The 56,409-nt window shown below is 70.6% G+C and carries 48 protein-coding genes (2 of these 48 running past the window's edge); 23 read left to right on the top strand and 25 right to left on the bottom strand.

Annotated features, from left to right (window positions below; translation table 11 throughout):
• Positions 1-1,967, top strand: partial view of a hypothetical protein gene (locus AERO9AM_RS01035; RefSeq protein ID WP_159574488.1) — the 3' portion only. 859 nt of this gene lie to the left of the window's left edge; 1,967 of the gene's 2,826 nt are visible here — the last part of the coding sequence; the start codon falls outside the window, past its left edge; it ends in the stop codon at positions 1,965-1,967.
• 18 nt (positions 1,968-1,985) lie between these two features.
• On the opposite strand, the gene AERO9AM_RS01030 is transcribed toward AERO9AM_RS01035, so the two are convergent.
• The 4 genes from AERO9AM_RS01030 to AERO9AM_RS01015 form a co-directional block, all read right to left on the bottom strand.
• A complete protein-coding gene (locus tag AERO9AM_RS01030; RefSeq protein WP_159574487.1) occupies positions 1,986-3,017 on the bottom strand; it encodes a DUF4238 domain-containing protein in 1,032 nt (343 codons plus the stop codon).
• Between the two features lie 327 nt (positions 3,018-3,344).
• Positions 3,345-4,568, bottom strand: coding sequence for a glycosyltransferase family 4 protein (locus AERO9AM_RS01025; protein ID WP_159574486.1), 1,224 nt, complete (start codon positions 4,566-4,568; stop codon positions 3,345-3,347).
• 5 nt (positions 4,569-4,573) lie between these two features.
• Entirely contained in the window at positions 4,574-5,734 is a 1,161-nt protein-coding gene (locus tag AERO9AM_RS01020) for a glycosyltransferase (RefSeq protein WP_236602671.1), read from the bottom strand.
• A gap of 286 nt (positions 5,735-6,020) precedes the next feature.
• Entirely contained in the window at positions 6,021-8,483 is a 2,463-nt protein-coding gene (locus AERO9AM_RS01015) for a polysaccharide lyase 8 family protein (RefSeq protein ID WP_236602437.1), read from the bottom strand.
• Positions 8,484-8,746: 263 nt separating this feature from the next.
• Between AERO9AM_RS01015 and AERO9AM_RS01010 the strand changes: the two genes are divergently transcribed.
• Positions 8,747-9,337: a hypothetical protein gene (locus AERO9AM_RS01010; RefSeq protein WP_159574484.1), complete on the top strand. Its 591-nt coding sequence runs from the start codon at positions 8,747-8,749 to the stop codon at positions 9,335-9,337.
• Between the two features lie 103 nt (positions 9,338-9,440).
• On the opposite strand, the gene AERO9AM_RS01005 is transcribed toward AERO9AM_RS01010, so the two are convergent.
• The 5 genes from AERO9AM_RS01005 to AERO9AM_RS00985 form a co-directional block, all read right to left on the bottom strand.
• A complete protein-coding gene (locus tag AERO9AM_RS01005) occupies positions 9,441-9,851 on the bottom strand; it encodes an MmcQ/YjbR family DNA-binding protein (RefSeq protein WP_159574483.1) in 411 nt (136 codons plus the stop codon).
• A gap of 202 nt (positions 9,852-10,053) precedes the next feature.
• Positions 10,054-11,685: a fucose isomerase gene (locus AERO9AM_RS01000; RefSeq protein WP_159574482.1), complete on the bottom strand. Its 1,632-nt coding sequence runs from the start codon at positions 11,683-11,685 to the stop codon at positions 10,054-10,056.
• Positions 11,682-14,411: a GH116 family glycosyl-hydrolase gene (locus tag AERO9AM_RS00995; protein WP_159574481.1), complete on the bottom strand. Its 2,730-nt coding sequence runs from the start codon at positions 14,409-14,411 to the stop codon at positions 11,682-11,684. Before AERO9AM_RS00995 ends, AERO9AM_RS01000 begins: the two co-directional genes overlap by 4 nt.
• Entirely contained in the window at positions 14,408-15,955 is a 1,548-nt protein-coding gene (locus AERO9AM_RS00990; RefSeq protein ID WP_201298545.1) for an FGGY-family carbohydrate kinase, read from the bottom strand. The genes AERO9AM_RS00995 and AERO9AM_RS00990 overlap by 4 nt, the downstream gene beginning before the upstream one ends.
• A 132-nt stretch (positions 15,956-16,087) precedes the next feature.
• Entirely contained in the window at positions 16,088-17,068 is a 981-nt protein-coding gene (locus AERO9AM_RS00985; protein ID WP_159574479.1) for a LacI family DNA-binding transcriptional regulator, read from the bottom strand.
• A 146-nt stretch (positions 17,069-17,214) separates the two neighbouring features.
• On the opposite strand from AERO9AM_RS00985, the gene AERO9AM_RS00980 reads away from it, so the two are divergent.
• Together AERO9AM_RS00980 and AERO9AM_RS00975 are read left to right on the top strand one after the other, a co-directional pair.
• Entirely contained in the window at positions 17,215-18,342 is a 1,128-nt protein-coding gene (locus AERO9AM_RS00980) for a glycoside hydrolase family 172 protein (RefSeq protein WP_159574478.1), read from the top strand.
• A gap of 46 nt (positions 18,343-18,388) precedes the next feature.
• A complete protein-coding gene (locus AERO9AM_RS00975) occupies positions 18,389-19,921 on the top strand; it encodes a DUF4185 domain-containing protein (RefSeq protein WP_159574477.1) in 1,533 nt (510 codons plus the stop codon).
• Positions 19,922-20,107: 186 nt separating this feature from the next.
• Here the strand turns inward: AERO9AM_RS00975 and AERO9AM_RS00970 are convergent, their stop codons facing one another.
• The 4 genes from AERO9AM_RS00970 to AERO9AM_RS00955 form a co-directional block, all read right to left on the bottom strand.
• Positions 20,108-20,539: a DoxX family protein gene (locus AERO9AM_RS00970; RefSeq protein WP_159574476.1), complete on the bottom strand. Its 432-nt coding sequence runs from the start codon at positions 20,537-20,539 to the stop codon at positions 20,108-20,110.
• A gap of 164 nt (positions 20,540-20,703) precedes the next feature.
• On the bottom strand, positions 20,704-21,489 hold the full coding sequence (locus AERO9AM_RS00965) for an anti-sigma factor (RefSeq protein WP_159574475.1): 786 nt from the start codon (positions 21,487-21,489) through the stop codon (positions 20,704-20,706).
• Complete coding sequence (gene sigK / locus AERO9AM_RS00960) at positions 21,486-22,085, bottom strand: ECF RNA polymerase sigma factor SigK (RefSeq protein WP_159574474.1); 600 nt, start codon at positions 22,083-22,085, stop codon at positions 21,486-21,488. The genes AERO9AM_RS00965 and sigK overlap by 4 nt, the downstream gene beginning before the upstream one ends.
• Positions 22,086-22,232: 147 nt before the next feature.
• Complete coding sequence (locus AERO9AM_RS00955; protein ID WP_159574473.1) at positions 22,233-22,910, bottom strand: fasciclin domain-containing protein; 678 nt, start codon at positions 22,908-22,910, stop codon at positions 22,233-22,235.
• 129 nt (positions 22,911-23,039) lie between these two features.
• On the opposite strand from AERO9AM_RS00955, the gene AERO9AM_RS00950 reads away from it, so the two are divergent.
• The gene (locus AERO9AM_RS00950) at positions 23,040-24,602 is read left to right on the top strand and encodes a molybdopterin-dependent oxidoreductase (protein WP_159574472.1); all 1,563 of its coding nucleotides are present in this window, start codon (positions 23,040-23,042) and stop codon (positions 24,600-24,602) included.
• 9 nt (positions 24,603-24,611) lie between these two features.
• Here AERO9AM_RS00950 and AERO9AM_RS00945 read toward each other — a convergent pair whose 3' ends face one another.
• From AERO9AM_RS00945 to AERO9AM_RS00930, 4 genes are all read right to left on the bottom strand, one after another.
• Positions 24,612-25,715 carry a DUF4185 domain-containing protein gene (locus tag AERO9AM_RS00945; RefSeq protein ID WP_159574471.1) on the bottom strand — a complete coding sequence of 368 codons (1,104 nt, stop codon included), beginning with the start codon at positions 25,713-25,715 and terminating at the stop codon, positions 24,612-24,614.
• A 29-nt stretch (positions 25,716-25,744) separates the two neighbouring features.
• Positions 25,745-26,656, bottom strand: a complete 912-nt coding sequence (locus AERO9AM_RS00940) for a carbohydrate ABC transporter permease (protein WP_159574470.1) — start codon at positions 26,654-26,656, stop codon at positions 25,745-25,747.
• Positions 26,656-27,582 (bottom strand): carbohydrate ABC transporter permease, encoded by a 927-nt coding sequence (locus tag AERO9AM_RS00935; protein WP_159574469.1) that lies wholly within the window; start codon positions 27,580-27,582, stop codon positions 26,656-26,658. The genes AERO9AM_RS00940 and AERO9AM_RS00935 overlap by 1 nt, the downstream gene beginning before the upstream one ends.
• A gap of 83 nt (positions 27,583-27,665) precedes the next feature.
• Positions 27,666-29,036, bottom strand: coding sequence for an ABC transporter substrate-binding protein (locus AERO9AM_RS00930; RefSeq protein ID WP_159574468.1), 1,371 nt, complete (start codon positions 29,034-29,036; stop codon positions 27,666-27,668).
• A gap of 299 nt (positions 29,037-29,335) precedes the next feature.
• On the opposite strand from AERO9AM_RS00930, the gene AERO9AM_RS00925 reads away from it, so the two are divergent.
• A complete protein-coding gene (locus AERO9AM_RS00925; RefSeq protein WP_201298544.1) occupies positions 29,336-30,295 on the top strand; it encodes a hypothetical protein in 960 nt (319 codons plus the stop codon).
• A 44-nt stretch (positions 30,296-30,339) separates the two neighbouring features.
• Here AERO9AM_RS00925 and AERO9AM_RS00920 read toward each other — a convergent pair whose 3' ends face one another.
• From AERO9AM_RS00920 to dnaK, 4 genes are all read right to left on the bottom strand, one after another.
• On the bottom strand, positions 30,340-30,822 hold the full coding sequence (locus AERO9AM_RS00920; RefSeq protein ID WP_159574467.1) for a heat shock protein transcriptional repressor HspR: 483 nt from the start codon (positions 30,820-30,822) through the stop codon (positions 30,340-30,342).
• 135 nt (positions 30,823-30,957) lie between these two features.
• Positions 30,958-31,944 (bottom strand): DnaJ C-terminal domain-containing protein, encoded by a 987-nt coding sequence (locus AERO9AM_RS00915; protein WP_159574466.1) that lies wholly within the window; start codon positions 31,942-31,944, stop codon positions 30,958-30,960.
• Positions 31,945-31,954: 10 nt separating this feature from the next.
• Positions 31,955-32,584, bottom strand: a complete 630-nt coding sequence (locus AERO9AM_RS00910; RefSeq protein ID WP_159574465.1) for a nucleotide exchange factor GrpE — start codon at positions 32,582-32,584, stop codon at positions 31,955-31,957.
• Positions 32,584-34,440 carry a molecular chaperone DnaK gene (gene dnaK, locus AERO9AM_RS00905; RefSeq protein ID WP_159574464.1) on the bottom strand — a complete coding sequence of 619 codons (1,857 nt, stop codon included), beginning with the start codon at positions 34,438-34,440 and terminating at the stop codon, positions 32,584-32,586. Before dnaK ends, AERO9AM_RS00910 begins: the two co-directional genes overlap by 1 nt.
• 260 nt (positions 34,441-34,700) lie before the next feature.
• Between dnaK and AERO9AM_RS00900 the strand changes: the two genes are divergently transcribed.
• On the top strand, positions 34,701-35,390 hold the full coding sequence (locus AERO9AM_RS00900; protein WP_159574463.1) for a hypothetical protein: 690 nt from the start codon (positions 34,701-34,703) through the stop codon (positions 35,388-35,390).
• Between the two features lie 4 nt (positions 35,391-35,394).
• Here AERO9AM_RS00900 and AERO9AM_RS00895 read toward each other — a convergent pair whose 3' ends face one another.
• A complete protein-coding gene (locus AERO9AM_RS00895; RefSeq protein ID WP_159574462.1) occupies positions 35,395-35,859 on the bottom strand; it encodes a DUF3817 domain-containing protein in 465 nt (154 codons plus the stop codon).
• Between the two features lie 242 nt (positions 35,860-36,101).
• Here AERO9AM_RS00895 and AERO9AM_RS00890 point away from each other — a divergent pair, with 242 nt between their 5' ends.
• From AERO9AM_RS00890 to AERO9AM_RS00880, 3 genes are all read left to right on the top strand, one after another.
• Entirely contained in the window at positions 36,102-36,665 is a 564-nt protein-coding gene (locus AERO9AM_RS00890) for a hypothetical protein (RefSeq protein ID WP_159574461.1), read from the top strand.
• Positions 36,666-36,720: 55 nt separating this feature from the next.
• Complete coding sequence (locus AERO9AM_RS00885; protein WP_159574460.1) at positions 36,721-38,739, top strand: vWA domain-containing protein; 2,019 nt, start codon at positions 36,721-36,723, stop codon at positions 38,737-38,739.
• 178 nt (positions 38,740-38,917) lie between these two features.
• On the top strand, positions 38,918-39,637 hold the full coding sequence (locus AERO9AM_RS00880; RefSeq protein WP_159574459.1) for a sirohydrochlorin chelatase: 720 nt from the start codon (positions 38,918-38,920) through the stop codon (positions 39,635-39,637).
• Between the two features lie 158 nt (positions 39,638-39,795).
• Here the strand turns inward: AERO9AM_RS00880 and AERO9AM_RS00875 are convergent, their stop codons facing one another.
• Complete coding sequence (locus tag AERO9AM_RS00875) at positions 39,796-40,473, bottom strand: GntR family transcriptional regulator (protein WP_159574458.1); 678 nt, start codon at positions 40,471-40,473, stop codon at positions 39,796-39,798.
• Positions 40,474-40,703: 230 nt separating this feature from the next.
• Here AERO9AM_RS00875 and AERO9AM_RS00870 point away from each other — a divergent pair, with 230 nt between their 5' ends.
• From AERO9AM_RS00870 to AERO9AM_RS00815, 12 genes are all read left to right on the top strand, one after another.
• A complete protein-coding gene (locus AERO9AM_RS00870) occupies positions 40,704-41,738 on the top strand; it encodes a hypothetical protein (protein WP_201298543.1) in 1,035 nt (344 codons plus the stop codon).
• 234 nt (positions 41,739-41,972) lie between these two features.
• Entirely contained in the window at positions 41,973-43,709 is a 1,737-nt protein-coding gene (locus tag AERO9AM_RS00865; RefSeq protein WP_159574457.1) for a nitrite/sulfite reductase, read from the top strand.
• Between the two features lie 53 nt (positions 43,710-43,762).
• Positions 43,763-44,521 (top strand): phosphoadenylyl-sulfate reductase, encoded by a 759-nt coding sequence (locus tag AERO9AM_RS00860; protein ID WP_201298542.1) that lies wholly within the window; start codon positions 43,763-43,765, stop codon positions 44,519-44,521.
• Complete coding sequence (gene cysD / locus AERO9AM_RS00855; RefSeq protein WP_159574456.1) at positions 44,518-45,513, top strand: sulfate adenylyltransferase subunit CysD; 996 nt, start codon at positions 44,518-44,520, stop codon at positions 45,511-45,513. The genes AERO9AM_RS00860 and cysD overlap by 4 nt, the downstream gene beginning before the upstream one ends.
• On the top strand, positions 45,513-46,976 hold the full coding sequence (locus AERO9AM_RS00850) for a sulfate adenylyltransferase subunit 1 (protein WP_159574455.1): 1,464 nt from the start codon (positions 45,513-45,515) through the stop codon (positions 46,974-46,976). Before cysD ends, AERO9AM_RS00850 begins: the two co-directional genes overlap by 1 nt.
• 110 nt (positions 46,977-47,086) lie before the next feature.
• Positions 47,087-48,160, top strand: coding sequence for an ABC transporter substrate-binding protein (locus AERO9AM_RS00845; protein ID WP_236602436.1), 1,074 nt, complete (start codon positions 47,087-47,089; stop codon positions 48,158-48,160).
• Complete coding sequence (locus AERO9AM_RS00840; protein ID WP_159574453.1) at positions 48,157-48,957, top strand: ABC transporter ATP-binding protein; 801 nt, start codon at positions 48,157-48,159, stop codon at positions 48,955-48,957. Before AERO9AM_RS00845 ends, AERO9AM_RS00840 begins: the two co-directional genes overlap by 4 nt.
• Positions 48,947-49,972 carry an ABC transporter permease gene (locus tag AERO9AM_RS00835; RefSeq protein ID WP_159574452.1) on the top strand — a complete coding sequence of 342 codons (1,026 nt, stop codon included), beginning with the start codon at positions 48,947-48,949 and terminating at the stop codon, positions 49,970-49,972. Before AERO9AM_RS00840 ends, AERO9AM_RS00835 begins: the two co-directional genes overlap by 11 nt.
• Entirely contained in the window at positions 49,969-50,838 is an 870-nt protein-coding gene (gene cobA, locus AERO9AM_RS00830) for a uroporphyrinogen-III C-methyltransferase (protein WP_159574451.1), read from the top strand. The genes AERO9AM_RS00835 and cobA overlap by 4 nt, the downstream gene beginning before the upstream one ends.
• On the top strand, positions 50,835-52,262 hold the full coding sequence (locus AERO9AM_RS00825) for an FAD-dependent oxidoreductase (protein WP_159574450.1): 1,428 nt from the start codon (positions 50,835-50,837) through the stop codon (positions 52,260-52,262). Before cobA ends, AERO9AM_RS00825 begins: the two co-directional genes overlap by 4 nt.
• Positions 52,259-52,606 carry a ferredoxin gene (gene fdxA / locus AERO9AM_RS00820; RefSeq protein WP_159574449.1) on the top strand — a complete coding sequence of 116 codons (348 nt, stop codon included), beginning with the start codon at positions 52,259-52,261 and terminating at the stop codon, positions 52,604-52,606. The genes AERO9AM_RS00825 and fdxA overlap by 4 nt, the downstream gene beginning before the upstream one ends.
• On the top strand, positions 52,599-53,564 hold the full coding sequence (locus AERO9AM_RS00815; RefSeq protein WP_159574448.1) for an NAD(P)/FAD-dependent oxidoreductase: 966 nt from the start codon (positions 52,599-52,601) through the stop codon (positions 53,562-53,564). The genes fdxA and AERO9AM_RS00815 overlap by 8 nt, the downstream gene beginning before the upstream one ends.
• A 13-nt stretch (positions 53,565-53,577) precedes the next feature.
• Here the strand turns inward: AERO9AM_RS00815 and AERO9AM_RS00810 are convergent, their stop codons facing one another.
• On the bottom strand, positions 53,578-54,138 hold the full coding sequence (locus AERO9AM_RS00810) for an ATP-dependent endonuclease (RefSeq protein WP_159574447.1): 561 nt from the start codon (positions 54,136-54,138) through the stop codon (positions 53,578-53,580).
• Positions 54,139-54,242: 104 nt separating this feature from the next.
• Here AERO9AM_RS00810 and AERO9AM_RS00805 point away from each other — a divergent pair, with 104 nt between their 5' ends.
• Entirely contained in the window at positions 54,243-55,658 is a 1,416-nt protein-coding gene (locus AERO9AM_RS00805) for an MFS transporter (protein WP_159574446.1), read from the top strand.
• A gap of 127 nt (positions 55,659-55,785) precedes the next feature.
• Here the strand turns inward: AERO9AM_RS00805 and AERO9AM_RS00800 are convergent, their stop codons facing one another.
• Positions 55,786-56,409, bottom strand: the 3' portion of a protein-coding gene (locus tag AERO9AM_RS00800) for a TetR/AcrR family transcriptional regulator (RefSeq protein WP_159574445.1). 63 nt of this gene lie beyond the right edge of the window; the window shows 624 of its 687 coding nt (coding positions 64-687); its start codon lies off the right edge, out of view — the gene reads right to left on this strand; it ends in the stop codon at positions 55,786-55,788.

Here is a 56,409-nt window from a genome sequence, read left to right as displayed (position 1 = left end):
GCTCGGTGGTAGAGCTCGGCACTCGACTCCTCCTGGACCCATCGTCCATGAACGAGCAATGCCGGATCGAGTACGCCCAGTTGGCTCAAGCGGTGGCCGCGCGGTCACCCTCGTCCTTGAAGTCGCTCAAGCAAACGATCGACCGAGGCCCGGACATGAGCTCCACCGAACTCCGTTCGAGACTCGCACGCGACGGCGACGTTACGGATAGAGAGTTGGATACACGAGTTGCTGAGTTTCTCGATCACTGGAAGCACGCCTGGCTTTCAGCAATTGGGGCAGAGTCGCTCCCACCACAGCTTCGCGTCGCCCTCGCCGACCTCGATGCACAGTATGGCATGGTTGAGCGTCCCCTGCGCCCGCCGATAGAGGTAATCAGTTGGACCGGACCGAGCAGCCCGCGAACACACGACGAACTTGGGATGATGGCCCCTGCAGAGCTCATGAGCCACCTGGAGAGTTGGCAAGACACGGGTGATGGATGGGGACCCAAGCCTTCTCACGAGGGTCAGCGACGAGAACTGACGAGTCTGATCACCTCAAACCCTGAGCGAATCGCTGGTGTTCACGACCTCGTCACGCGGCTACGCCCAATCTACTTGCGCGCAATCCTCAGCGGGTGGGAGGCAGCGAGCAAGGCAGGGCTGGAGTTGGACTGGCACCAGGTACTCACGACAACCGGTGACGTACTCGCGCACCCAATCGAATCTGACTTCCCCCCGCAAGGCGGCAGGTTCGACGACGACCCCGACTTCAGCGGGGCAAAGGGGGCCGCAATCGATCTCCTTGAAGAACTAGTGAAGCCGGAAGCCAAGATCCCGCCAACAGGGGCTTCGAACGCTGCCGAGCTTTTGATCTCCGCGGCGTCGGACGAAGCTGCTTGGCACGACTACGCCTCGCGCGCTGGCGAAAGCGGGATGGACCCGCTCACACTCTCGCTGAACTGGCAGTGGCCAACCATCGTTCGCGGTCTCGCTGCCCTCGTATGTCATGGGAGGACCACTGCATGGTCGGAAGCCTCTCGAAGCGCCCTCCGGACCGAGCTCGACCGGCCTGACCCGTGGGGGGCTTCGCGGGCAGTGATCGGCGAACACCTCGGGAGACTGCTGAACGCTGACGAGCTTTGGACTGAGCAGAATCTGACGTTCCTATTTGGCTCCGCTGAGGGGCTAGATCGAAATCAGCAGGTTGCGCTCAGCACCGCGCTGGCGATCCACCACTACCATCGAGCGCTCTACAGCCTGCTGGCCCCCTCCATGGTCGCGGCTCTCGACTCAGCCGAGCCTGTTGCCGACGGATGGCCGCAACCCAACTCGTCGCCCGTCCAGCGCATCGGGGAATGGGCAATCAAAGCCATCATCTTCGGCGACGCAACACCTTCTGACGCGGTCTTCCGCGCCTTCTTCTCAACCACCGACCCTGACACCCGTGGAGGAGCGCTCGGTCATATCGGCTGGGAGATGATGCACGCGACCGAGGTGTCCGAATCAATACGGGATGAGTTCGCCCGCTTGTGGGACGAACGAATCGATCACGTAAAATTGAACACCGTTGATGTAGCTGAGCTACGCCAGTTCTATTGGGTGATCAAAAGCGGCAAGTTCTGTCCAGAGTGGTGGCTCCCACGACTGAACACGATTCTCGCCTTTGGGTCTAACGTCGACGCCGAAAGATTCATGATTGGCAAGGAACTCGCAGCCGCCGCCGACTCCGACCCGCACGGGGCGTTTCACGCTTTGACGCAACTGCTGTCCACTACCGGCGCTCGCAGAATGGCCGCGTACGAGCTGTCACGGAATGCAGTACCCGTGGTGCTCGCTCGAGCGATCAAAGCGGGCGACCCGCAACTGGAAACGCGAGCGACGAAACTTCTGAACGAGCTTGGCGCCGCGGGTGACTTTGGTCTAGCTCAGCGTGTGGAGATGGCGGCCCGGGGCGAACTCAGCCAGGCCGATGTCGAGGAGTAGGAGATCCGTTCCCCAGTCCTACTGCGGAGGAGCCTTTCGCGCAGCAGCCACCCGATCATCGTCGTGATATGGGGCGGGGCCGCCGCTCATCCGCATCGTCACCGGATCAGGATCCGGAAGCGCTTCCGGCACAAACCGTGCATCGTCCGGGTGGTGGAAGAGGGAGATGCTCGCGTTCATCGCCGTGTGCAGGTTGAAGAAGCGTTCGTACTGCGTAGTGCCCTGCTCGGCGTGATCGAACTCGCCGCGCGCGACACGGTTGACGTCGACGCGGTCGGCGAGCACCATCGGGTCGCTCATGAGAAGACCCAGCTTGCGCGTGAGCGGGTAGGTGATGCCCCAAGCGTTCAAAAACCCGATTCCTTGAGGCAAGAATGCCTCGTCGCCCTCGTCCTCCGTCTCGTCGGGATTGGGAACCAGTACAACTGGCGTGTCGGAGGTGATGAGCGATCGTCTGTCGAACCGCACGAGAGTCCACGGTCGACCAGCAATGTACGGCATCAGGGCCTCGGTCATCTCGCCGATCTGGATGATGTGGTCAATCGCCGTCACGCTCACCGGCGGCCCATCGGTGCGCATCGCCTGTTCCCAGATGAGCTCCGCTGTGGCGTCGTCGATTACCAGGCCGGAACGCTTCTTTGCCCAGTCCTTCACGCCGTCGCGGCCGACCATCGACAGTTCGATCTGCGTCAGACGAGCCTTCATGTGCTGCATGTTGCGGCGTTGCTCAGGGCCCCGTGTTACCTGCAGGGCGATTAAGGATGCAAGCGTTGCGCGGTCCTGCACCTCGAGTGGCCACACTCCCTCTCCCAGCTTCCTGAACACTGGCGCCGCGGCACCTTCCACCTCGCTGAACAGCCTTTCAAAGACATCGTCGCCCGCCTGGTGCCCGGGCACAGTGTAGAAGCCGTTCTCCGCGGCGGTCTTGCGCACGCTGGCGGTGTAGGTGCGGTCGCCGGGCAGCCTGACCGTTGTGATCTGGTCGTCGTCCGCAAATCCTCGGAGGTAGAACTGCGGGACGTGGTGATGGCGCTTGGCGGTCGGAGACATGAGGGGATTATGGCGTTACCTGACGACGAGGAACGCCATCGGATCATCCCGGGTGTGGCGTCCAGTAGGTCATATCTCCGCGATGTCCGCCGACGACTGAGGCTACGGATGCGGCGCTCGGAACCGCCGGTGATCCCCAGAACTCGGTTTCTGGTCATTCGAGGTTTCTGGTCATTCGAGCGGCGCCATCAGAGCCCGGCGAAAGGATCGCTGGGTTGAGCGGAATGACGGGACAACCCTTGCCCGCACGCTGTTTCGGAGGTCGATCGATGTCGTCGAGGGTCCGAGAAAACCATCGCCACGCGGGCGGATCCGCACTCGCGTCGTTCAGCGGGCGAGCGCGCGCTCGTACACGGCGAGCATCGCTGCGGTCCGCGAGGACTGCTGGAAGTCGGCGGCGACCTGCGGATCCGGCTCGGGCGCCCGCCGGGCCGCGATGTCCGTCGCGGCGATGCGCAGGGTGTCCGCGAGAGCGGCGATCCGGCGTCGCTCGTCGGCCCCGGCCTCCGGCACGGCCCACAGCCCGCCGCGCAGCTCCCCCGCGATGTCGGGATCGCTCACGACGGTCGGGGTGCCCAGGGTCGCCGCCTCGAACGGCGTCATCCCCTGGGTCTCGAAGCCGATCGAGGTCTGCACGACGGCGTCGGCGGCCGCGATGCGCGCGAGCACGTCCGCATACCCGACCCGGCCGGCGAACCGGATCCCCGGGCGCCGCGCACGGGCGGCGATCCGCTCGGCGGCGCGCAGCTGCGCCCCTCCCCCGACGATCTCGACGTCGGCGTCCACGTCGCTGGCGACGACCGCCTCCAGGAACGGCAGCAGACGCTTCTCCGGGCTCATCCGGCCCAGCCAGATGAAGCGGGGCCGACCCGGCGCGCGATCCGCCGGGGCTCCGGCGAGCACCCGCGTGCGCACCTCGTCGTCGATGCCGTTCCAGATCACATCCACGGATCCGAACACCCCGTGCTGCTCGAGCCGGCGCGCGAAGTGCCCCGATGGTGCGGTCACCGCGCGGGACTCCGCGGCGATCCCGGTCAGATACGCCCAGCCGTCGCGACCGCCGGGCTGTGCGCCGATGCCGCGCAGGGCGGTGCGCCTCCAGCCGTTGAGCGCGGCGAGCGCGGGCCGGTGCAGCGGGGTGACCGCGGCGATGCCGACGTCGACGCGGTTGTGCATGGTGTGCACGGCGGGGATGCCGTGACGGTGCGCGAAGCGATGGCCGATGAACGCGCCCCAGAAGTCGGCCTGCACGTGCACGAGATCGACCGGGGGCCGCCGTGTCAGCGCCCGATCGAGGAACCGGTCGGTGCTCCGGCCCGGCCACGTCATGGCGTACTCGCGGTCGGCCGTGATCGGGATCGACGGCAGGTCGAGGTAGCCGGGATCCGTGAGGTCGGCCCCGTGCAGGGCGGGTCGCGGCGAGTGCGTCCTCGGTGCGACGACCGTCACCGTGTGCCCTGCGCGCTCCAGGTACTTGCGCTGCAGGCGCATCGAGACCTGGGCACCGCCCAGCGTCTCGGCGTGCTGGTCGGCGAAGAAGACGATGTGCATCCGGCCTACTCGGGCAGCGGCTCGTCGCGGTACAGCGCCTCGAAGGTGTCCAGCGTGCGGTTGATGTCGTGCACGACCACGCCCTCGAGCGAGGCGCGCTGCATGCGCTCGTACTCGGCGGGATCCGCGGTGAGCACGTCGGTGAGCCGCGCGGCGAGCTCGTTGATGTTGCCCGGCTCGAAGAGGTAGCCGTTCTCGCCGTCGTGCACGAGGTGCGGCAGCGCCACCGCGTCCGCGGCGACGATCGGCAGCGCCGACGCCATCGCCTCCATGGTGGCGATCGACTGCAGCTCCGCGATCGAGGCGATCACGAACAGGGAGGCGCGGCTGAGCAGGGCCCGCAGCTCGGCGTCGGTGGTGCGGCCGTGGAACACGACACGGTCGCCCAGACCGAGCTGATGCGCGAGCGCCTCGAGCTGCTTGCGCTGGTCACCGCCGCCGACGATGTCGAAGGTCACGTCGAGGGCCGGATCCAGCTTCGCCATCGCCTTGAGGATGACCTCGACCTGCTTCTCCGCGGTGAGCCGGCCGACGAAGACCATGCGGTTCTTCTCACGCGGGCCGATGACCGGCGTGTACTGGGTGCGGTCGATGCCGCAGCTGACCGGGATCACGCCCTCGACGTCGATCGTGCGCTCGAGGAAGTCGGCGGCACGACGGGTCGGCGTGGTCACGGCGCGGGTGAGCGCGAACGTGCGCGCGGCGTCGGCCCAGGCGAACTTCAGCACGATGTCGTCGATGAACTTCGGCATCGTGGTGTGGTCGAGGATGTTCTCGGCCATCACGTGGTTCGTGGCGATCACCGGAATGCCGCGCTGATGCGCGATGCGCGACAGTCCGCGGCCGATGACGATGTGCGACTGGATGTGCACCACGTCGGGCTGCACCTCGTCGAGCACCTTGCGGGCGTAGTGCTTGGCGCGCCACGGCCACACGAACCGCAGCCAGTCGTGCGGCGCCCAGCGCACCGACGGCAGCCGGTGCAGGGTCATCGCCTCGCCCTCGATCACCTCGGTGCGCGGCTTCGCCGTGCGGTACGCCTGGTTCGGCGCGACCACGTGCACATCGTGGCCGCGCTGCACCAGACCCGCGGCGAGGCGCTCGGTGAACCGGGCGGCGCCGTTCACGTCCGGCCAGAACGTGTCGGCGCCGATGAGGATGCGCAGCGGGCGCGGAGCGGCGGCCGGTTCAGCCGGCGCGGAGACGGATTCGGGCGCGCCGGTGTCGAGGTTGTCCGAGGGACGATGATCGCCGGGGGAGGTCACGTGGTTGCTGCCTTCTGCTGGGCCGCGGCGCCGTCGAGCGCCTCATCGGCCGCTCGAACCCCGCGGAGATGGCCTGGATCGGGCGCTGGCCACTCTACCCGAGCGCGCTGAGGATGCCGCGGAGGCGGATCCGGCGGCCGCGCGGCGGGCGCGGGGCGGCACGCACGGCACCGCCCCGCGCCCCTGGTCAGCCGCCGAGGACGATGCGCTTGGCGTGCCCGTGCCCGTCGAGGTCGAACTCGAGCGCGAGCGGCGCCGTCCCGACCACCCGCACCCCGTCGTCACCCTCGACCACGGTCGACTCCGCGACACCGGTGAGCACGACGCGCGCCGTGGTCTGCGTGCGGCTCGGGTCGGACACGGCGACCGTGGTGCGCCCGGCGTCGGTGCGGACCGCGAGAGAGCATGGGCCGCTCACGGTCACTCCGTAGGCGGGCACCTGGTCGGAGGGCGTGGCCTGGAAGAAGTTGCCGAGCGTCAGCCCCTGGCTCGCGACGCGGATCAGCTGTGCCTGCGCGTTGTTGGCGACCACCTCGACCGTCGGCGCGTCCGACTCGGTGAACGTCACCGAGTGCTTCACGTTCGGCAGCACCAGGTACGCGTAGCCGCCGCCCGTGGGATCCGTGCCGTGATGATGCGTGATCGTCACATAGTCCCGGTTCTTGACCTCGGTCGTACCACCCGTGTCGGATCCGGAGTTGATGCTCTGCCAGTCGCCCGAGCGCGGCACGACCTGCACGTCGATCGTGCCGCTCACGTTCTCGCCCGAGAGGAACACGTAACCGCCGTGACCCATGATGTGCACGTTGCGCTTCACCGTGATCGCACCGTCCGCCGCGGTGAGCACGCGGTTGCGGTTGTCGGTGCGCACGTTCGGCACGGTACCGGGCGCGAAGGAGCGGTTGTCGATCGTCGTGAACACGTCGTAGCCGGAGCTCGACGCGATCGCCGCGCCCAGGCACACGACCTTGTCGTCCAGGAAGAACCACGACTTGCGTGCGCTGAGCGACTTGTCGAAGTTGAGGTGGTCCATGCCCTGGATCCCCCAGCGACCATCAAGCGCCAGCCCGCCGCCGAACGCCTGGAACGCCCGCGGAATGCCGGTGCCGTCCGCGGCTCCGCTGGTGCGAGGCGCCGCGGTCACGGTCGTTCCCGGCAGCCGGTACGGGTCGATCGTGGGCCAGAAGTCGGCGCTGTACTGGGCCGGATCCGCGGCGCTGTAGAAGAACGTCATGCCGTCGCCCTGGTACCAGCCCAGGTTGTTCTCGCGGTTGCCCCACTCGTAGCGGCCGATCCGCTTCGAGGACACGTTGACCACGGCGCTGAAGTTCGGCCGATGGTGCACCAGGCGGTCCTGATCGCCGAACGCCGTCGTCGAGACCGGCGGGTCGGCCGGGGTCACGCTGTCGTCGCCGAGGACCGAGGTCACCAGGAGGGACTTGGCCACGGTCTGCGTGGGAAGACCGTACAGCTTCTCGTCGGTGCAGCGCTGCAGCCAGCCCTTCACGAGCGAGAGGTAGCGGCCCCGATACGGCTCGCCAGCCCCCTGGGCGAGCAGCAGGATCGCGGTGATCGCCGCCGCGCCGTCGACATAGTCCGGCTCGGCCTGCCGCGACACGGCACGGCCGCGCACGGTCTCCATCATCCGGCCGTTCCAGATGAACGGCGCGTACGAGGCCTCGACCGCGTCGAGGATCACCGACTTCTTCGGATCCGTCACATCCCATTCGCTGCCGCCGAGCAGGCCCAGGATCTCGGCGATGCCGCCCAGGGTGACGACGCCGTAGGTGCCGACGTAGGGCAGATAGCTGTGCTGCACGAAGGATCCGTCCGCGTAGAACCCGTCACCGCTCGTGACGTAGCCGAAGACGCTGTTCCTCCCCGCCCGCACCGTGTCGCTCAGGGCGTCGCGAGCGAGCGCGATCTCGTCGGGCCGTCCGTCGAGGATTCCCCGGAGCGCGCAGGACAGCGCCTTGTCGGTGCGGTTCGCGCCGGTCTCGGCGAGGCTCGTGCCGCGGCCGCGCCAGTTGGGATCCGGCGTGAAGTAGCGGGCGGCGGCCATCAGCGCGGTGCGCACCTCGGCCGGCACGACATCGTGCAGCAGGATGCAGATGTCGGCCGCCTTGCGGGGCACGCCGATCTCCCAGAACCACCAGTTGCCGACGGGCGACTTGCCGGCCTTGTAGACGTTGGCGCTGAGCCACGTCAGCGCGTCGACGAGGTCGGTGGCGAGCGCCGCATCGCCGTAGGAGGCGCACCCTGCGGTGGCATAGGCGAGGGCGAGGTCGAAGATGCGGTTGAACGTGACGCCCATGTTGCCGGAGAGAACGGTGCCGCTGACGCCCGTAAGCGGCAGGTCGGGCCAGATGCCGGGTGCCGCCGCGGGCCGCACCATCGCGCCCCGCGAAGCGGCCGCCTTCTCACCCATGGCGCTCAGCACACCGGCCAGCTCCGGCACCGATGCGGCGCTGCCGTCACCGGCGAGCATGATGCGACGGCGCTCGATGAGCGCGGCGAGCGGATCGCCGCTCGCCGTCGCCACGGCGCCGGGCAGCGTGCCCGCGGTCGCCGGCTGCGCGGCGAGAGTGACGAGCGCGCCTGCTCCGAGCAGTCCGAGCAGGGTGCGGCGGTTCATCTCAAGGGGGAACATCTTCGGCCTCCGGTCGGTAGGGAAAGGGGTTGCCCGCAACACGGTATACGCTTTCCCGCCGGAATAGTAGAGGCGGTGTACATATTTACCGGAAGCCGAGGCCCGTTCCTTCCAAGGACCGTTCTCAGGCTGGATCCGGCTTTTCGCCACCGATCCGGGCGGATCCGCGAATCCGTCCTGAGAACCGTCCGCAAGCCCCCGCGCGGTGGGAACGGCCACGGCACGCACGGCTCACGCTCACCTGGGGACCGTACGCTCGGAGCATGCGCCTTGCCGCCGACGCCGACCCCACCCGCTGGATCCCCGTGACCGCATCCCTGGGCTTCCGCGGCCGCCGGCATCGCAAAGCGGCGATCGGGATGCTCCTGGGCCAGCTCAGCGGAGCGGTCGGTGCGACGCCGCGCCCCGGCTCGGGTTTCGGCGCGTGGGCGCTCAGCCAGGCCGCGCCGTTCCTGATGCGCAAGGCCGATGGGCGCGTGCTCGCGTGGACGTGGAAGGCAGAGCCCGAGCTCATCGTCGCGATGGCGAGCGCGCAGGAGCTCACCCCGCAGCTGCGCACCGCCCGCGCCATGATGCCGATGGAGTACGACGACACCGAGGAGTTCCGCAACCCGTACCTCGGCGCGGGCGAGAAGCTCGTAGTGCCGCTGCCCGTCGAGCCGGGCACACCGCCGTTCGCGACCTACACCTGGGACACCGGCACGCACCTCATCACCCTTCAGGCGGTGTGCGCCGACCGCGAGCGCTTCGGCACGGTCATCGGCGCGGTGGACGAGATCGCGCGCACCCTGCGCACCGTCGACGACCTGTCCGTCGGCGAGTCCGGGCCGGTGCTGCGGCTGCCGCCGGCCTGAGCCTGGGCCCGTGGGCGCCGCTCGGTTTCGCGAGACTCCCGATCCGGCATGAGACTCCTCGCCCGGAGTGCGGTCTCACGCGAGAACCGGAGTCGCGCGGGCGCTACGCGAGCCCGCGCTCGTCGAGCCACTGCAGGGCGACGGCCTTCGGGGCGCGCAGCAGCCAGGCGTCCGCCAGGAGTTCGCCGAGGTGATCCCGCTCGATGACGTCGAGGCGCATCAGCACGGCCGGGTAGCCGGCGAAATGCGGGATCGTGAAGAAGACCTTCGGATCCGCGGCGATCAGCGCCTCGGCGAGCGCGGCGCTCTCCGTGCGCACCGCGAGCACGGGCCCGTCCGGCCAGGTGCGGCCGAGTTCGGCGAGCTGGGCCAGATCCGTCTTCCGCGGCCCCCGCATCCACGCGATCTGACCGCCGTTGCAGCGCCAGGCCGGCTCGCCGGTGTGGCCGCCCACCCGTTCCTCGACGCCGGGGAGGGCGAGCACCAGGTCGCGCACATCGTCGATCGTCGCCATGGGTCCGATCCTCCGCCCGCCCGGCACGCGGTTCAAGAGGCGGCCGGATGCGGGACGCCGCGGCGGATGCAGGACGCCGCGACGGATGCAGGACCGGAAGCCCGGATCCGTCGTGCATCCGTCGCCCCATCCTGCAGGCGTCGCTCGTACGCGGACCCGCGGCCGCGGATCAGCCGCGGATCACTGCCGGATCCGGTTCGGGTCAGATGTTCACGTCGCCGACGAGGTGCACCCGGATCCCCATGCCGTTCAGCATCGCGGCCTTGGCGATGAGCGCCTTGTCGGCCGTCTCGGCGTCGGGCGCGTAGACCAGCTGGGCGTGGTTGGCCTTGTGCCGGGCCATGAACTGGTCGCGGGTCTGGCCGTGCAGCACCACGTGCGCGATCGGCCACTCGGGGTTCGTGGCGTCCTTGCGGCGCTGGGTCTCCTCGGCCGGCAGCTCGACGACCGTGCCGCGGAACACGTCGGCCTGCAGCACGCCCTCGGCGATGTAGATGCGCGAGAGCACGACCTCGCCCGGCTTCGATACACCGTTGATCGTGGCACCACCGGCGGGGAAGAACACGTGGCCCTGCCGCCAGCCCTCGGCCTTGTCCCAGCCGCCCAGGTGCGATGCCGGCACGGATCCGGAGATCTCGTAGACCCAGACGAAGTCGTCGCCGAACTGCTCGCCCCAGCGCACGTCGTGCAGCGTGTTGTCGGGCACGAGGCCCATCGCCCGCCACACCCGGTCGGTCACGAGCGCGTCGACCGCGACGCCCTCGTCGGCCTCATTGAAATGCGGGAACGCCCGGCCCTCGTGCAGGATCCGGGATCCGTCGCGCGAGGTGACCGGCGGCCGCTCGGTCGAGTTCAGGATGCCCTCGGCGAGATCCGATGCCGGCACCAGATCCTTGAGTCCCTGCTGATACTGGATCCCGACCGCGTCCAGGCCGAAGTCGTCGGCGATGCGGAGCGCCGCGATGTACATCTTCAGCTGCCACTGCACCTGCTCGCGGGTGAGCTCGGTGGCCGCGTCCTCGCCGTAGCGGAACGTCATGCCGTGCGCGACGAGCCAGTCGTAGGCGGCGTCGGCCTCGGCGTCGGTGACGTTCAGCATCTCCGCGTACAGCGCGGACTGCGACAGGCGCTCCTTGTAGATGCCGGTCTTGTTGAGCAGCTCGTCGTCGAAGATCGCGTTGTACATACCCATGCAGCCCTCGTCGAACACGCCGATGATGGCCTTGTCGGCGAGCAGCTGTGCGGCGAGCGCCTCGCCGAGCTGCTTCTCCGGACTGTCGGGGAGCTCGGGCAGCGCGCGGACGTGCGAGGCGTCATGCGTGATCCGGCCGGTCTCGGTCCACTCCTTGAGCCCCTCACGGAACCACGGGTCGGTGAAGTCGACCGACCAGATCGTGGCGTAGGGCTTGCCCATCTTCGTCAGGCCCGCGTTGAGGCCGAGCAGGCCGACGAGGCCCGGCCAGTCGCCGGCGAAGTTCGCGACGGTGAGGATGGGCCCCTGATGGGTGCGCAGCCCGGCGAGCACGTGGTGCGAGTACTGCCAGACGGCCTCGGCGACGATGAGCGGCGCGTCGACCGGGATGTTCTTGAACACCTCGATGCCCATGCGCTGGCTGGAGATGAATCCGTGGCCGGTCTCAGGATCCACGTCGTTGGCCCGGATCACCGTCCAGCCGAGGTCGTTCAGCACGCCGGTGACCCCCGCCTCCAGCTCGACCTGCGTGGCCCAGCCCGCGGTGTTCGCGGACTCGCGGAGGTCGCCGGAGGCGATCAGGTAGGCGGTCTTCGGTGCCGAGGCCGGTCGCTCGGTCGGTGCGGGGATGGCGTAGCTCATGGGATTCTCCGGTTACTGGGTGATGGTCTGCGATCGGCGGGCGCCGATCGGGTGGTCATCTGCAGGGCATGCGACTCGCCCGCGTGCAGCCGCAGGTCTCGCGCGAGCACGGTGTCGTGCAGTCGCAGCTGGGCGAGGTCGAGCGCTCCCCCGTCGACGTGGAGCACGAGTCGGTCGCCGCGGATGTCCACGCGCCCCCACCCCGTGCAGGTCGTGAAGAGGAAACGCTGCCGGTCGCCCTGGACGAAGGCTCCGGGGACGGGCGAGAAGGACAGCGTCCGGGCGACGCCGTCCCACTGCGCTCCGGTCGCCGCGAGCAGCAGCGCCCAGGACGCGAGGGAGCGGGCGTAATGGTTGCCGCACTCGATCTCGTTCCACGGGTTGCGGTACGTGCCGTCGTAGCGGGCGCGCAGCGCGCGCTCGATGCGCAGCGCGTCGTCGGCCCGCCCCGCGTAGAGCAGCGACGCGGCGACCTGGTGCTCGACGCCGGTCCACACCTCGTCGGAGTAGACGAACGGGATCGCCGGCCGGCCGCCGCGCGGCCACGAGGCGAGCAGCAGACCGCCCTCCTCGTTCACGGCGTACACGCGCTGCGTGCTCTCGTGCGCGGACAGGTCGTCGCGGTGGTTGTGCGCGACGATCGCGGCGAGCGCGGAGTCGACGTGCTCGGACGGCAGCAGCGTGCCGAGGCCGTTCACCCAGGCGTGGAACTGCCCCAGCAGCTGATCCGAGAGCACGCCGTCGCCGTACTGGTAGCGGTGCACGTCGACGTCGTCGATGACCTGCCGGTAGTACTCGCCGGTGAACAGCACGTCGTCCATCGCGCCGGCGACGTGGTCGGCACGCGCGGCCCACGACCGGGCACGCTCGGTCTCGCCGAGATGGGCGGCCATCCGGGATCCGGCGCGCAGGGCGGCGAGGTAGACGCCGTTGGCGAGCGGGTCGATCCCGTGGAACTCGATGTCGTACGTGTTGTGCAGCTCACCGTCGAGCAGGCCGTCGCCGTCGCGGTCCCACTCGCGCGTGGCGTAGTCGAGCGCGCGCACGGCCGCGGGCCAGAGCTCGCGCAGGAATGCGTCGTCTCCCGAGAAGCGCCACTCGCGGTGCAGCCGCAGCAGGGTGCCGAGCTGGCCGTCGACGGCGGGGCCGATGAACCACGGCGCGGATCCGAAGATCCGGTTGCCGCGGAACTTCTGCGCGCCCGCGTCGTCGGTCTCGAGCAGGAACTCCGGTCGCCGGGCGCTGCGCTCGAGCGAGGGGAACAGCCAGGCCACGGTCTGCGCGTACGACCACACGTGCGTGCAGGTGCCCTCGCAGGACCCGCCGTGGTCGAAGGATCCCTCCCATGCGGCGAACACCGGCCCCTCCCCCAGGACCGGGTTCGGCGACTCCAGTACGAAGCACGTGGTGGAACGCGCCGCGGCGATGTTCGCTCCGACCGCGTCGGCGAGCACGGGATCCAGAGTTCCGCCGTAGAGCGCCTCGACGAAGGCGTCGGTCGCGGCCTCGAGCGCCGGCAGCTCGCGGTGCAGGTGCGCGGCGGCCGCCCAGGCGTCGGCCCAGAGCGTCGCGTAGTGGTTGCGCACGATCGGCGACAGGGCGCCCTTCGTCTCGCTGCGCTCGCTCAGGGACCGATCCTCGCTGCGCTCGCTCAGGGACCGATCCTCGCTGCGCTCGCTCAGGGACCGATCCTCGCTGCGGTCCCTCAGCGACCGGTCCTCGGGGGCGTCGTCCATGATGATGTGGCCGTGCCAGCCGCGACGGCGGTTCGGGAACGACCAGCTCAGCACGAACTCGAAGTCGCGCGTCTCGCCGGGCACGAGCGTGTGCACGATGCCCAGGGATCCCGTGCGCAGCCGCGGCAGCTTCGCGAGCATCTCCTCCTCGGTCAGCGGCCGAGCGTGCGGGTCGCCGTCCCGCTCGGCGAACAGACCGCGCGGGCGATCCTCGAGCGTCAGTCGCGGCTCGGGCTCAAGCAGGCCGTCCGCGGTGAGGTCGCTCCAGAACATGCGGGCGCCGTCGGGCCAGTAGCTGGTGACCCACTGGGGCTTCACGGTCGTGGAGCGGTCGGTGGTGGTGAGGCTGAGCGTGCCGTAGCCCGGGTCGTCCTCGGGCAGGTCGATGCCGAAGTCGAGCCCGCGCACCTCGCCGTCGTCGCGCCAGCGCACCGTCTGCGTGCCGCGCATGCCCCACGGCGCGTCCGGTCCCGGCTCGCCCCGACCGGCCGTGTGCGAGACGCTGCCGACGACGGTGACCACGACCGGCGCGGCGCCCGGATTGGCCACCCGGTAGCGCAGCACCGCCGCGGGGATGCCCGAGGCGTCGGCGTCGAGCGGCACGAGCGGTGTGAACGCGTGCAGCGACACCTCGACGGGCAGCACGCGGTCGGTGAAGTCGATGTCGACCACGGGGTACTCGCCGTACATGGTCGCGGCGTCGAGACGCGGCAGCCCCGCGAGGTCGTCGAACGAGAAGCCCGCGTCGAGGTCGCGGCGCCCGGTCAGCCGCGCCTCGATCACCCGGGTGACGGGATCCGCCCCCTCGGGCGCGGCGTGGATCGCGAAGAAGGTGCGGGGGTTGCGCCGGTCCTTGTCGGCGTGGTTCTCGAGCTCCCAGTCGCGCAACTCGCCGCGCGCACCGAGGGACACGTTTCCGGTGCCGATGCCGCCGAGCAGGAACGCGGCTCGCTCGGCGGTGTGCGGGATTCCGCGGGCACGGCGCGTCATGCGCGCCCCTCCTTTCCGTTGCCGGCGTCGTCGGCCATCTGCTGCGCGGCCAGCTCGTGCACGACATCGGCGGTGCCCGCGTACAGCCGCAGGTAACGGTCGAAGAGCGCGTCGTAGGCCGGGGCGAGGGCCGGATCCGGCGCGATCGTCGTGACGACGGGATTCCAGTCCTCGATCCGCGGGGCGGGGTCGGCGACCGCGCCCGCAGCGAGGAAAGCCGCGCCGTAGCTCGCGCCGATGGTCACCTGCGGCACCTCCTGGACGAGCCCGGTGACGTCCGACACGATCTGCAGCCAGAGCCGGCCCTGCGTCCCCCCGCCCACCGCGACGATCCGCCGGATGTCCGCGCCCGCGTCACGCATGGTCTGCACGTTGTGCCGCACGCCGAGCGCGGTGGCCTCGAGCGCGGCGCGGTAGAGGTCGCCGCGGCCGTGCGCGAGGGTGAGGCCCGCGATCACGCCGCGCGCGTCCGGATCCTGGATCGGCGTGCGCTCGCCCGCGAAGTAGGGCAGCATCACGAGCCCCCGCGCACCGGCGCCCGACGCCTCCGCCTCGGCGAGCAGCTCGGGGTAGTCGGATCCGGTGAGGTCCTTCAGCCATCCGGTGAGGGCGCCGGAGGTCGACAGGCCGCCGGCGAGGTTGCGCGTGCCGGCGAAGGCGCCCGCCGTGGTCCACATCGACGGGGTGCGCAGCGTCTCCTCCCCGGTCGCGACGAGGAACATCGTGGTCCCGTACATGAGCATGAGATCCCCGACGCCGTGCGCGCCGACGCTGACCGCCTCGGTCCACGCGTCGATGGTCCCGGCGATCACGGGGGTGCCCTCGGGGATCCCGGTGAGCGCCGACGCCTCGGCCGTCACGGTGCCGGCGACGTCGCCGGCCCACAGCAGCGCCGGCTGCTCCACCGGCGCCGCATAACGCTCCCACCAGGCGTCGTGCCAGCGCTCGCCCTCGATGTCGTACAGCGGCGAGACCTGGCTGGCCGACTGGTGGTCGAGCACGTAGGCGCCGGTGAGACGGTGGGCGAGCCACGACGCGGGCATGAAGAGCCGACGCGCGCGCTGCCATGCGTCCGGCTCCTCGTCGCGGATCCAGAGGATCTTCGGCCCTCCGGCCTGAGAGGTGAGCACGGATCCGCCCACGCGCGTGATCTCGTCGTCGCCGAGTTCGGCGGTCATCCGGCCGATCTGGGCTCCGGCGCGGGTGTCGACGCCGTAGAGGATCGCGGGTCGCACCGGTTCGCCCGCGTCGTCGGCGAGGAGGATGCAGGGCCCCATGCCGCTCACGCCGACGGCGGCGACCTCCACCGGCCCCTGCCCCTCGACAAGCTCAGGGACCGACGAGGTCGCCGCGAGCAGCTCCCGGGCGAGGGAGACGAACTCGTCCCACCAGATCTCGCCGTCCATCTCGACCCAGCCGGTGCGCGGGCGGCTCACGTCGTGGGTGCGCGTCGCCTGGGCGAGGATCTCGCCGCGCGCGTCCACGAGGACGCCCTTGCTGCTGGAGGTGCCGATGTCGACACCGATGGTGCACTGCACGCGCATCCTCCTCGATCGCTCGTCCTTGCCGGACGGCGATCACACTACGCGAAATCGATTTCAAGCGCAATCGCCCGAAATGACGCGGCACACCGACGAGGTGCGGGAGGAGAAGGATCCGGTTTCGTGAAACCGAGTTCAGCGCGTGACGGTCGCGGCCTGGATCTCGTTGCGCAGCACGACGGTGCGGGCGGGCTGGTCGTCGCCGCCGATCCGGTCCAGCAGCATCCGGGCGGCGGTCACGCCCATGTGACGGGCGGGCAGGCGCACGACGGTGACCACGCTCGGCGACAGCGTCGTGAACGGCAGCGAGCCGACGACGGCCACGCCCACTGCGGGCGGGGTGAGCCCGTGCTCGGTGAGCACCTGGATCGCGCCGACGCCGATGAGGTTGTTGCCGGCGACGACCGCGTCCGGCGGCTCCGGGAGGGCCAGCAGCTCCTCCATGGTCTCGCGCCCGCCGTCGACGCGGAACGTCGAGAAGCGCAGCAGATCGGGATCCACGGGAAGTTCATGCGCCTTCAGCGCCGCACGCCATCCGTCGGCGCGCTCGACCGCCGTCTCGATGTGCTCCGGCCCGGCGATGTGCGCGATCCGGCGATACCCGGCCGCGAGCAGCTGCTCGGTCGCACTGCGGCCGGCGTCGCGGTTGGCCATCATCACGCCGTCGATCTCGTAGCCCGTGGTGCGGTCGACCGCGACCACAGGGCGGCCTGCCGCCATGATCTCGTCGAGACTGGTGCGATCCGACGCCGCGGCGAGGATCACCCCCGACATGTGCTCGGCGATCGCGATGCGCAGGTAGGTCTGCTCCTTCTCGACCTGGGCGTCGGTGTTGCACAGCACCACCGAGTACCCCGCCTCGGACGCCACGTCCTCGACGCCGCGCGCCATCTCGGTGAAGTACGGGTTCTCGATGTCGGGGATCACCAGCGCGATCACCTCCGAGCTCTGCCGGCGGAGCGTCCGCGCAGTGCGGTTCGGGAAGAACTTCAGCTGCGCGGCCGCCTGGCGCACCGCCACGACCTTCTCCTCCGAGACGCCTACGCCGTTGAACACGCGTGACACGGTCGCGGGGGACACGCCGGCGACGCGCGCCACGTCGTAGATGGTCGCCATCCCGCCCTGCCTTCTGTTGTCGGTGAAGACACACTATCGCGATGAAATCGATTGCAACAGTCGACGGGAATCGGTAGGGTGGCCGCACGCCGTCGCGGACTCCCGCACGGATCCGACCACCCCCGACTCGAGGACGTGCCCCCGCCATGACTCTTTCCGACCTGAACGCGATCTCCGCTCTCCGGCGCGTGCAGACCCGGTCGATCTCCCCGGAGAACTTCGACGGCTCGGTCGGCGGCGGAGCACGGGCGACCGAGGGGACGGGAGCCGAGTGCGCCCGCGACCTCGGGCCCGGCTGGAAGATCTCGCCGAGCGTGGACATCGCAGCCGGCGAGACCTTCGACCTCGCCGCGATCGACGGTCCCGGCAAGATCACGCACATCTGGATCACGACCCACACCGACAACTGGCGCACCCTCCTCCTGCGGGCCTATTGGGACGGCGCGGAGGAGCCCGCCGTCGAGGTGCCCTACGGCGACTTCTTCTGCAACGGCTGGGGCGTGTTCGCCCAGGTGAACTCGCAGGTCATCGCCGCCAACCCGCACGGCGGGTTCAACTCCTACTGGCCGATGCCGTTCCGCGAGGGAGCGCGCCTCACGATCGAGAACACCTCCGAGGTCGACGTACGGGTCTACTACCAGGTCACCTACGAGATCGGCGGCGACTACTCGGCCGACGGCTACTTCCATGCCCAGTGGCGCCGGTCGAACCCGCTCGAGGAGCTCGTCCCGCACACGATCCTGGAGGGGATCGAGGGCCAGGGCCAGTACGTCGGCACCTACATCGCCTGGGGCGTGAACTCCAACGGCTGGTGGGGCGAGGGCGAGATCAAGTTCTACCTCGACGACGACACCGACCACCCCACGATCTGCGGCACCGGCACCGAGGACTACTTCGGCGGAGCCTGGAACTTCGACATCCCGGGGCAGGGCTACACGGCGTTCTCCACCCCCTACCTCGGCATGCCCCAGGTGATCCGCCCCGACGGGCTGTATGTGTCGCAGCAGCGCTTCGGCATGTACCGCTGGCACCTCGCGGATCCGATCCACTTCTCCACCGGGCTGCCCAAGGTCGACATCCAGGCGCTCGGGTGGCGCAGCGGCTGGCGCTATCTGCCGCTGCGGGACGACATCGCCTCCACCGCGATGTTCTACCTCGACCGTCCGACGGCACGGCGCCCGAAGGCGCCCTCCGCCGACGACATGGAGGTGCACCTAGGAACGGCCCCCGTGCCCGACCTCGGATCCACTCCCCCGCGCGCACCGCGCAGCTGACCCCGTCGCGCGGCGAGCGCCGGCGACGCGAAGAAAGGAGAGGGCGATGAAGCCCCTGACGAAGATCGCGGCCGGCGCCGCGGTCGCCTCCCTCGCCGCGATCGCCTTCGCGGCGGCGGCGTCCCCCTCGGCCGTCGCGACGACGGCGAGCACGCCGGCGACCGTCGTCGCCAAGGTGACCGGCCCCGACGCGCCCAGCAACACCTGGGCGCAGTGGGACGTGAAGGCCACCGACCTCGGCATCATGTGGGACGACGGATCCGGCCATGTGCTGACCGCGTTCGGCGACACGTTCGGCAACTCCTGGACCGGCCCGGGCGGCGGCGCGCCGCCCAACGGGAACTGGCGCAGCAACGTGCTGCTGCGCTCGAGCGACACGGATCTGTCCGACGGGATGCTGCTCGATCACGCGGTGCAGGGTCCGGCGGGGATCGCGAAGCAGATCATCCCGTCGAAGAAGATCAACGGCGACGAGATCACCGTGATCCCGACGTCCGGCATCTCCGTCGGCGGCCGCCAGTACCTCGGGTTCATGTCGGTGCGGCAGTGGGGTCCGCCCGGCGTGTGGGACACGAATCATGCCGGCATCGCGTACTCGGACGACGACGGCGAGACCTGGACCGTGTCGGATACGCGGTGGGACAACCCGGACGGGCACGATCCCTTCCAGATGCAGGCCTATGCGCAGAAGGGCGGCACGATCTACGTCTTCGGCACGCAGAACGGCCGCAACGGACCGGCATCGGTGGCGAAGGTGCCCGCGCAGAAGCTGCTCGACAAGGACTCGTACCGGTACTGGGACGGCTCCGCCTGGAGCAAGGACGAGGCGGCCGCGAAACCCGTCATGGATGCGCCGATGAGCGAGATGTCGGTGCAGTGGGACGACTACAGCAAGCGGTTCCTGATGATGACGCTGTCCGGCGAGGACATCGTCCTGCGCACGGCGCAGAACCCGGAGGGGCCGTGGACGCCGGCGCAGACCGTGGCGAGCTCGACCGACTATCCGGCGCTGTACGGCGGCTACTTCCACCCGTGGAACAAGAACGGCGAGATCTATTTCACGATGTCGCAGTGGAACCCGTACAACGTGTATCTGATGCATCTGCGCATCGACCGCGACGGCACGATCGTCGATCCGAACCTCGTGTCCGATCCGAGCTTCGAGCGCGCGACGTCACTCGGCGACGGTACGAACGGCACGTGGGGCGGAAAGCCCAACTCCGGAATCGACAACGCCCCGGCCGCAGGCTTCACCGGCGACCATCGCGCGTTCGTCCGGTACAACCAGGGGTGGCGCGACATCTGGCAGGACGTGGCGGTGCAGCCGCACACGACCTACCGGCTGACCGGGTTCCTGCGCACGTCGGTGAACAGCGACGCCGGCTACTTCGGCGCGCGGTCGCTCGACGGCACCGTGATCTCCGAAGCGCACTTCGTCTCGGTGGGCGCGTGGACGCGCTTCACGGTGACGTTCGACTCCGGTGACCGCGACGCCGTGCAGCTCTACGGTGGCGTCTGGACGAACAGCGGCGACATCTGGATGCAGCTGGACGACGTCGCCCTCGTCCGGGTGCCCTGACGCGAACCGCTGAGGACAGGATCCCGCGCGGCGAGAGGGAAGACGTCGCTCCGACCTGCAGCGGGGCAGCGAAATCCCTCTCGTAGCCGGCGCCGCCGGATCCGAAAGATGGAAAACGTCGCTCCCAGGACTGTGGGAGCGACGTTTTCCATCTTCGGCGCAGAGCGCGGCTCAGGCGACGCCGGCTCAGGCGAGCCCGCGCACCGGACCGCGCAGCACGGCGCGATCGAGGCCGTAGCGGCCCGCGCCGGTGAAGGCGAGCGCCAGCGCACCGGCGCCGAGCACGGCGGCGAACTCCCAGCCGCCGTCGCCGACCCAGATCCCGTTGTGGAGATGGACGAGCACGATCGCGCCCACCATGTCGGCCGCGAGCAGCACGCCCACGGGGCGGGTGAACAGCCCGGCGACGAGCAGGATCCCGCCGACGAGCTCGAGGAACGCGATCACCGGACCGGCGAGCTCGGGCAGGGGCGCGCCCATGCCCGCGAAGGCCTGGACGGTGCCGGGCAGGGTGAACTCGAAGACCTTCTGCGCACCGTGCGCGGCGAAGACGCCGCCGATCACGAGGCGCAGGACCAGGAGTCCGAGGGAGGAGGCGGGCTTCGTGGTGTTCGTCATTCCGGACAGCTCCTTCGTGGCAGGACACCGCGGCGAGCGCGGCTCGGGGCCGACCGCCCCGTTCTCCCACGCTACGGAGCGCCACCTGTCATATTTCTGAACGCGGGCTCAATATCCGGTGCCGATGCGTCATCGATGCCGACGTGGTCGCGCCGGATCCCATCTCAGGAGGTCGGGATGACGACGATCGGCTGGGTCGTCGGCTTGCCGGTGGGCGAGCCCCCCGCCGGCTCGACGGTCACCGCGATCGCATCGCCGGCGTGCATGCTCCCGCGCAACTGCGCCGTGGTCGTCCCCTGCTCCGCCGCGAAGGTGCCGGCGGAGACGGGGGTGTCGCCGCGGACGAACCACAGTTCGTAGGTGCGCGCCCCGTCCAGCGGCTCGAGCCCGTCGGAGACGAGGACGGCCGTGCCGATCGATGCCGACCAGTGGGCGGTCGCGCGCCCGCCCGAGGGCAGCACGACCGTCTTCTGCGCGGCGTCAGGAGCGTTCTCGATCCGGTCCAGCGCCACGACCGCCGCGGGACGGAGCAGCTGCGGGATGACGACCGCGGCGCCCGCACCGAGCCCGACGATCAGCACGAGGCAGGCGGCGAGCGCGAACAGGAGCCTGCGCGGACGCCGCGCGGGCGCGCCGGCGGAGGCCTGCGGAGCCGTGGCCTGGCCGTCACGGTCGGAGACGGCCGGCGTCGCATCCGCGGGCGCCGCATCGCCGCTCGGATCCTGGGGCGTCGCGGCGATGCGGGCGAGGAGCGCGTCGCGCAGCGCCGGCGGTGGCGCGACCGGCGCCGCCCCCTCGGCGAGGAGGGCTGCCGTGTCGGCGTCGTCCTCCACGATCCCGGCCCACTCGGGGTGCGCGGAGAGTGCGGCCCGGTACCGCCGCTCGTCCTCGGCCGACAGCGCCCCGAGGCTGTGGCCTGCGGCCAGCTCGGCGAACTCCGACTCGTTCATGCGTTCACCCCCCAGTGCGTCCGAAGACGCGTGAGTCCGTCTCTCATGCGGGTCTTCACCGTCCCCAGCGGTGATCCCGTGATCGTGGCGATCTCGCTCTGCGAGTAGCCGCCGTAGTACGCGAGCACGAGCGTCTCGCGCTGCGCGTCGGGAAGGGCGGCGAGCGCGTCGACCACCCGCGCGGCGTCGATCGACAGCTCCGCCTGCTCCGCCACGCTGTCATGCGCGATGTCGAGGTCGCGCACCCCGACGCGCACGTCGCGGTCGGCACTGGCCTGCGAGGCCCGCACCCGGTCGACCGCACGACGATGCGCGATCGTCAGGATCCAGGTCCTCCCGCGTCCTCGATCGGAGGCGAAGCGCGACGCGGTCTGCCAGATCTCCAGGAAGACCTCCTGCAGCACCTCCTCGCTCTGCGCCCGGTTGACCAGCACGCGGAGGATGAGACCGAAGACGCGCGACGACAGCATGTCGTAGAGCTCGGCGAACGCCGACTGATCGCCCTCCGCGACGCGCAGCAGCAGCGCGGTCGCGAGGTCGTCGCCGCCGTCCTGCTCGGCGTGCTCCCGATCGTCGATCACCATGGCTTCCAGCATGCCTCACCTCCTCGGCCGGCATCGGCAACGCGTCGAGCGGCGGCGCTGTGTCCTTCCGGCACCCCGCTCTCCCCCTGCGAACCGGACCGCATGCTCGGGCAATGCCGTCGATCATGCGGTCCGGTCAGCGTGGCGGTCCGCGGGTCCTTACTGGGCCGGCGGCATCAGGACGGAGTCGACGAGGTACACGGTCGCGTTCGCGGTGTGGACGCCGCCGCAGATCACGTTCGCGTCGTTGACCTTGAGGCTGTCGCCCGAACCGGTCACGGTCACCTCACCGCCCTCGACGGTCTTGTGCGTGCCGACGATGTCCTTCGGCGAGATCTGACCGGCGACGACGTGGTAGGTCAGGATCTTGCTGAGGGTGTCCGCGCCGGCGTCCGTCTTCAGCGTGTCGATCGTCGCGGGATCGATCTTCGCGAAGGCGTCGTCGACGGGCGCGAACACCGTGAACTCGCTCCCGTTGAGCGTGTCGACGAGGTTCACCTTGGGGTTGAGCTTGCCCGAGACCGCCGCGACCAGCGTGGTCAGCAGCGGGTTGTTGCCGGCGGCCGTCGCGACCGGATCCTGCGCCATCCCGGCGACGGATCCCGCACCCGAGGGCACCTGCTGCGCGTAGGCGGCGCATCCCGGCCCGACCAGGTCGGCCGCCGGATCCATCGTCTGGCTGGGCGACGCGGCCGGCGCGCTGGTGGCGGGCTCCGACGACGAGCCGGACGACGAGCCCGACATCGACGAACAGCCCGTGAGGGCCAGGGCCGCGGCGGCGAACAGGCCGGCGGCGGCGAGCGACGCCCTGGCGTGCAGGCGAACAGTGGATCGCATGATCTTTCTCCTTTGACTGGTGCATCGCGACCGTTCATCGGCCGACACGATGCGTTCGGAGCCGCACCCGCGCCGGATTGGATCCGGTTCGATCGCCATCCGATCGGCCGATCGCGACGAACCACGGACATGGGTGAGAGCACAGGGAAAGCAGGCGCACGGATCTGGGCCGCCGTCGCGGGCGTCGTGAGCGGCGCGGTGTTCGTCGCCGCTGCCGAGATCATGGCCTTCCTCGCGGCGCGCGACGCGAGTCCGCTGCTGGCGGCGGGCTCGTTCGTCATCGACATCGTGCCGCAGTGGGCTAAGGAGCTGGCGATCGAACTCTTCGGCGCGAATGACAAGCTCGTCCTCCTGCTGGCTCTCGGTGTCGGAGTGCTCCTGGTCGCCGCCGGCGCCGGGCTCCTCGAGCGCCGGCGCCGATGGGCCGGCCTCGCGGTGTTCGCCATCGCCGGCATCGCCGGGCTGTTGGCGACCGTGACGCGCGCGGGGGCGAGCGGAGCGTTCGCGCTGCCTCCGCTCGTCGGCGCGGTCACGGGCTGCGCGTTCCTGCGCGTCTCGATGGGAGCGCTGCACCGGTGGCAGGCCGAGGCCGCCTCCGGTGAGAGCGGGCGCGGAACCGATCGACGGCGCTTCCTCTTGCTGACCGCGGTGGGGGCGGCCGCCGCCGTCCTCGCGGGCGTGGGTGCGCGCCTCGGCACCGCGGCGATCGCCTCGATCGCGGCAGCGCGCAAGGCGCTGCGGCTGCCGGAGCCGCTGTCGCGGATCACCGTGCCCGCGGGGGCCGAGCTGGACATCCCCGGCCTGTCCCCCCTCTTCACGCCGAACGCCGACTTCTACCGCGTCGACACGGCGCTCTCCGTGCCGGCGATCGCGCCTGCGGAGTGGCGGCTGACGGTCGACGGCATGGTCGGCAGGAAGGTCGAGCTGAGCTTCGACGAGCTGCTGGGGATGGGGCTGCGGGAGTACGCCGTGACCCTGACGTGCGTCTCCAACCAGGTCGGCGGCGACCTCGTCGGCACCGCACGGTGGCTCGGCGTTCCCGTGCGCGAGATCCTCGCCCGCGCGCGTCCCGCGGAGGGCGCCGACATGGTGCTCTCCCGCAGCATCGACGGGTTCACCGCGAGCACGCCGCTCGACGCGCTCACCGACCCGGGCCGCGACGCGATCCTCGCCGTGGCGATGAACGGCGAGCCCCTGCCGCCGGAGCACGGATTCCCGGTGCGGATGGTCGTGCCGGGACTCTACGGCTACGTCTCCGCGACGAAGTGGCTCACCCGGCTCACGGTCACGACGTTCGAGAAGGATCAGGCGTACTGGACGCCCCGCGGATACAGCGCACAGGCGCCGATCAAGCTGTCCAGCCGCATCGACACCCCGCGCATCGACAAGGAGATCCCGCCGGGGGCCGCCCGGATCGCCGGGGTCGCCTGGGCGCAGACGGTGGGGATCGCCCGCGTCGAGGTGCAGATCGACGGCGGTCCCTGGCAGACCGCCACGCTGTCCGCCCCCGTCAGCGACGACACCTGGGTGCAGTGGTTCCTCGACTGGAACGCGACGAGCGGAAGTCACACGCTCGTCGTCCGGGCGACCGATCGCCAGGGACGGATGCAGGAGCAGGCACGCACCCCGATCGCGCCGAACGGATCGACCGGCTGGCAGTCGACCGTCGTGCGCGTCGGCAGGGCAGGCTGACCCCCGCCATCAGACGAGTCCCTGGATCCGGAACTGCTCCACGTGGTAAACGCTGTTGTTCCCCGTGTTCCACTGGCTCACGGTGAGGTGCAGATCGGAGAGCGTCGAGCCGGGGATGATGTACCCGCCGTAGAGCTGGGCGACGTGCGTCGCGTCCTCCGCGCCCCAGTTCCCGCCCCAGAGCAGGGTCGTCTTCGCCGCCGTGTAGAGGTTGTCGGTCGGGGTGTTCAGCACCATCGCGTCGATCCGGTAGCCGTCGGCGTTGAACCAGGTCAGGATCCACTTGCCGCCGAGCGGGCGCAGGCACATCTCGCCGAACTTGCCCGGCAGCACCTCGGTGGCGGGGTTGCCCCAGGCCCAGCCCCCATTCGCATATCCCCACGGCTGATACGCCGACAGGCTCGTCATGCTGTTCTGCGGCACCCGGTACAGCACGATGCCCTTGTCCCGCTGGAACCCCGTCCCGTAGATGTACACGTAGCCGTCGTTCCCCTGCCCCCACGTGATGCACTGGAAGTGCCCGTCGGCCATGTCCGCGGGGAACTTCAGCCCGGTGTGCTGCCAGGTCGCGCCGGAGTCGTCCGACTGCCACAGCTCGGTCCATCGCACCGTGCCGAAGGTCGGGCCGTTCACGATCGCGTGCAGGTACATGCGGGATCCGATCGTGATGACGTCGGAGGGGATCACGGTCTCGTAGTAGGCGTCATGCGGGTAGTACCAGAGCTGCGGTGCGGTGACCTGCGTGTTCGCGCCCGCGCCCGCCGCCCCGTTGAACACGACCCCGGCGGCGAGGTTCGTGGTCGAGGAGTAGAGCGCGACCGGCGACCGCCAGTTCGTGCCGCCCACGGCATCGGCCCAGGTGTCGCCGAACGCGAACAGCAGCCGCCCGTCGGGTGTGCGGGCGGGGATGCCGAGGTCGGTCGCGCCGATCCCGTACTGCACCCCGGCCTGCGTGCCGGCGAGCACCTTCATGCGCGTGACGGTGAGCCCGGCGGCGGCCGCCGGGCTCGACCCGAGCGCGGATGCCCCGAACGCGGCTCCGGCGACGAGCGCACCCTGGAGCACGGTGCGGCGGGTCAACGGCCGGGCGGAGCGGACGACTTCTTCGGACATGGCATTCTCCCCTTCGAGAACACGGCGGGCTACTTGAGCCCGGCCATCTTGATGTTGCCGATGATCTGGCGCTGGAAGATGAGGAACAGGATCACGACCGGTGCCGCCGCCAGGACGGATCCCGCCATCAGAAGCCCGAGTTCGCTGGATCCCCTTCCGGTGCGGAACTCCGCGAGGTACTGCTGCAGCACGAACTTCTCCGGCGAGGTGATGGTCATGATCGGCCACACGTACGAGTTCCAGTAGGCCAGGAACGCGGTGATGCCCATGACGACGAACGGCGGCTTGGACAGGGGCAGGAAGATCCGCACGAAGATCCCGAACCGGCCGCAGCCGTCGAGCATCGCCGCCTCCTCGAGACTCGCCGGGATGTTCAGATAGAACTGCCGGATGAAGAAGACCGACGCGGCGCTCGCGGCGCCCGGGATGACCAGCACCGCGAGGGTGTCGAGCATCGCGAGCTTCGTCACCACGATGAAGCTCGTCACCAGGATGGTCATGCCGGGAATGAACATCGTCGTGATGACGGCGACCCACAGCGTGCGCTGGAACCGGAACTCGAGCCGCGCGAACGCATAGGCGGCGAGGGAGTTCACCGTGAGGCTCAGCACCGTGAACAGGATCGCGCCGAGGAAGGTCCAGCCGAGCGTGCGCAGGAACGCCTCGTCGGCGAGGATCTTCGTGTAGTTCTCCCAGTGCCACACCTCGGGGAAGAACTGGAACGGCGTGCTGAGCACCTCGGTCTTCGCCTTGAACCCGGCGATGACCATCCAGGCGAGCGGGAACAGCGCCGCGAGCAGGAACAGCAGGCCGACGAGAGCCTTGCCGACGAGGATCGCCCATCCGCCCGCGCCGTGCGGCGCCTTGAACCGGCGGTGATCCTTTCCGGCCAGGACGATCCGGGTGGTCTCCAGCGCGGTGGTCGGGGAGGTCGCACTCATCAGTCGACGAGCCTTTCGGAGTTGATGAACTTGAAGACGAGAGCGGAGACGGATCCCAGCACGACGAACAGCAGCAGCGCCGCGGCGATCGAGTAGCCCACGTTCACGTCGTTGCGGAAGTGGTTGAAGATGAACAGGTTCGGCAGCGTTGTCGAGTCCAGCGGCCCGCCCTGCGTCATGACGAGGGGCAGCTCGAACTGCTGGATCGCGGCCACGAAGCCGGTGATGAGCAGATAGAGGAACACGTTCTTCATCTGCGGCATCGTGATGTAGAAGGTCCGCTGCCACCAGCCGGCGCCCTCCATCGCCGCCGCCTCGTAGTACTCCGTCGGGATGTCGACCATGGCCGCGACCATGATGAGCGAGGTGATGCCCATCCCGAGCCAGATCGCGGGCACGGCCACCGAGAGCAGCGCCCACGCCGGATCCCCGATCCAGGCGACCGCATCGATGTGGAACGCGGCGAGCACGGCGTTCAGGATGCCGCCGTCGTAGGTGTAGATCAGCACGAACACGATCGACGCGATCACCGACGAGATGATGGTCGGGATGTAGATGCTGACCTTCAGCACGGTCGCGAAGCGCCGTGAGACGCTCACCACGAGACTCGCGAACAGGAACGCGAGCACCAGCATGGCCGGCACGGTCATCAGCACGAACAGGAATCCGCGTCCGATGGTGGCCACGAACAGCGGGTCCGTCAGCACGTCGACGTAGTTCTTCCAGCCGACGAACTGCGGATCCTTGTAGAAGCTCCAGTCCTGGAAGGAGAGGAACCCGGCGTAGACGGCGGGCCAGATCACGAAGATCCCGAGCAGGACCACCACGGGTGCCAGCAGCAGGTAGGCGAGCTTGGTGTCGCGGTACCGATGCCGGTCAGCCCTCCGTTTCGCGGCGCGTCGTTCGTCGATCGCTGGCCTGGTCATGGTTGCTCTCCGTCGGGGTGATGATGCGGGGGCGGCCTGCGCGGCCGGGGACGGCCGCACAGCGGTCCCCGACCGCGCCGCGCTCACTTCTTCGGAGCCTTGCCGGGCAGGCCCTGCGACTGGATGACCTTCTCGATCGCGGCGTTCGCGGTGGCGATCGCGTCATCGGGCGACTTGGCGCCCTTCATGACCGATTCCATCGCGGTGCCCACGGCCAGCGAGACGTCCCAGGGGTAGGTCGGCTCGGGGATCGCGTCCGGCGCGATGTCGTTCACGATCACCGTCGACCACGGCGCCTTGGCGGCGGCCTCGTCCTTCGCCACGGCCTCCTGCACGCTCTTGCGCACGGGCACCTTGGTGAACTGGGTGTTCACGAAGAACGGCACGAGGTTCTTCGGGTCGCCGGCGAGCGACCACTCCAGGAACTTCCCGGCGGCCTCGGCGTGCTTGCTCTTCGCGTCGATGACCCACTTGAAGTTGCCGAGCGTGGTGGCGGTGCGGCCATCGGCGTTCGATGCGTTCGGGAAGGCGCCGATGCCGGTCTTGGTGAGCAGATCCGGGTAGTCGGATCCGATCTCGGACATCATCCACGAGCCCGAGACCTTGAACGCGACCTTCTTCTGTCCGAAGTCCTTGCCCTCGACGTAGGCGGCGAGCGCCTGCTTGGGCATGTACCCCTTGTCCCACAGCTCCTTGTACTTGGCCATCAGGTCGCGGTATCCGGCGTCGTCGATGTTCGGCTTGGCCCAGTCGTCGGTGAGCGCGGTGTGGCCGGAGAAGTTGTACTGCTGCCCGACGGTCGACCAGGCGAAGGTGATCGCGTCCGATGCAGGGGAGATGCAGTACTGCCCCTGGGCGAGCGTGGGCTGGATCTTCGCGCAGGCGGCGAGCAGGTCGTCCCAGGTCGCCGGAGCCTTGTCGGTGTCGACGCCCGCCTTGGAGAGCATGTCCTTGTTCCAGAACAGCACGGTCTGCGCCTCCTGCAGCAGCGGATAGGCGTAGTAGGTGCCGTCGATCTCCGAGACGGACTTCGCCGAGTCGATGATCTCGTCCAGCTTGGACTTGTCCACGACCTTGCCGAGATCGTAGAGCTGCCCGGCGTTCACCGCGTCCTGGATGGATCCGGAGTGCGTGTAGATGTCCGGGGCCTTGCCCGCGGCTTGCGCGGCCTTCATCTTCTGATCCCAGGCGTCGGCGGGGATCTCGGTGTCCTTGACGACGATCTCGTCCTGGGACGCGTTGAACTTCTTGACGATGTCCTTGTACCAGGCGTTCTCGGGCGGGGTGAAGGTGCGGTGCCAGAACTCGATGGTGGTCTTGCCGGAGGAGTCGCCTCCGCCGCCGGCCGCCTGGCCGGGGGTGCTCGAGCCGCAGCCTGCGAGCAGTCCGACCGCTGTGACGCCGCCCAGAGCGGCCATCACCACCCGGCGCGTGCGCTGTGTGTCCGTCTTCATGGGTTCCTCCTCAGGAACACGACTTCCTCGTCGAATCGGTGCTGGGTCCGGCGCTCCCGCCGGGTCCGCGGTCGCGCTGAAGATCGGCGTCGACCGGGTTGTCCTCAGCGTAGGCGAAATCGATTTCAGATACAAGGCGATCTTTGGCGCCAAGGGTCCGGCGCCAGGGTACGCCAATTTCCCGGCAGTGCCGGCGCCTTCCCTTCTTTACTCCACGTCACGATTGCTTCTAGGCTTCAGACGTAGGAAATCGATTTCATATCGCAGGAGTCCCTGCCCCACCACCGATGAGGAGCCCCATGACCCCCGACACCGCTGCCGCCCAGGTCTCGCCGGCCGATATCCGCGAGGGCTGGATCCGTCCCGCCGGCCCGGCACCGCGCGAGCCGCGATGGGGCCATCCGGACGGGATGCAGCTCGGTCTCAGCCCGGCCCCGCGCGGTCTCCTGCAGATCTTCACGCCGTATCTGGACCATCCTCGGGATCGGCTCGTGAACTTCGTCGCGGTGGAGCCGGTGCCCGTCGGCGCCGTGGACCGCGGGTACTCCGAGCTGGAGCCCAGCACACTCGACCCCGGCGAGCGCGGCAAGAGGATGTGGGCCGTGGACGACCCGGATACCTCTGCCGTGCGTGCGCGGCTGGACCCGGATCCGGGGGTCGTCGACACCGTCGACGGCGTCGAACGCCTGACGACGTGGGTCCGCGTGGAGCGGTTCGACAGCGGCGCCGATGTGCAGGTGCGGGTGCGCTTCCACGCCGACCGCCCGCACGAGGTCGAGCTGGCCGGATTCGCCACGTCCCGCTCGGTGCCCCTGGAGCAGCTGGTCCTCACGGCCACCATGGGGAACTGGGCCCGCCTGCGCCGCCTCGAACTCGCGGACAGCGTGGCGACGCCGGCGGAGCTGTGGCCCGGATTCACCGGCACCGACTTCGCGGAGCACGCGTCGTTCGGGCTCGACGAGCTCGTGCGCGACGGGGACGCGGTGCTCGTCACGGCGCTCGGCGACGAGGCCGACCCGTGGTCGGTGGGCTACGCGCAGGACACCGCCGAGCACTGGCGTTTCGTGGGACGGCGGATGCGGCAGACCTGGCGGGTCGACGACCCGGATCCGGCGCTGCGCGCGCAGGTCAACGCGCGCTGGTCGTACTGGGCGAGCGCCTCGGAGATCCCGGGCGGCCCCGCGTTCGAGAACGTCGAGGTCGTGCAGCCGTTCCGTCAGGGCGCGGTCCTCCGCTTCGTCGTCGAGCCGCTGGACTGACAGCGCCGCCGCGACCTCGTGCAACGCGCCGTCCTCGGGCGGGGTCAGCGCTCGCTGTCGTCGGGATCGTCAGCGAGCTCGGCGTCGGACGCCTCTGGGCGGCCCAGCCACGGCCGCCACAGCACGATCTCCGTGGACCGGCGGATCCGGCGCCCGGACGGGACGGCCATGATGGATCCGGTCGCACCTGCGGCGAAGACCCGCACGCCGGGGCGGTTGGCGCGCTCTTCGCGCAGGTCGTGCTCGAGCTCCACGACCCGGCGGCGGAGTGTGCGCACTTCGTCCTCGAGGTCGAGGAGTTTCGCGATCGCGGGCAGGCTCATGCCCTCGCTGGAGAGCTGGGCGACCTCGCGCAGCTTCTCGATGTCGCGCATCGAATAGCGGCGGGATCCGCCGCGGGTGCGGCCGGGCACGACCAGGCCCAGCCGGTCGTACTGCCGCAGGGTCTGCGGGTGCATCCGGGCGAGCTCGGCCGCGACCGCGATCGCGAACACCGGAGTGTCGGCGCTCATGCGCTCATCGGCCATGGCGCGCCTCCCCGCCGAGAGCAACGGCGGAGCGTCCTTCGTCTCGTCGCTGCGCTCCTCGCTCAGGAACCGTCTCCTCGGTTCCTGAGCGAGCGCAGCGAGACGAAGGACGTTCGACGACCGGACGGAGCATCATCATCCCCGTGCCTTCGCGAGAAGATCGGCGCGCGGGTTCTCCGCCGGCTCGACCTCGCGGAAGCGCTCGAGCGCCTCGCGCGCGGCCTCGTCCAGGTGTCCCGGAACGGCGACCTGCACCTCCGCCAGGAGATCGCCGGTGCCCTTCGAGGTCGTGACGCCGCGGCCCTTGACCCGCAGCACCCGGCCGGACGGCGTGCCCGGTGCAACCCTGAGCTTGACCGGATCGCCGCCCAGCGTCGGCACCTCGATCGTGGCGCCCAGGGCGGCCTCGGTGAAGGTGACCGGCACGGTGACGCGCAGGTTGAGCCCGTCCCGCGTGAACACGGGGTGCGGCCGCACCGTGACCTGCACGACGATGTCGCCGTTCTCCCCGCCGTCGGGCGAGGGCCGGCCACGGCCGCGCAGACGGATCTTCTGACCGTCCTTCACGCCCGCGGGGATCTTCACCTTCAGGGGCCGGCCGTCGTCGCCCTGCAGCGTGACGGTCTCCCCCTTGACCGCGGTCGCGAACGACAGCGTCGTACGCGCCGTGACGTCGGCGCCCTTGGTCGGCCCGCCGAAGCCGCGGAACCCGCCGCTCGACTGGCCAAACCGGCCGGATCCGAACGAGCTGCCGCCCTGGTTGAACATCGCGAAGATGTCGTCGAAGTCGGCGGACTGCCCGCCGCGGCCCCGGCTGAACGCGCTGAAGACGTCCTCGAAGCCGCCGTTCCCGGCGCTGCCGGGCGCGGTGAAGCGCGCCCCGCCGGCGCCCATGGCGCGGATCTGGTCGTACTCGGCGCGCTGCTCCTTGTCGGAGAGCACCGAGTACGCCTCGCTGATCTCCTTGAACTTCGCCTCGGCCTTGGCGTCACCGGGGTTGGAGTCGGGGTGGTACTTCCGCGCGAGCTTGCGATAGGTCTTCTTCAGATCCGCCTCGGAGACGTCCTTGGCGACGCCGAGCGTCTTGTAGAAGTCCTTGTCGAACCAGTCCTGGCTAGCCATCGATCACCCCCTATTCCACGGGGACGGCGACGACGACCTTCGCCGGGCGCAGCTCGATCCCGCCCAGCCGGTAGCCCACCTCGACGACCTCCAGCACGACGGCCTTCTCGACGCCCGGAGTGGGCTGCTGGAAGATCGCCTCGTGCTGCTGGGGGTCGAAATCCTCGCCCTTCTCGCCGTACGACACCACCCCGAGCCGCTCGACGACGGCACGGATCTTCTCGGCGATCGCGGCGAAGGGGGTCCCCTCCTCCAGATCGCCGTGGGCGGCGGCGCGGTCGAGGTCGTCGAGCACGGGGATGAGGCCCTTGGCGGCCTCGCCCTTCGCGCGCTGGATCTCGACGCCGCGCTGCTCCTCGGTGCGGCGGCGGTAGTTCGCGTACTCGGCCTGCAGGCGCTTGAGGTCGACGAGCAGAGTGTGCTCGGCGTCCGCCAGGGCCGCGTCCTCCGCGGCGTCCTCGGCGAGCGCGTCATCGCTCTGCGCGGTGTTCAGGATGTCGTCGACCGTGAGCTCGTCGTCGGCGCCGTCAGCGGATCCGCCGGTCGGAGCCGGCCCGGGGCCGGACGCCTGCGCGTCCGACCCCTGACCGCCGACCTCGCGGCCCTCTTCGGGCTCCTCGAAGTCCTTGGGATCCGTCATTACTTCTTCTCGTCCTCGTCGTCCACGACCTCGGCGTCCACGACGTCCTCATCGGAGCCGGACTCGCGAGCGGCGTCCTCCGCGGCGCCATCGGCGGCCGCGTCGGCCTGCTGCGACGCGTAGATCGCCTCGCCGAGCTTGGTCTGCGACTGGGTCAGCTTGTCGAACGCGGTCTTCACGGCCTCGTCGTCGTCGCCGGCCAGCGCGCTCTTCAGCGCGTCGATGTCGGCCTTGACCTCGGTCTTGACGTTCTCCGGGAGCTTGTCCTCGTTCTCCGAGATGACCTTCTCGACGCCGTAGGACAGGGTCTCTGCCTGGTTGCGGGTCTCGGCTGACTCGCGGCGCTTCTTGTCCTCGGCCGCGTGCTCCTCGGCCTCGCGCACCATGCGGTCGATGTCCTCCTTGGACAGCGAGGATCCGCCGGTGATCGTCATCGACTGCTCCTTGCCCGTGCCCTTGTCCTTGGCGGACACGTGCACGATGCCGTTCGCGTCGATGTCGAAGGTGACCTCGATCTGGGGGATGCCGCGCGGGGCCGGCGCGATGCCGGTCAGCTCGAAGGTGCCCAGCGGCTTGTTGTCGCGGGTGAACTCGCGCTCGCCCTGGAAGACCTGGATCGCGACCGACGGCTGGTTGTCGTCGGCCGTCGTGAAGGTCTCGCTGCGCTTGGTCGGGATGGCCGTGTTGCGCTCGATGAGCTTGGTCATCATGCCGCCCTTGGTCTCGATGCCGAGACTCAGCGGGGTGACGTCGATGAGCAGCACGTCCTTGCGCTCACCCTTGAGGACACCGGCCTGCAGGGCGGCGCCGACGGCGACGACCTCGTCCGGGTTCACGCCCTTGTTGGGCTCCTTGCCGGTCTCGCGCTTGACGAGCTCGGCGACCGCGGGCATGCGGGTCGAACCGCCCACGAGCACGACGTGCGCGATGTCGCCGACCTTGATGCCGGCCTCGCGGATGACGTCCTCGAACGGCTTCTTGGTGCGGTCCAGCAGATCCTTGGTCAGGTCCTCGAACTTGGCGCGGGTGATCGTCTCGCTCAGCGACACGGGGCCGTTCTCGGTGAGCGAGAGGTAGGGCAGGTTGACGGACGCCGAAGTGGAGGAGCTGAGCTCCTTCTTGGCCTGCTCCGCGGCCTCCTTGAGACGCTGCAGCGCGATCTTGTCGTTCGAGACGTCGACGCCGGTGGAGTCCTTGAACTGCTTGATCAGGTAGTCGACGAGACGCTGGTCCCAGTCGTCACCGCCGAGGCGGTTGTCGCCGGCGGTGGCGCGCACCTGGATCGTGGAGAAGTCGTCGTCCTTGCCCACCTCGAGCAGCGACACGTCGAAGGTTCCGCCACCGAGGTCGAAGACGAGGATGAGCTCGTCCTCCTTGCCCTTGTCGAGACCGTAGGCCAGGGCGGCCGCGGTGGGCTCGTTGATGATGCGCAGGACGTTCAGGCCTGCGATCTCGCCGGCCTCCTTGGTGGCCTGACGCTCGGCGTCGTTGAAGTACGCCGGGACGGTGATGACGGCATCGGTCACGGTGTCGCCCAGGTACGCCTCGGCGTCGCGCTTCAGCTTCTGGAGGATGCGGGCGGAGATCTCCTGCGGCGTCCACTTCTTGCCGTCGACGTCGAACGACCAGTCGGTGCCCATGTGGCGCTTGACCGACGCGATGGTGCGGTCGACGTTGGTGACGGCCTGGCGCTTCGCGGTCTCGCCGACGAGCACCTCCCCGTCCTTGGTGAACGCGACCACCGACGGGGTGGTCCGGAAGCCCTCGGCGTTGGCGATGACCTTGGGCTCGCCGCCCTCGAGGACGCTGACGACGGAGTTCGTCGTACCGAGGTCGATACCGACAGCACGTGCCATTTGTTTCTCCTTCAATCGGAAGTACGGGAAAGTCTGCGCGGCCGCAGGGCCTGCGGAGAGACGCCCCCGCTAAACCTGAGTCGCGATGACTCAAGAGTACGCCTCGTGTCAAGCGCTGTCAACAAAGTTGATACGACTTCGCTCAACTTTGATCCGCGTCCGCGTGAGCGCGCGGCTGCGGCGGAATCGCGCCCACAGTCGGGCCCATGGGCCGCGCTCCCCATCGACGCCGCATTCAGCGGATCCCTAAGATCGGCCTCATGACCACACACCTCCGCACCGCTGCCCCGGCACTCCGCCTCGGCGCCGCCGGCCTGCTCCTCGCCGCCGCGCTGCCGCTGAGCGCCTGCGGATTCCCGTTCACGCCGTACCAGGGCGGCGCGGTGCGCGTCGACGCCGGGGACGGGACGACCTCGCCCGCCCCGCGCGACACGGACTCCGACACCACCACGGACGACCCCGCCGGTGCCGGCACCCTCACCTTCGACGGCGACTCACTGCCGCAGGGAGGCCGCGTCGAATGGTCGGACGGCCTCATCGCCGACGCCGGCTGGAAGGTCGACAAGCCGGACGACGGCAACGGGCACTGGTCGTACGCGACGGTCGACGGGGTCTGCACCGTGCAGTTCTGGCAGGGCACCACGACGCCGAGCGGCGCGAAGGACGACCGCGGCGCCAGCGATCTCATGCTCGCCACACTCACGCAGGCCGCCATCGACGACGTCACGGCGGCGGCCGCCGACCTCGGGCTCAAGAACGCCACCACGGGCGACTACGACATCGACTCCCGGGCCGTGCAGGGCGACAACGACGCCGCCACCTGGGTCATCCAGGCGCGGGTGTTCGAGAAGGCAGGCGTCGGGCTGTACTTCATCCTCGACTGCACCGACGGCAGCGCGTCGTCGGTCGCGGACGAGATCGTGGAGAAGGATCCGATCCTCGTCCACTGACCGCTCAGTGGGATCCGCCCGGCGGGCCGATCAGCAGCAGCACCGCGAACAGGGCGGCGACCGCCGCGACGATGAGCAGCGCAAGCACCCACGGCCGCCGCAGGAACCAGCGCATGGTGCGGTCGTACCACGCGGCGTCCCGCGGGTCGTCGGTCTGCTCGAGGCGCCACGCTCCCGCGAGGCGGCCGGTGCGGTGCAGCCAGATCTCGGCGGGGATCGTGGCGTAGGGCACGATCGCGCTGGCGATCGCGAGCACGGCGACGCCGACGCCCCAGCGCTGGTGGAACGCGAGCAGCACCGCCGTGGCCGCGTAGGAGAGGAACACGAAGCCGTGGATCGACCCGGCGACCGTGACGAGCACCGGCGGCAGGCCGGTGGCGCGGCCGATGAGGGCGCCGATCAGCAGCGTCCAGGTGATGGCCTCGGCGATCGCGAGCACGCGGAACAGGCGGGCGGGGCTGGTGAACACGTCTCTCCTCGGGTCGGTGCTTTCAGCGTAGGGAGCCGGCGCAGCGGTCCGCCCGCCCGCGGCCTCCACCTTTCGGACGGTTTCTCCGGGGCGGCGTCGTCCCGCTGCTCCCGCGGACGGCGTCGCACGAGCCGCGCTGGCGCGAGACGACGCGCCCGGTAGAGTTTGCTGTGCGCGGAGTGGGATCCGCGAGTTCTGTGCGGCACCCGAGCCGCGCGTCTGTGGGAGAACGGTGACTGGGGATGCTCGTGTTGCGCGAGCGCAGGCGGCGAGCGCGCCGTGTGCGGGCGATCGGCTATGCGCTGATCATGCTCGGCTGGTGGGCGACGCTCCTGGTCGGCTACGCGGTCCCGGCGGATCCGTCGGCACGCGTCTTCGTGCTGTTCCTGCATCTGATGGCCCTGACCATCGGCTTGGGTGCGGCCGTCATGGTGGAGTACGCGGGCGTGCTCTGGGTGACCGGTCGCGGCACGCTGCAGGCGCTGCTGCACGCCGAGGGGCGCCTCGCGGTGCCTGCATGGGCCGGCTACGCGGGCCTGCTGGTGACCGGGGCGCTGCTGGCGCCGGATCCGCACAGTCCTGCCACGGCGGTCAAGCTCGCGGCGGTGCTGCTGGTGGGCATGAACGGCGTGGCGGTGCAGAGGCTCGCAACCGAGCTCGACCGGCTTCCCGGCGAGCTCCCCTTCCGCCGCGCACCCCGCCGGCTGCGGATGTGGTCGATCGCGAGCGGAACGCTCTCACAGGTCGCGTGGTGGACGGCCGTGCTGGTCGGGACCATGAACACCGCGGCGCACGTGCCCGCATGACGACATCGGATCCGCAGCGACGCGGATCCGCCCCTGACACCAGGAGACGCCGACGATGACAGACGCAGACGGGACGACCCCCGAGCCGGGCCGGCGCCGCCGCCGCAGCGAGCAGCCGCCATCCTCCGGCGCCGCGCCGGAGCCGATGGCACCGGTCGGCGCGCGGGTGCCCTCGGATCCGCCCGGCACGATCGCCGGCGGCCTGGTGATGGTCGAACCGGATCCGCGGACGCGGCGGCGGAGGCCTATGGTCTGGGTGCTCGGTGCGGTCATCGCCGTGCTCGCGATCGCCCTCGGCTCGGTCGGCTTCGCGATCCTGCAGAAGCCTCGCGCGAACGCCGAGGGCGCGACCGGCACGCCGACTCCCTCGCCGACCGCGACGTTCCCGCAGGACGAGCCGGCCGCCGCGGCAGGACCGGCGCCGTGCACCCCGCTCACCGTGCTGTCCTCGCTCGAGAACGCCGCCATGGTCGAGCGGCTCGTCGCGGGCTACAACGCGCAGCCGCGCGCGGCGGCCGGGCATTGCGTGACCGCGGTCGCGACCAAGGACAAGTCCGGCGTCGCCGCGACCCGTGCCGCCGCCGGCTTCGCGGACCTGCCCGCCGTATCCCGTCCGGCCGTGTGGATCCCGGACGCGAGCTCGTGGCTCTCCGCCGCCCGCGCCGATGGCGCCGCCGCCGTGCCGTCCACGGGCACGAGCCTCGGACAGTCCGCGATCGTGCTCGCCATGCCGAAGCCGCTCGCCGACGCGATCGGGTGGACGAAGAAGGCGCCGACCTGGTCCGAGGTCTTCGCGGCGTCCGCCAAGAAGGACGTGTGGTCCAAGCTCGGGCATCCGGAGTGGGGCGCGTTCAAGCTCGGCAAGACCAGCCCGCAGGTCGCGAGCTCCGGCGAGGCGGCGCTGCTCGCCTCGTTCGGCGCCGCGTCCGGCTCGGTCGGAGGCGTCACGGCGAGCGAGATGGCGGATCCGAAGATTCTCGCCGCCGTGAAGAAGAACGAGCTCGCCACGAGCCACTACATGGCGACCCCCGAGCACTTCCTCTGGCACGCGCGCCAGGCCGAGCAGACCGGCTCCGCCGCGGAGTTCTTCTCCGCCGTGATCGTCGACGAGAAGGCCGTGTGGGACTACGACCGCGGCATCGTGAGCCGCGACGGCGTCACCGTCACGCAGGGCGATCCGCCCAAGGAGGCCATGGTCCCGGTCTATCCGAAGGACGGCTTCTACGTCGCGGACAACCCCGCGGTGGTGCTCAAGGGCGACTGGGTCGACGACGCCATCAAGGCCGCCGGCGCGGACTTCATCCGCTACGCGGGCACTGCTCAGGGCCAGCAACTCGTGCGCGAGACCGGCTACCGCGACCTCAACGGGCAGCTGGACGGCGGCGTGCGCACCACCGGACATCTCGCCGAGACGCTGCAGGGCGCGCTGACCTTCCCGCGCCAGAACGTGATCGCCGCGATCGACAAGACCTTCCCGCAGGTGCGCAAGCGCGCGTCGGTGCTGTTCCTCATCGACGTGTCGGGCTCGATGGCGGATCCGACCCCCAGCGGGCAGAGCAAGCTCGACGCCGCGAAGGCCGCCCTGATCCAAGCGCTCGACCACTTCACGCCCGGTGACCAGGTCGGCGTCGCCGCGTTCTCCTCTGCCGGCGACGGCACGATCACCCCGGGCATCGTGGCGCCGGTCGCCGACATCGCCACGAACCGGACGTCGCTCGTGGCCGCGGTCCGCGCGCTCACACCCCAGGCGTACACGCCGCTGTACACCGCCGTGGACACCTACGCGAAGCAGATGGCCGCCTCGTACGACCCCGACCGCATCACCACCGTGGTGCTGCTCAGCGACGGGGCCGACCTGACCGCCGTGCCCACCACCCCCAAGCAGACGATGCTCGACGACGTCTCGGAGCTGCACCACTCGACGCCGGTGCTCATCTTCACGCTGGCCTACGGGGCGGACGCCGATGCCGACACGCTGCGGGCGATCTCCTCGGCCTCGGGGGCGCACTTCTACGACGCGACGGATCCGTCCAAGGTCGGCGCGGTGCTGGGAGACCTGGTCACGAGCTTCTGACGCGGCAGCGTCGTCGTACGGTCGGCGAACGCCCGCGAGAAACCACTTTCGGCATGAGACACCACGCCTGCGGTGAGGTGTCATGCTGGATCCGGTTTCTCACGAGCTCGAGAGGGTCGTCTTTCCGCGGATGACGCGGCGCCCGGACCGCCCGGCCGGATCCGCGTACACTCCGACCATGACCCGCCCCGCCCTGCTCGCCGTCTCGCACGGGACGAGCGACGATGCCGGAGCCGCAGCGATCGCCCTGCTCGTGCAGCGGGTCGCCGACCGGCTGCACAGCGAAGACGAGGCCCAGCGCGTCGCAGTGCACTCCGGATTCGTCGACGTCCAGCAGCCCGACGCCCCCACCGCCCTCGCCGCGGTGTCCGGCCCCGTGGTGGTGGTCCCGCTGCTGCTGTCGCAGGGCTTCCACGTGCGCGTCGACCTCGGTCGTGCCGCGGCGGACCGTGCGGACGCCGTGGTGACGGATCCGCTCGGACCCGATCCCCGGCTCGCGGAGGTGCTCGCGCTGCGGCTCGCCGAGGCCGGCGACCCCGCGGATGCGACCCCGGTCGTGTTGGCCGTCGCCGGATCCCGTGACCCGCGCTCCCTGCCGGACGCCGAGGATGCGGCGGCACTGCTGGCCGAGCGGCTCGGGCGGGAGGTCGTGCCGGCATACCTCGCCGCGCGTGAACCGAGCCTCGCCGAGGCGGTGCGGGCCCGCCCCGGCGCCCCGGTCGCGACCTACCTGCTCGCGCACGGCTACTTCTTCGACGTGGCGCGCCGCGACGCCGGATCCGCGGTGCTCACCGAGCCCCTGCTGGACGACCGCGAGCCCCCGGCGCCGCTCGTGGACGTCGTGGTCGACCGCTACCGGGCAGGAGCCGCCGCGCTGGCCGCCGCCGCGCGCGACTGACAGCGCGAACACCCGGCGCGACTGACGGCGCGACCACCGGCGATATGACGGCCCGGGCACGGGGGTGGGGCGCGTCCCCATGGCCCCACCCGCGTCCGCGACGGCTCCCCTGTGAATCCGTCCCCCAGGGCGGACGCGACCCCCCGGCAGACTCGATGCTACGGGCGCACGGCGGGCGGTTCCGGCGCTCCGTCCGATATTCCGGGATCCTCTTCCGAGGCCGGAAGAGGCGCCAGCCCGTGCAGCACCCGCACCCACCGCTCCCCGTCGTCGCCGTCGCCGCGCCTCGTCGCCTCCCGCAGACCAGCGAGGCACCGTCGGTCGATCGGCCCCAGCGGGAGCACGACGCTGCGGAGGTTGCGTTCGAACGCGTACTCCATGTCGCGCATGTGGGCGTGATGCACCGCGTTTCCCGAGTGCGCGGAGAAGAAGGAGAAGAGCGCCCGACGGGCTGCGGACCCGCGCGCCGGGTCGTCCGCCTGCTGCGCCACCTCATCGATCAGGTCGAGCGCCTGCCGCCTTTCCGACGCGGTGAGCCTCGGCAGGCTCTGTCGCACGGCGAGCCCGGCCTGATAGCCCGCGTATGCCAGCGTCTGCGCCACCGTCTGATCGTTCACGATCGTCACCTGGGTGGTCCGGCTGGGAAGGATCTCGACGAGCCCGATGCGCTCCAGCCGATGCAGCGCCTCGCGCACCGGAGACCGCGAAACGTGGAAGCGCTGGCCGAGGGCCACATCCCGCACCCGCATGCCGGGCGGAAGCTCATCCACCACGATCGCCTCGGCGATCCGGTGGAAGACCTGTTCCCCCAATGACCTCGCGTCCCTGCTCGCCATGCTGCCCCTCCTCCGCATCGCTTCCGGCGCACGCGCCGGTGCAGGGAGAGTACGCGTTCGACGCAGCCCTCAGCCAATCGGTGCCCGCCACACCCCGGTCCGCCGCGACCGCGCACGCGCCGCACCGGCATTGTTCGCCGTCCGTTCACGCATCGGCCACCCGCCTCCCCCGGGCGAGCGCGAGGGTGGGTACGGCGTCCGCCCTGACGCCCCCGAACGAAGGACACCGCATGCACCTCCCCCGCACCCTCGCGGCGGCATCGGCCGCCGCCCTCGCCCTCGTCGCCGCCGGCGCCTCGCCCGCTCTCGCTGCGGACGCGCCCGGCCAGGACAAGCCCGGCCACTACTCGTTCGCCGTGATCGGCGACGTGCCCTACGGCGCCGCGCAGCAGGCGCTGTTCCCGCAGTGGATCCAGGAGATCAACGCCGCGGATCCCGCGATGACGTTCCACGTCGGCGACATCAAGAACGGATCCAGTCGCTGCGACGATGCGCTGTACCAGCAGATCAAGGGCGACTTCGACACGTTCGCGAACCCGCTGATCTACACCCCGGGCGACAACGAATGGACGGACTGCCACCGCGTGAACAACGGAGCGTACAACCCGTTGGAGCGCCTCGCGTACGACCGCTCGGTGTTCTTCGCGAACCCGGGCGTCTCGCTGGGCCAGAACCCCGTCGAGGTCGACGCGCAGACCGCCGCCGGATTCCCGGAGAACGTGTCGCTGCGCCGTAACGGCGTCGACTTCGCCGTGGTGCACGTCGTGGGCAGCAACGACGGCGTCCAGCCGTGGACCGGCCTGGGCGACACCGCGCCGCGTCCGAAGCAGCTCGCGGCTGAGCAGGCGCGGATGGCGAACGCGGTCTCGCTCGTGAAGAGCACCTTCGCGACCGCGAAGCAGAAGCACGACCGCGCCGTGATGGTGCTGCTGCAGGCCGACATGTTCGACCCGACCTACACGCCCGCGTGGAGCGACATCTCGGCGTTCCAGCCGCTGGTGCAGACCCTCGTGGACGAGTCGAGCGCCTTCGACGGCGAGGTCTACCTCGTCAACGGCGACAGCCACGTGTACAACGACGACCAGCCGCTCGCCTCGGGCTCCCCGTGGCTGGCGACCTACGGCGTCACCGGCTCGGCCGACAACCTCACGCGCCTGACGGTCGACGGATCCTCGAACAACAAGGACTGGCTGCACGTCACGATCAACCGGCCCGGCGCCGAGCACGTGCTGAGCTGGGAGCGCGTGCCGTACGTCGCGCACTGACCCGGCATCGGAAGCGGGAAACGTCGCTCACCGCCCGGCGGGAGCGGCGTTTTCCGTCTCACGCGTCCGGCGCCGGTCCGCACGGCCGACGAGAGAGCCGGATCCGCACGGCGGGCGCTCCATTGAACCGCATCCTCCCCGGAGGAAACTGGACCATGTCGAACAATGACGTTGCGTGTCGGAGGCGATGACACACACGGGCGGATCCGGCCGGTGCGCACGTAGCTTGTCGGCATGTCTCCCGAACCGACCACTGCTGTGCCCGCCGCTCCGGTGCGCGGCGCGCGCACCCGCACCGCCCGCGTGCCCACCAAGCCGCACGGCCAGTGGGCCGTCGACGGCACGGAGCCGCTGAACGGCAACGAGGAGTTCAAGCTCGCCGACAACGGCCTCAACGTGCGCGAGCGGATCGAGTCGACCTACGCGGCGGGAGGCTTCGCGAGCATCGACCCGACCGACCTGCACGGCCGGTTCCGCTGGTGGGGGCTGTACACGCAGCGCAAGCCGGGCATCGACGGCGGGCGCACCGCCACCCTGAGCCCCGAGGAGCTCGAGGACGAGTACTTCATGCTGCGCGTCCGCGTCGACGGCGGCCAGCTGACGACCGAGCAGCTGCGCGTGATCGGTGGGATCTCGACCGAGTTCGCCCGCGACACCGCCGACCTCACCGACCGGCAGAACATCCAGCTGCACTGGATCCGCATCGAGGACGTGCCCGAGGTCTGGCGCCGCCTCGAGGAGGTCGACCTCAGCACCACCGAGGCGTGCGGCGACGTGCCGCGCGTGATCCTGGGATCGCCCGTCGCCGGCATCGCCGCCGACGAGATCATCGACCCGACCCCGCAGATCCGCGAGATCGTCGACCGGTTCATCGGCGACGAGTCGCTGGCGAACCTGCCGCGCAAGTACAAGACCGCGATCACCGGCCACCCCAGCCAGGACGTCGTGCACGAGATCAACGACTGCGCGTTCGTCGCCCTCGAGCACCCGACGCTCGGCATCGGCTACGACCTGTGGGTCGGCGGCGCGCTGTCGACGGTTCCCCGCCTCGGCGAGCGGCTCGGCGTGTTCGTGAGCCCCGACCGCGTCGCCGAGGTGTGGCACGGCGTGACCCGGATCTTCCGCGACTACGGCTACCGGCGCCTGCGCAACAAGGCGCGGCTGAAGTTCCTGCTCGCCGACTGGGGCACCGAGAGGTTCCGCGAGGTGCTCGAGACCGAGTACCTGGACACCCCGCTGCCCGACGGCCCCGCCGCCCCGAAGCCGGTCGGCCAGGGCGACCACGTCGGCGTGCACCGCCAGAAGGACGGCCTGTTCTACGTCGGCGCCGCCCCCGCGGTCGGCCGGGTCTCCGGCACGACGCTCACCGCATTGGCCGATCTCGCCGAGCAGCACGGATCCAGCCGGATCCGCACGACCCCGTACCAGAAGGTGCTCGTGCTCGACGTCGCCGAGGACCGGGTCGAGTCCCTCGTCGCCGGCCTCGACAAGATCGGCCTGCAGGCGCGGCCGAGCCTGTTCCGCCGCGCCACGATCGCCTGCACCGGCATCGAGTTCTGCAAGCTCGCGATCGTGGAGACCAAGGCCAACGCGGCCCAGGCGATCACGCAGCTCGAGGAGCGGCTGGGCGCGCTCGAGCCCGAGATCGGCCGCCCGATCACCCTGCACGTGAACGGCTGCCCGAACTCCTGCGCCCGGATCCAGACCGCCGACATCGGCCTGAAGGGCCAGCTCGTCACGATCGACGGCGAGCAGGTGCCCGGCTACCAGGTGCACCTGGGCGGCGGGCTCGCGAATTCCGACCGCGCCGAGGCGGGCCTGGGCCGCACGGTCCGCGGCCTGAAGGTGCCCGCCGACGGCATCGCCGACTACGCGGAGCGGGTGATCCGCCGCTATCTCGCCGACCGCGAGAGCGCGGACGAGACCTTCGCGACCTGGGCGCACCGCGCGGATGAGGAGGCCCTGCAGTGAGCGATCAGAGTTCGGTCACTGAGCACACATCTCCGGTCACTGAGCTTGTCGAAGTGACCCCGCCGGACCATGTCCCTTCGACGGGCTCAGGGACCGTGCGGAAGCGTTCGCTCGACGAGCTGCGCGCGCTGGCCGAGCGCGGCGCCGCCGAGCTGCGCAGCGGAGCGCCCGACGAGGCCTCCCCCGCCGAGGTCGTCGCGTGGGTCGCCGCGAACGTCTCCCCGCGCCTGGCCGCGGTGGCCTGCTCCATGGCCGATGCCGCGCTGCCGCACCTCGTTGCCGAGGCCATCCCCGGGGTGGACGTGCTGTTCCTGGACACCGGGTACCACTTCCTCGAGACGACGTTCACCCGCGACGAGGTCGCCCGCACGCTGGACGTGCGCATCGTGGACGTGAAGCCCGAGAAGACCGTGCGCGAGCAGGACGCCGAGTTCGGCAAGGATCTGTTCGCGCGCGACCCTGCGCTGTGCTGCGAGATGCGCAAGGTCGCACCCCTGCACAAGGCGCTCGGCGGCTACGAGGTGTGGTTCACCGGCGTGCGCAGGGACGAGGCGCCCACCCGCACGAACACGCCGCTCGTCACCTTCGACGAGCGCAACGGCCTGATCAAGGTCAACCCCGTCGCGGCGTGGTCCTTCGACGACCTCATCGCCTACGCCACCGCGCACGAGGTCGTGGTGAACCCGCTCGTCGCGAACGGGTACCCCTCGATCGGCTGCGCGCCGTGCACCAAGCCCGTCGCTCCGGGCGAAGACCCCCGCTCCGGCCGCTGGGCCGGACTCGCCAAGACCGAATGCGGACTCCACGTATGAGCATCACCGACACGCTGCCCGCTGCCGCGGCCGCCGACGCCCCGGTTCCTGAGCGCCCCTCGTCTCGGTCCGCTCGCTCGGGAACCGAACGACGAGACGGATCCCTGACCGGCCTCGACCTGCTCGAGGCCGAGGCGATCCACATCATCCGCGAGGTCGTCGCCGAGTTCGAGCGCCCCGTGCTGCTGTTCTCCGGCGGCAAGGACTCCGTGCTGGTGCTGCACCTCGCCGCCCGGGCGTTCGCGCCGGGCCGGATCCCCTTCCCCGTGCTGCACGTGGACACCGGGCACAACTTCGACGAGGTGATCCGGTTCCGCGACGAGACCGTGGAGCGCCTCGGCCTCACGCTCGAGGTCGCCCGGGTGCAGGACTACATCGACGACGGCCGTCTCGTCGAGCGCCCCGACGGCACCCGCAACGTGTTGCAGACGCAGCCGCTGCTCGACGCGATCGCGGCCGGCAGGCACGACGCGGTCTTCGGCGGCGCCCGCCGCGACGAGGACAAGGCCCGCGCGAAGGAGCGCATCATCTCGCTGCGCGACGAGTTCGGGCAGTGGGATCCGCGCAACCAGCGCCCCGAGCTGTGGAGCCTGTACAACGGCCGGCACACCCCGGGCAAGCACGTGCGCGCGTTCCCGATCTCGAACTGGACCGAGCTCGACGTCTGGCGCTACATCGCCCGCGAGCGCATCCCGCTGCCGCCGCTGTACCTGGCGCACGAGCGCGAGGTGTTCCGCCGCGACGGCATGTGGTGGGCCGTGAACGAGCACGCCCAGCCCCGCGAGGGCGAGCAGGTGGAGCGCCGCACGGTCCGCTATCGCACGGTCGGCGACGCCAGCTGCACCGGCGCCGTGGAGTCCGACGCGGCGACGGTCGATCAGGTGGTCGCCGAGGTCGCCCGCTCCACGCTCACCGAGCGCGGCGCCACCCGCGCCGACGACCGGATCAGCGAGGCCGCCATGGAGGACCGCAAGAAGAACGGATACTTCTGATGAGCACGACAGTGGGATCCCTCCCCTCCCGCGAGGCCTCCGAGATCAGCGAGATCCGCGAGACTGCAACTGAGCGACGAGACAGCAGCACAGTGTCGCAGTCTCGTCGCGCTGTTGCAGTCTCGCGGTCAGTAGCCGAGGATGCGGCCACAGGGACCGAGGCGCTGCTGGGCGACACCACGCTGTTCCGGTTCGCCACGGCCGGTTCCGTCGACGACGGCAAGTCCACCCTCGTCGGCCGGCTGCTGCACGACGCGAAGGCGATCCTCGCCGACCAGCTCGAGCAGGTGGCGCGCACCTCCGCCGACCGCGGCTTCGCGCACGGTGAGTTCGACTTCGCCCTGCTCACCGACGGCCTGCGCGCCGAGCGCGAGCAGGGCATCACGATCGACGTCGCCTACCGCTACTTCGCCACCGACGCGCGCAGTTTCATCCTCGCCGACTGCCCCGGCCACGTGCAGTACACGCGCAACATGGTCACCGGATCCGCGACCGCCGACGCCGTCGTCGTGCTCATCGACGCCCGCAAGGGCGTCGTCGAGCAGACCCGCCGGCACCTCGCGGTGGTGTCGCTGCTGCGGGTGCCGCACGTTATCGTCGCGGTGAACAAGATCGACCTCACCGGCTTCGACGAGGAGCGCTTCCGCGCCGTGGAGGAGCAGGCGCTCTCCGTCGCCGCCGAGCTCGGCCTGATCGACACGCACGTCATCCCGGTGTCCGCCCTGGAGGGCGACAACGTCGTGGATCCGTCCGAGCGCACCCCCTGGTACGAGGGGCCGACGCTGCGCGAGCTGCTGGAGACGCTGCCCGCCCGCGCGGCCGAGGAGGACGCGGCGTTCCGCCTTCCGGTGCAGACCGTGATCCGGCCGCAGGGCGGACTCTCGGCGCTGATCGACCCGGCCGAGGCCGACGCCCTGCGCGACTACCGCGGGTTCGCCGGGCGGGTGTCGAGCGGATCCGTCCGCGTCGGCGATCGCGTGCAGGTGTTCCCCGGCGGGTACGAGACGACCGTGACCGGGATCCGCGTCGCGGGCCGGGTCGCGGAGGCCGCGCACACCGCGCAGTCGATCGCGGTCACCCTCGCCGACGAGGTCGACGCGGCCCGCGGCGCCGTCATCGCGGCGGCGGGCACGGTGCCGGCCGGGCACCAGGAGGCCGAGGTGGAGCTCTTCCAGCTCGACGAGCGCCCCGTCGCGCCGGGTGCCCGCGTGCTGGTCAAGCACGGCACCGCGACCGTGCAGGCCATCGTGGCCGAGGTGCTCTCCCGGCGGGACCTGGACACCCTCGCGCTCGAGGACGCCGCAGCACTGGCGGTGAACGAGATCGGCCGCGTGCGGATCCGGTTCGCCTCAGCCCTGCCCCTGGAGCCCTACGCCGAGGACCGGGAGGGCGGCGCGCTGCTGCTGATCCACCCGGTCGACGGTGCGACCCTGGCCGCCGCGACCGTCGTCGCCGCGGCCTGAGAATCCGGTCCCTGAGCCCGTCCAAGAGACCGACCCGAACCCCGGTCATCCCGAAAGGCTCCATGACCGGCCGCAAGAACCCCCACCTAGAAACGCCTAAGGAGGCGACAGTGAATCGCAAGACCCGCATCAGCACGGCCCTCACGACCCTCGGACTCGCGATGGCGATGCTCGCCGGCTGCGCCTCCGCCCAGGCGGCCTCCCCGACGGCCACGGCGGACAAGCTCGACACGCTGCACCTCGGCTACTTCGCCACGGTGACGCACGCGCCGGCGCTCGTCGGCCTGGAGAAGGGCTTCATCCAGAAGGAGCTCGGCGAGACCAAGCTCCAGACCGAGGTGTTCAACGCCGGCCCCGCCGCCATCGAGGCGCTCTCCGCCGGGGCGATCGACGCCGCGTACATCGGCCCGAACCCGGCCATCAACACGTTCATCAAGTCGGGCGGCGCCTCGGCGCGCGTGATCGCCGGCGCCACCAGCGGCGGCGCGTCGCTCGTCGTGCGCGACGGCATCACCAGCGCGTCCGACCTCAAGGGCAAGACGCTGGCCACCCCGCAGCTCGGCAACACCCAGGACGTGGCACTGCGCACCTGGTTGTCGTCGAAGGGGCTGAAGACCAGCGTCTCCGGCGGCGGCGACGTGAACATCACGCCGACCGAGAACGCGCAGACCCTGACGCTGTTCAAGAACGGACAGCTCGACGGCGCCTGGGTGCCCGAGCCCTGGGCTTCGCGACTCGTGGTCGAGGCCGGCGGGCACGTGCTGCAGGACGAGCGCGACCTCTGGCCGGACGGGAAGTTCCCCACCACGGTGCTGCTGGTCAGCAAGGACTTCGCCGACAAGCACCCCGGCGCGGTGAAGGAGCTCCTGGCGGGCCACCTCGACGCGCTCGACTGGATCGCCAAGAACCCCAAGGATGTCGGCGGAGTGGTGAACGCGGCGCTGCAGAAGGCGACGGGCAAGCCGCTGGCCGACGCCGTGCTGACGAAGGCGCTCGCGAACGTGTCGTTCTCGCCGGATCCGAATGCGAAGGCGTTCGCGACCCTGGTCAAGAACGGCGTCACGGCGGGCACGCAGACGAAGGGCTCGATCGAGGGTCTCTTCGATCTCACGGAGCTGAACGCGCTGCTGAAGGAGCGCGGCGAGAAGACCGTGAGCGACGGCGGGCTGGGCGCGAAGAAATGACCGCACCGCTCGCGCCGAGCTTCGACTCGATCTCTCCCGTCCTGCCGGTCTCGGATCCGGTGGATCCGGCCGTGCGCCTCGCGCACGTCACGAAGCGGTACGGATCCGGCCCTGTCGTGCTCGACGACGTGTCGCTCGACATCGCCCCCGGGGAGTTCGTGTGCCTGCTCGGCGCGAGCGGCTGCGGCAAGTCCACGCTGCTGAACCTCATCGCCGGGCTCGAGCCCGTGTCCGCCGGAACGCTCACCGCACCCGCCGAGGGCGCTGCCGTGATGTTCCAGGACGCGGCGCTCATGCCGTGGCTGAGCGCGCGGCGCAATGTCGAGCTGGCGCTGCGCCTGCGGGGCGTGCCGCGCGCCGAGCGGAAGCCGGAGGCCCTGCGCCTGCTCGGCATCGTGAACCTCGCCGACGCCGCCGACAAGCGCCCGCACGAGCTCTCCGGAGGCATGCGGCAGCGCGTGGCGCTGGCCCGCGCGCTCGCCCAGGACCGGCCCGTGCTGCTCATGGACGAACCGTTCGCCGCGCTCGACGCGATCACCCGCGACCTGCTGCACGAGGTGCTGGAGAACGTGTGGCACGAGACCGGCCGCACGATCGTGTTCGTCACGCACAACGTGCGCGAAGCGGCGCGCCTCGGCCAGCGCGTGGTGCTGCTCGGCAGCCGGCCCGGCCGCGTGTCGCGCGAATGGCGGGTGACCCGCACGCGCGGGCGCCGCATCGAATCCCCCGAGGTCTCCGCCCTGGCCGCCGAGATCACCGTCGAGCTGCGGAAGGAGATCCGCCGCAATGCCGACTGAGAAGACTCTGCCCACTCCGCCCGAACGCGCATCGGTCCCTGAGCGAGGAGCGAAGCGACGAGACGAAGGGCGCTCAGGGACCGCTGACACGGGCCGGTCCCTGAGCGAGGAGCGAAGCGACGAGACGAAGGGCGGACGCCGCACGGACGACGACCTCTCCCGCCTCGAAGCCGGCCTGGACCGTCTGCAGACGACCGCGACCGCATCCGGATCCGGATCCCGCACGCGGGAGCGCCTGCGCGCGGTGCTGCCGCCCATCGGGCTGCTCATCGTGCTGCTGGCCGCCTGGCAGCTCTACATCGTCATCGCGCACCCGCGGCCCGATCTGGCACCCAGCCCGCTGCAGGTGCTCGGCGCGCTCGGCGACGCGTGGCAGGCCGGACGGCTGCAGGAGGCTGTGCTGACCAGCCTCGAGCGCGGCGGCATCGGCTTCGTCATCGCGATCGCCGTCGGCACGCCGCTCGGGCTGCTGCTGGCGGAGTGGAAGCTGCTGCGCCGGGCAGCGGGCCCGCTCATCTCGGGGCTGCAGGTGCTGCCCTCGGTCGCCTGGGTGCCCGCAGCGATCATCTGGTTCCGCCTGTCCGACGCGACCGTGTACTTCGTGATCCTGATGGGCGCGATCCCCTCGATCGTGAACGGGCTCCTCGCAGGCATCGACCAGGTGCCGCCGCAGCTGCGCCGGGTCGGCACGGTACTGGGCGCAAGCCGGTGGCAGGCCGCCACCGCGATCGTGCTGCCCGCTGCGCTGCCCGGCTATCTCGCCGGCCTCAAGCAGGGCTGGGCGTTCTCCTGGCGCTCGCTCATGGCGGCGGAGATCATCGCGACCGGCGGATCCATCGGGTTCGGCCTCGGCGCGATGCTCGACGGCTCGCGTCAGCTCGCCGACCTGCCGGGTGTGCTCGCCACCATCATCCTCATCCTGGCGATCGGCATCCTCGTCGAGCTGGTGCTGTTCGCGCCGATCGAGCGCGCCGTGCTGCGCCGCCGCGGATTCCTGCTGGGAGGTGCCCGATGACCTCGTCCGCCTTCGGCACCGTCACCCTCGTCGGCGCCGGCCCCGGCGACGCCGGCCTGCTCACGCTGCGGGGTCTGCGCGCGCTCGAACGCGCCGATGTCATCGTCGCGGACCGTCTCGGCGCCCGCGCCGTGCTCGACCAGCTCGCGGCCGAGGGCGTGGTGCTCACCGCCGAGGTGATCGACGTGGGCAAGACCCCCGGCCACCACCCCGTGCCGCAGCACGAGATCAACGCCCTGCTGGTGCGGCACGCCCGCGCCGGCCGCGAGGTGGTGCGCCTCAAGGGCGGGGACCCGTTCGTGCTCGGCCGCGGCCGCGAGGAGGCGCTGTACTGCGAGGCCGAGGGCATCGCCGTGCACGTCGTCCCCGGCGTGACCAGCGCGATCTCGGTGCCCGCCGTGGCCGGCATCCCGCTCACGCACCGCGGTGTCGCCACGGCATTCACGGTCGCCAGCGCGCACGACCCGATCGAGCAGCTGCCCGGCGGATCCGACCACACCGTCGTGCTGCTCATGGGCATCGGCACCCTCGCGCACACCGCCGGGGTCCTCGCCCGCGGCGCCCGCGGGGCCGACTGCCCCGTCGCGATCGTCGAGGACGGCTACGGTCCCGCCGAGCGCGTCACCGTCGGCACCCTCGGCACGATCGCCAGCCTCGCCGCCGTGCGCCAGGTGCGCAACCCCGCCGTCGTCGTGGTGGGCGACGTGGTGCGACTGAGCCCCTCCTGGCCGAGCGTCCTTCGTCTCGCTTCGCTCGCTCAGGAACCGGATCCGACTCGGTTCCTGAGCGAGGAGCGCAGCGACGAGACGAAGGACGCCGCCCTCTTCTCCTTCACCCGATCCGACCGAAAGACCCTGCAGCCGTGACCGACCTTCACCCTTCCGCCCCGCTCCGCGTCGCGATCGTCGGCGCCGGCCCCGCCGGCATCTACGCCGGCAACATCCTCGCGAACGCCGTCGCCGCCCGTGGTGACGGATCCTCGGTCGAGATCGACCTTTTCGAGTCGCTGCCCGCGCCCTACGGCCTCATCCGCTACGGCGTCGCCCCCGATCACCCCCGCATCAAGGGCATCGTGAACTCGCTGCACGAGATGCTCGACGCCCAGGCCGAGGGCGCCGACCGCCGCGTGATCCGCCTCCTCGGCAACATCGAGGTCGGCCGCGACGTCTCGATCGACGAGCTGCAGGCCCGCTACCACGCGGTCGTCCTCGCGACCGGCGCGATCCGCGACGCCGCCCTGCCCATCCCGGGCGTGGAGCTTCCCGGATCCTACGGCGCCGCCGACTTCGTCTCCTGGTTCGACGGCCACCCCGATGTGCCGCGCACCTGGCCGCTCGTCGACGAGCAGGTCGCCGTCATCGGCAACGGCAACGTGGCGCTCGACGTCGCGCGCATCCTCGCGAAGCTGCCGGAGAACCTGCGCAGCACCGAGGTGCCCGACAACGTGCTCGCGGGCCTCGAGGCCTCCGCCGTGACCGACGTGCACGTGTTCGGCCGCCGCGGTCCCGCCGACATCAAGTTCACCCCGATCGAGCTGCGCGAGCTCGGCGAGGTCGCCGGCGTCGACATCCTCCTCGACGACGCCGACTTCGAGGGCGTGGATCCGGCCGCCGCCTCCACCAACCAGCTCAAGATCATGCTGCGCACCCTGAACGCCTGGCGCGAGCGCCCGGAGAACCGCGGTGAGTCCACCGGCAATCCCCGCCGCCTGCACCTGCACTTCTGGCACGCACCGGTCGAGATCACCGGATCCGATCGCGTCGAGGGGATCCGGTTCGAGCGCACCGCGCCGAACGCCGACGGATCCGTGTCGGGCACCGGCGAGTTCCGCGACTACCCGGTCACGGCCGTCTACCGGGCGGTCGGCTACTTCGGCTCGCCCATCGTCGACGTGCCCTTCGACGAGCGCCGCGGCGTGGTGCCGAACGAGGGCGGCCGCGTCGATGGCGCCCCGGGGGTTTACGCGACCGGGTGGATCAAGCGCGGCCCGGTCGGCCTGATCGGGCACACCAAGTCCGACGCCACCGAGACCATCGCGCACCTGCTCGAAGACGCCGAGGCCGGGCGCCTCCGCGCGCCCGTCGAAAGCGCCGACATCCTCGACCTGCTCGCCGAGCGCGAGGTCGAGGTGACCACGTGGGACGGCTGGCTCGCGCTCGACGCGCACGAGCGCGCCCTGGGCGCGGCGCACGTGCACACCCGCGAGCGCGTGAAGGTCGTGCCGCGCGAGGAGCAGGTCGAGATCTCGCGCAGCTCCGCGCTGTCGGACAGCGGAGCGCTCGCCCGATGACGTACGTGATCGCCCTGCCCTGCGTCGACGTCAAGGACAGGGCCTGCATCGACGAGTGCCCCGTGGACTGCATCTACGAGGGAGAGCGCTCGCTCTACATCCACCCCGACGAGTGCGTCGACTGCGGTGCCTGCGAGCCGGTCTGCCCGGTCGAGGCGATCTACTACGAGGACGACCTCCCCGACGAGTGGGCCGACTACTACACCGCGAACGTCGGCTTCTTCGACGAGATCGGATCCCCGGGCGGTGCCGCCAAGGTCGGGCCGTACAACTTCGACCACCCGCTCGTCGCCGCGCTTCCGGTCCCTGAGCCTGTCGAAGGGCAGGGTGACGGCCATGACTGAGCACAGTCCGGTCCCTGAGCCTGTCGAGGGGACTGACGACGAGCCGTACGACGTGCTGATCGTCGGCGGGGGCCCGGCCGGGCTCTCCGCCGCACTGAACCTCGCCCGCTCGCTCGCGCGGGTGCTCGTGGTCGATGCGGACCGGCCGCGCAACGCCGCGACCCTGATCTCGCACGGCTTCCTCACCCGCGACGGGATCCCCCCGCACGAACTGCGCCGCCTGGCGCGCGCGGAGCTCGCGGCCTACCCGAACGTCACCATCCGCTCCCGCGAGCGCGTGTTCCAGCTGCAGGCGGACGGATCCGGCTTCGCCGCCGAGATCGGCCGTCGCGCCCCGGAGCTGACCGTGCGCGCGCACCGCGTGCTGCTCGCCACCGGCCTGCGCGAGACACTTCCCGAGGTGCCGAACCTGCGCGGCTTCTACGGCGTCACCCTGTTCAGCTGCGCCGCGTGCGACGCCTGGGAGCTGCAGGACCGCCCGCTCGCGCTCATCGGCGAGACGCCCGACCTCGCCGCGCGCGCCCGGCTCATCGCCCGCTGGACCACGCGCCTCACGGTGTTCACGAACGGCGCCGACACCGTCGACACCGCGGAGGAGGCCGAGCTCGCCGCCGCCGGGATCGCCGTGGAGCGCAGCCCCATCGCCGAGCTGCACGGAGAGCGCGGGGCGCTGACCGGCATCACCCTCGCCGACGGCACGGAGCACGCCGTCGAAGGCGGCTTCGTGCGCCCGGAGTGGGAGACCGACCTGTCGTTCCTGCCCGCGCTCGCGCCCGACCTCGACGCGCACGGCCACCTCGCCGTCGACCGCGCCGGCCGCACCAGCGTGCCCGGGCTGTACGCGGCGGGCGACGTGGCATCCCCCGGCCCGCAGCAGCTCATCGTCGCCGCCGGCGCGGGAGCCCGCGTGGCCGCGGTCATGATCCACGACTCGATCGGCGTCGCGACGGCGCACTGACGCCCGGCCGAGGTCAGGCCCGCGCGACCGTCGTCACGGCGTCGAGCACCGCCGTGAGCGGCTCCGGGATCCGGTCCGCGGGCAGAGCGGCGACGACGTCGGCGGCGAAGCGGGTCTTGCGACCGCTCGCGGTGCCCGCGAAGCGGTGCAGCTGCGCCTCGACCGAGCGCACCCGCTGCGCGGGCTGCCCCTGGAAGACGCGGAACAGCGCGAGCTCCCCGCGGTCGGCGAGCGTCTGGAGCACGAGATCCGGACCGGCCGCGCGGATCACCTCATCCTCGAGATCCCGCTCGCAGCCGAAGAATCCCGCCCGCCGCACCGCATCCGGATCGGCCTCCTCCGCCGGCAGCAGCCCGCCTGCGCGGAGCGCGCCGACGACGTACCGCCGCTCGGCGGCGTCGTACAGCCCGAGCACCGGCACCGCCGGATCCCTCCGCTCCAGCCACGACCGCAGGTTCGTGATCCCGCCAAGGGACACGACCTCCGCGCGCAGGTCTTCGCGGCGCACGTCGGCGGCGGCCAGGAGAGCGAGGCGGTCGCTCTCCCCCTCCACGAGCACGACGGGCAGCACCATGTCCCGACGGTACCGGGCGTCGCCACGACGAGCACGGAGCCGTCACGGATCCCGCCCCGGCGCGCCGCTACCTCTCGTTCACCGGCACCCGGGAGACTTCCTGCATGAGCAACGGCGATCATCCCGAACCCCAGGCCACCGCCAACAGCGGCGCCGTCGCGGTGGTGGGCCTCGAGCTGCGCGGCGAACAGCCGGCGCCGAAGAAGCAGATCTACTCCTGGGCGCTCTGGGACTGGGCGACGCAGCCGTTCCACTCGGTCATCCTGACCTTCATCTTCACGGCCCTGTACCTCACGACGAACTCGTTCCTCCCACCGGAGCTGGCGCACCTCGGCAAGACGGATCCGGCCCGCGTGGCCGGGATCGCGGAGCTCACCAGCGGCCTCGGGCTCGGCGGCACGATCGCCGGCATCGCGATCCTGCTGCTCGCCCCCGTGCTCGGCCAGCGCGCCGACGCGGCGGGCCGGCAGAAGCTCTGGCTGGGCATCGGCACCGGCGCTCTGATCCTGTGCATGCTCGGGCTGTGGTTCGTCACGCCGACTCCCGCCCTGTTCTGGGTCGGGGTCGCGCTGATCTCGGCGGGTGTGGTGTTCAGCGAGATCGCGTCCGTGAACTCGAACGCGATGCTCATCTCGATCGCGAGCCCGAGGACGGTCGGCCGCATCTCGGGGCTGGGCTGGGGGTTCGGCTACCTCGGCGGCATCATCGCGCTGGTGCTGGTGATCGTGTTCTACGCCGCGAACTGGTTCGGCCTCTCGGAAGACGGCGGGCTGCCCTTCCGCCTCATCGCGGTCGGCTGCGCCGTGTGGGCGATCGTGTTCTCGATCCCGATCTTCCTGAACGTGCCGGAGCCGTCGACCGGCCGCCCGGATCGGAAGGTCGGCTTCTTCGCGTCGTACGCGCTGCTCGTGAAGGACGTGATCGGTCTGTACCGCAACCCCGCGACGCGCACCACGTTCTGGTTCCTCGTCGCGAGCGCGGTGTTCCGCGACGGGCTGAGCGGCGTCTTCACATTCGGCGCCGTCATCGCCAGCACCGTCTTCGGCTTCGAGTTCATGCAGCTCGTGATCTTCGGCGTCGCCGCGAATCTCATCGCGGGCGTCTCCACGATCCTCGCCGGGCGCCTCGACGACCGCTGGGGACCGAAGCGGCTCATCATCATCTCGCTCGCCTGCATGACGATCGCAGGCGTCGCGGTGTTCGCCCTGGTCGACACCGGTCAGGTCGCCTACTGGGTCGGCGGGCTCATCCTGTGCGCCTTCGTCGGACCGGCGCAGTCGGCCGCGCGCTCCTTCCTCGCCCGGGTGACGCCGGCCGGCCGCGAGGGCGAGGTGTTCGGCCTCTACGCCACCACCGGCCGCGCCGCCAGCTGGATCGCCCAGGGCGCGTGGACGGTGCTCATCGTCCTCACCGGCAACACGAAGTTCGGGATCCTCGGCATCGTCGCGGTGCTGCTCGCGGGGCTGCTGCTGCTCCTTCCGGTGAAGGAGGCGCGCCAGAGCGTCCGCCTGGCGCGGTAGCCGCGTTCCTGTCCGTCGTCCGAGTCTTCGATCGCCCGGATCCCGGAGCCCCCGCTGCTTGTTCAGGTCGCACTTTCGGCTTCAAAGACGCCGCGGAGCCGCAGAAATTGCGACCTGAACGGATCCGCTACGCGTCGAGCGCCGTCAGCAGGGCTTGCCGCGCCCCTGCCGCGCGCAGCCGAGCCTGCATCGCCCGCGCCGCGAGCTCGTACGGCCGCACCTCCTGGAGGAGCAGCGACCGCGAGTTCGCCTCTTCGTTGAGCGCCACGAGCTCGAACGCGAGGAGCTCCGGATCCGCGTCCGCCGCGAGCTCCCCCGCCTCGATCGCGTACCGGCACTGCGCCTCGATGTAGCCGTACCAGTCGACGAGGGCGGAGCGCACGGCATCGCGCACCGGCCCCGGCTTGGAGTCGACGTCGGCGGCGGTCGCCGCGAAGAAGCAGCCACCCGTGAAGACGCGATCACGGGAGTAGTCCAGCGCATTGCGCAGCAGCAGCGACAGCCGTCGCACGCCGCGCGGCTCGGAGCGAGCCCGCTCGAGGATGTGCGCGGTGAAGATCTCCCGGGCGGCGGCGATCGTCGCGAGCTGCAGACCCTCCTTGCTCTGGAACAGGGTCGCGATGCTGCTCTTGCCCCGGCCGGACGCGGCGGCCACGCGGCCGATCGTGAGGCCGTCGAGTCCCTCCACGGAGGCGAGGTCGGTCGCGCTCTCCAGCACCGTTCGGCGCGAGGCGTCGCCGCGCAGGCGGCG

The organism is Microbacterium sp. 8M, assembly GCF_902506375.1.
Taxonomy (GTDB): Bacteria; Actinomycetota; Actinomycetes; order Actinomycetales; family Microbacteriaceae; genus Microbacterium.
Note: the sequence above shows the minus strand (reverse complement) of the source record. Positions and strands in the feature narration are given on the sequence as shown.

Excerpts from the sequence above, each read along its gene's own strand:
- AERO9AM_RS01015 (WP_236602437.1), bottom strand. The coding sequence starts at position 8,483 with ATGTTCCCCCTTGAGATGAACCGCCGCACCCTGCTCGGACTGCTCGGA.
- AERO9AM_RS00920 (WP_159574467.1), bottom strand. The coding sequence starts at position 30,822 with ATGGCCGATGAGCGCATGAGCGCCGACACTCCGGTGTTCGCGATCGCG.
- AERO9AM_RS00990 (WP_201298545.1), bottom strand. The coding sequence starts at position 15,955 with ATGCGCGTGCAGTGCACCATCGGTGTCGACATCGGCACCTCCAGCAGC.
- AERO9AM_RS00810 (WP_159574447.1), bottom strand. The coding sequence starts at position 54,138 with ATGGTGCTGCCCGTCGTGCTCGTGGAGGGGGAGAGCGACCGCCTCGCT.
- AERO9AM_RS01030 (WP_159574487.1), bottom strand. The coding sequence starts at position 3,017 with ATGTCTCCGACCGCCAAGCGCCATCACCACGTCCCGCAGTTCTACCTC.
- AERO9AM_RS00915 (WP_159574466.1), bottom strand. The coding sequence starts at position 31,944 with ATGGCTAGCCAGGACTGGTTCGACAAGGACTTCTACAAGACGCTCGGC.
- AERO9AM_RS00875 (WP_159574458.1), bottom strand. The coding sequence starts at position 40,473 with ATGGCGAGCAGGGACGCGAGGTCATTGGGGGAACAGGTCTTCCACCGG.
- AERO9AM_RS01025 (WP_159574486.1), bottom strand. The coding sequence starts at position 4,568 with ATGCACATCGTCTTCTTCGCCGACCAGCACGCCGAGACGCTGGGCGGT.
- AERO9AM_RS00910 (WP_159574465.1), bottom strand. The coding sequence starts at position 32,584 with ATGACGGATCCCAAGGACTTCGAGGAGCCCGAAGAGGGCCGCGAGGTC.
- AERO9AM_RS00970 (WP_159574476.1), bottom strand. The coding sequence starts at position 20,539 with ATGACGAACACCACGAAGCCCGCCTCCTCCCTCGGACTCCTGGTCCTG.
- AERO9AM_RS01005 (WP_159574483.1), bottom strand. The coding sequence starts at position 9,851 with ATGGCGACGATCGACGATGTGCGCGACCTGGTGCTCGCCCTCCCCGGC.
- AERO9AM_RS00950 (WP_159574472.1), top strand. The coding sequence starts at position 23,040 with ATGGGTGAGAGCACAGGGAAAGCAGGCGCACGGATCTGGGCCGCCGTC.
- AERO9AM_RS00890 (WP_159574461.1), top strand. The coding sequence starts at position 36,102 with ATGCTCGTGTTGCGCGAGCGCAGGCGGCGAGCGCGCCGTGTGCGGGCG.
- AERO9AM_RS00930 (WP_159574468.1), bottom strand. The coding sequence starts at position 29,036 with ATGAAGACGGACACACAGCGCACGCGCCGGGTGGTGATGGCCGCTCTG.
- AERO9AM_RS00925 (WP_201298544.1), top strand. The coding sequence starts at position 29,336 with ATGACCCCCGACACCGCTGCCGCCCAGGTCTCGCCGGCCGATATCCGC.
- AERO9AM_RS00995 (WP_159574481.1), bottom strand. The coding sequence starts at position 14,411 with ATGACGCGCCGTGCCCGCGGAATCCCGCACACCGCCGAGCGAGCCGCG.
- AERO9AM_RS00805 (WP_159574446.1), top strand. The coding sequence starts at position 54,243 with ATGAGCAACGGCGATCATCCCGAACCCCAGGCCACCGCCAACAGCGGC.
- AERO9AM_RS00975 (WP_159574477.1), top strand. The coding sequence starts at position 18,389 with ATGAAGCCCCTGACGAAGATCGCGGCCGGCGCCGCGGTCGCCTCCCTC.
- AERO9AM_RS01010 (WP_159574484.1), top strand. The coding sequence starts at position 8,747 with ATGCGCCTTGCCGCCGACGCCGACCCCACCCGCTGGATCCCCGTGACC.
- cobA (WP_159574451.1), top strand. The coding sequence starts at position 49,969 with ATGACCTCGTCCGCCTTCGGCACCGTCACCCTCGTCGGCGCCGGCCCC.
- AERO9AM_RS01000 (WP_159574482.1), bottom strand. The coding sequence starts at position 11,685 with ATGAGCTACGCCATCCCCGCACCGACCGAGCGACCGGCCTCGGCACCG.
- AERO9AM_RS00945 (WP_159574471.1), bottom strand. The coding sequence starts at position 25,715 with ATGTCCGAAGAAGTCGTCCGCTCCGCCCGGCCGTTGACCCGCCGCACC.
- AERO9AM_RS00965 (WP_159574475.1), bottom strand. The coding sequence starts at position 21,489 with ATGAACGAGTCGGAGTTCGCCGAGCTGGCCGCAGGCCACAGCCTCGGG.
- AERO9AM_RS00850 (WP_159574455.1), top strand. The coding sequence starts at position 45,513 with ATGAGCACGACAGTGGGATCCCTCCCCTCCCGCGAGGCCTCCGAGATC.
- AERO9AM_RS00885 (WP_159574460.1), top strand. The coding sequence starts at position 36,721 with ATGACAGACGCAGACGGGACGACCCCCGAGCCGGGCCGGCGCCGCCGC.
- AERO9AM_RS00815 (WP_159574448.1), top strand. The coding sequence starts at position 52,599 with ATGACTGAGCACAGTCCGGTCCCTGAGCCTGTCGAGGGGACTGACGAC.
- AERO9AM_RS00870 (WP_201298543.1), top strand. The coding sequence starts at position 40,704 with ATGCACCTCCCCCGCACCCTCGCGGCGGCATCGGCCGCCGCCCTCGCC.
- AERO9AM_RS00900 (WP_159574463.1), top strand. The coding sequence starts at position 34,701 with ATGACCACACACCTCCGCACCGCTGCCCCGGCACTCCGCCTCGGCGCC.
- AERO9AM_RS00840 (WP_159574453.1), top strand. The coding sequence starts at position 48,157 with ATGACCGCACCGCTCGCGCCGAGCTTCGACTCGATCTCTCCCGTCCTG.
- dnaK (WP_159574464.1), bottom strand. The coding sequence starts at position 34,440 with ATGGCACGTGCTGTCGGTATCGACCTCGGTACGACGAACTCCGTCGTC.
- AERO9AM_RS00955 (WP_159574473.1), bottom strand. The coding sequence starts at position 22,910 with ATGCGATCCACTGTTCGCCTGCACGCCAGGGCGTCGCTCGCCGCCGCC.
- AERO9AM_RS00940 (WP_159574470.1), bottom strand. The coding sequence starts at position 26,656 with ATGAGTGCGACCTCCCCGACCACCGCGCTGGAGACCACCCGGATCGTC.
- AERO9AM_RS00880 (WP_159574459.1), top strand. The coding sequence starts at position 38,918 with ATGACCCGCCCCGCCCTGCTCGCCGTCTCGCACGGGACGAGCGACGAT.
- AERO9AM_RS00865 (WP_159574457.1), top strand. The coding sequence starts at position 41,973 with ATGTCTCCCGAACCGACCACTGCTGTGCCCGCCGCTCCGGTGCGCGGC.
- sigK (WP_159574474.1), bottom strand. The coding sequence starts at position 22,085 with ATGCTGGAAGCCATGGTGATCGACGATCGGGAGCACGCCGAGCAGGAC.
- fdxA (WP_159574449.1), top strand. The coding sequence starts at position 52,259 with ATGACGTACGTGATCGCCCTGCCCTGCGTCGACGTCAAGGACAGGGCC.
- AERO9AM_RS00980 (WP_159574478.1), top strand. The coding sequence starts at position 17,215 with ATGACTCTTTCCGACCTGAACGCGATCTCCGCTCTCCGGCGCGTGCAG.
- AERO9AM_RS00935 (WP_159574469.1), bottom strand. The coding sequence starts at position 27,582 with ATGACCAGGCCAGCGATCGACGAACGACGCGCCGCGAAACGGAGGGCT.
- AERO9AM_RS00985 (WP_159574479.1), bottom strand. The coding sequence starts at position 17,068 with ATGGCGACCATCTACGACGTGGCGCGCGTCGCCGGCGTGTCCCCCGCG.
- AERO9AM_RS00835 (WP_159574452.1), top strand. The coding sequence starts at position 48,947 with ATGCCGACTGAGAAGACTCTGCCCACTCCGCCCGAACGCGCATCGGTC.
- cysD (WP_159574456.1), top strand. The coding sequence starts at position 44,518 with ATGAGCATCACCGACACGCTGCCCGCTGCCGCGGCCGCCGACGCCCCG.